Source organism: Streptomyces sp. ISL-66 (assembly GCF_018614135.1).
Classification (GTDB): domain Bacteria; phylum Actinomycetota; class Actinomycetes; order Streptomycetales; family Streptomycetaceae; genus Streptomyces.
In genome coordinates this window covers 1-43,109 of the sequence record NZ_JAGGOW010000008.1, presented here as the reverse complement: position 1 = coordinate 43,109, position 43,109 = coordinate 1, and the positions used below count along the sequence as shown (strand labels likewise).

The window sequence follows — 43,109 nt, the reverse complement described above, 5'->3', positions numbered from 1 at the left end:
GCGCCGGGCGAGGCCGCGTGCAGCAGCCGTCCGCCGGCGATGCCGGGGCCGAGCGGGGCGCCCGTACCCCGGATGTCGAAGAAGTCCCCGTTCGCGGCGGCCACCACGCGGCGCCCGGCCCCGGCGCCGTGCCGGGCGGCGGAGTCGGCGACCGTGGCGACGCCGGAGCCGCCGGAGCTCAGGTACTCGGCCCGCACGCCGGAGCGGGTGAGTTCGACGTCGAGTTCGTCGATCCGGAGCCACCGGTCGGTTTCCAGCCGGTCGTACGACTCCAGCCGGATCCCGGGGGCGATGTGCCGGGAGGTGCGGGCGGTCTCGACCCCCGCCCCTTCGCCGTCGGCCGCGGCCCGGGCCTCCGGGGCGGCGAGGACCACCGTCAGCAGGACGGACAGGACGGACAGGACGGAGAACGGGACCGGGAAGCGGAAGGGGCGCAGGGTCGGCACCCCGGCAGGATCGACCAGGTCATGGCATATGAGCACATGTACACAGCGCGCGACCGGAAACTATCAGCCATTCGCGCGCGGTCTGGCATATCTTCTACCCCGTCCGCACGTCAGCGGGCCCTTTTCATGTTTCACGTTCCCGTGGGGGGTACGACTTCATGTCCTTCAACGCGCCCGGCTCGCCGCCGGCCGGTCCACCGGCACCGGCGGCCGAACCCGTGGCCGGACCTCTGGCCGGATCGGTGGCCGCACCCGTGCTCCCCGGCCCCCAGCCGCTGCCGGGCTTCGCCCCGCAGCCCCAAGCCTTCCTGCGCTCGCCGCGGGGCGTGGCCACGGCGACGACCGTGCTGCTCGCCCTCTGTGCCGTGGCCGCCCTGTCCCTGGCGGGGACCGGCCTGTACGCCGGCGCGGTCCTGCGGGACGGGTCGTATCCGGATGCCGGTTCCGAGGAGAGTTTCACCCTGCCGGACATGCTGATGGCGCTGGCCGCCATCCTCCCGGTCCCGCTCCTGATCGCCACGGCGGCCCTTTTCATCATCTGGTTCCACCGCGTCCACCGGAACGCCGCGATCTTCAATCCGGGGGCCATCACCGAGTCCGGCGGCTGGGCCGTCGGCAGCTGGTTCATCCCCCTCGGCAACCTCGTCCTCCCGTACCGGACGGCGAAGGAGATCTGGGCCGCGAGCCTCCAGCTCGGACCCGACGGGGCCTACCGGCCCGTCTCGACCGCGCCGGTCACGTCGTGGTGGCTGCTGTGGGTTTCGTCGCTCATCGCCGAGCGCGTCTTCAGCATCGTGTACGAACGCGCCGACAGCCCGGCGGAACTCTCCTCCGCGGCCGACGCCGCCTCCGTACAGGGCCTGCTGTCGCTCGCGGCCGCCGTCCTCGCGATCCGCTTCGTACGCAAGCTGACGGCGCTGCAGACGGTCAAGGCCGCCCAGGGCCCGTACGCGGCCGTGTAGTCGGCGGTGGCCGAGCTGCCGACCGCGCCACGGGCTCCTCGGCCGAGTGGCGCGGCCCGGTAGTGGGCGCTAAGCGCCGGCGGCGGACGCGTCGGGAGCCTCGGTCCCGGGAGCCTCGGCCGTGGGACCCCGGTCGCCCGGGGCGGCGCGGCCCGGGACGGTGAACTCGCACCACACGCACTTCCCGCCGCCCCTCGGCTCCACGCCCCAGGCGTCCGCGAGCCGGTCCACCAGCATCAGCCCCCGCCCGGACACCGCCCAGTCGCCCGCCTCGCGCTGCCGCGGCAAGGCGCTGCTGGTGTCCTCCACCTCGATCCGGATCCGGCCCTCCGCGGTCAGCCGCATGCTGATGTGCCCGACGCCGTCCGTGTGGACCAGGGCGTTGGTCATCAGCTCGTCCGCCGCCAGCTCGATCTCGTCGGCCTGGTCGAACGCGCCCCAGGCCGCTGCCGCCGCCCGGATCAGGTGGCGCGCCATCGACGGGGCGTCCGCGTCGCCGGGGGTCAGGCTGTGGCTCAGGGGGCCGCCGCCGCGCGGGGCGGGCGTGCCGCGGCGGCGCAGCAGGAGCAGGGCCATGTCGTCCCCGCTGCCCGAGTCCCCGACCAGGTCGCACAGGACGTCGGCGAGCTCCTCCACGTCCACCGGGCCGCCGCGGACCGCCTCCATGAACTCCCGCATGCCGGTCTCGGAGTCGCCGTCGGGCCGTTCGGTCAGGCCGTCCGTGCAGAGCAGCAGGGTGTCGCCGGGGTGCAGCTCCAGGCTGGTGACGGGGTACCCGGAGCCACTGGGGTGGCCGCCCTCCGGCGGCTCGCCCGCCGGCAGGCCCAACGGCAGCCCGCCCGCCACCTGGATCCGGTGGCAGCTGCCGTCTCCGCGCCGCACCACCGGGTCGAGGTGTCCGGCGCGGACCAGCCGGGCCATTCCGGTGCCGAGGTCGATCTCGGCGTAGGTGCAGGTGGCGAACCGGTCCGTCTGCAGTTCCCGGAGGAAGGCGGAGGCCCGCGCCATGGCCGTGCCGGGGGTGTGCCCCTCGGAGATGTACGCGCGCAGGGCGATCCTCAGCTGTCCCATGACGGCGGCCGCGTCCGTGTCGTGTCCCTCCACGTCGCCGATCATCACCCCGACGCGGCCTCCGTCGAGCGGGATCACGTCGTACCAGTCGCCGCCGATGTCCCGGCCCATCCGGGCGGCCCGGTACCGCACGGCGATCCGCGCCCCGGCCACCTCGGGGATCCGGCGCGGCAGCATGGCCTTCTGGAGGCCCTCCGCGAGGTCGTGCTCCTGCTCGAAGAGCATGGCCCGCTGGAGGCTCTGTGCGATGCCGCTGCCGAGGGCCATCAGCACGTTCCGCTCCTCGGCGGTGAACTCGCCCTCCCACGTGTAGAGCAGCCCGAGCGCGCCGATGGGCCGGCCCTGGGCGATCAGCGGCAGGTAGACCCCGCTGCGGACGGCCAGGGGCTCGATGTAGGGCCACAGCCTCGGGAAGCGCTGCTGGAACTCCTCGCGGGAATTGATGTAGACCGGCCGCAGGTTGCGTACGGCCTCGCTCATCGGCAGTGGGGCCTCGATCCGCGTGTACTCGATCTCCGGCACGTACGAGCCGAGCTGTCCCTCGGCGACCAGGTGGATCCGGCCGCCGTCGACCACACCGAGCATGATGCTGACCGCGCCGAGATGGCCGAGGGCCTCGGGGTCCTTGAGCACGTCGGTGACGTCGTTGACGGTGCGGGCGTGGGCGAGGATCGCCGTGGTCCGCTCGACGACCCCGGTCAGCCGGCGCCTGCCCTCGTCCCGCTCCCCGCCGGCCCCGGGCTCGTCCGGGTCGTGGGCGGCGTCGCGGATGATGCCGATGATCCGGTACGGGCGCCCGTGCGCGTCCCGCAGGATGTGACCCTGGACATGGGTCCAGCCCGGGGAGCCGTCGCGGCCGCGGCTGCGGACGTACGCCCCGTAGTGGCCGCGGCCGGCCTTGAGCGCCTGTGCGACCCGCGCGTCGAGCCGGGCCTCCTCGCCGGGCGCGAGGCGGGTCCGCAGCCCGGCGGAGGTGCCGGTGAACTCCTCGGGGCGCAGGTCGACGACCTCGAGAGCGGTGGCGTCCAGAAACATCTGCCCGCTGTCGAGGTCCCAGTCGAAGGTGCCCATGCGGTTGAGCGCGAGGCTCGTGTCCGGCCCGGCGGGCCACTCGACTTGGGGGGTCACTCCCCTCTCGGCCACGCCTTCAGGGTCTCACTCTTCGGCCGTGTCCGCTGAGGGTCCCCGCGGCGCGACAGACCTCCCCGAGGGCCGGTGGCCCTCGGGGAGGTCTTCGTGCCGGGAGGAATCCGTTCGGTCACTGACCGCCGTTCCCGGCGTCGGTACCGGCGTCACCACCCTCTCCCGGCTGGGCCGGGGTCAGCAGCGGCGGCGGAGGCGGCAGGGTCCGCGTCAAGGTCACGGTCGGCCTCGGCACCGGCGGGGGCGGGGGAGGCGGAGGCGGCGGGGGCGGAGGCGGCGGAGGCGGCGGGGGCGGAGGCGGCGGGGGCGGAGGCGGAGGCGGCAGGGTCCGCGTCAAGGTCACGGTCGGCTCGGGCTCCGGCGCCACCGAGGAGGTCGAGGGCGGCGCCGGAGGGCTCGGTTCCGCCGAGCTGCGGCGCGCCGGGGGCGAGGAGGAGGCGGGCTCGGACACCGACGGGGACACGGACGGTGACTCCGAGGGGGACGGGGAGACCGACCTCAACACGGACCTCGACGGGGACTCGGACGGCGAGACCGACGGGGAAACGGACGGTGACTCGGAAGGCGACTTCGACGGGGACTTCGACGGTGACTTCGAAGGGGACTCCGAAGGCGACTTGGAAGGAGACTCGCTGGGCGACTTCGAAGGGGATTCCGAAGGGGACTTCGACGGGGACGTCGAGGGCGACTTGGACCCGGAATCCGACGGCGACGCCGACGGTGAGTGCGTGCTCGGCGGCGGCGTGGTGAACGGCGGGGTGGTGAACGGCGGCGTGGTGAACCGCGGGGTCGGGATCACCGGCGGCGGGATCGGCCTGTCGTGCTTGCCGTGGTGGTCGCCCCGGTCGCGCTCGTACCAGCGGTGGTTGCCGTAGTCGTAGATCACGAAGTTGTTCACGATGGTCACGGACGGCGCGATGACCACGACCCGCGCGGGCTGGTACGAGGTCCAGGGCTGTCCGAACCGCTTCGGGTTGGCCTTCAGCGCCACCGGCGAGCCCAGCGGGTTCCCGCAGGCGCACCGCACCCGCGGCACTCCGCGGTCGTCCACGAGCACGGCCGTTCCGGCCTGGAGGACGGCCTGGTAGCTGGTGGGCCCGCCGTCACGGTAGCCGTGGTTGGTGACCCGGCTGTCCATCCGCAGCTGCACCGGTGTGAGGGAGCGCAGGTACCCCGGCACGGCCGTCGGCTGTACGTCGAGCGTCGAGGCGAACGCGGCGTTCCTGGAGGAGTCCGCCGACAGCGACCGGATCAGCTTCTCGACATCGCAGCTGGCGACGTTCTTCGTGCCCCCGTACAACGCGGGCGAGGATCCGCTGACGCTGCGGGTCGGCGTGTTCCCCGTGGTCGAGGCGGGCTTCGACGGCGCCTGGCTCTGCGGCGGCCGGCTCTCGGGCGGTGGGGTCTCCGGAGGCGGACTCTCGGGCGGCGGCGTCGCCTGCTTGGCGGCCGTGGACGGGGTGAAGGGGTCCGGCCCCGATGCCGCGGCGGGCTGCAGGAAGACTTCCCCGGCCGCCGAGGTGCTGGTGCCGCCTCCGCCCGGCCTGGTCAGTACGACCGCCAGGGCCACGGCGGCGGCGAGGGCGACGATCGTCGTGGCGAGCCGGGGCACCGACCGCCACCACGGCTTCGACGGCGGCTCCGGGGGCACGCCCCCGGGCCCCCCGGGAGGGGCGGGCGGTGGGGGTGGCGGAGGGCCTTCCCGTCCGCCGGACAGCGGCCCGGAAGGCGGTCCCGTGGGGCGCTCGGACGACGGCGGCTTCGGCGGCGGCTGTGAGGGCCTTGACGGCCACGGCGGCTGCTGGCCGGAGGGTTGTGTGGTCACGGGCTCTTCTTCCCAGGCGGAGGGGTTCCGGTCCCCTATGGACGTTCCGCACCACATCCGGATATATCCGGATCTGATGCACTCCTGGCGACCATTGTGTGCGCCGTCCGGGTGGTGGCCGCAAGCGGAGCGTGCCTACGGTTGCTGGGTGAGCCCTACATCGACACCGACCGTACGAGCCTGGCGCGACGCACTCGTGGTGGTCATCGCGGGCTTCGCGGTGATGGCCGTCGTGGCCGCCGCGGGTCTCGTCCTGGCCGGCGCCGGCGATCTGCCGGACGGCGCGTTCCCGCACGTGGTCGCCGCCGTCGTCCTGATGGCCGCCGGCGGCTCGGTAGAGGTGACGGGCGGGGCCGGTTTCCTCGCGGGGGCCGACGCGAGCCTGTCCGTGCTCCCCTTGTCCGTCAGCCTGGCCGGCGCGCTGACCGCCGGCTGGCTCTTCCTGCGGCCCCTGCACAACCGGGCGGTGGCCGGAGCACGCGAACTCCTCGCCCGCGCGGCCCCCTTGGTGCTCCTGTGGCTGCTCGCGCTGACCGGCACCGCCTTCCTCGCCCGGCACAGTTTCGCGATCTCCACCGGGGACAACCCCTTCGGCGAGATCAGCGAAATCCTCGACTCCGCCCCGACGGTGGGCTTCGAGGCGGCGATCCCGGCCACCCTCGGCTTCGGACTCCTGTGGATCCTGGGCCTGTTGCTGATCGCCCTGCTGGTCTCGCGCCGCGCGCCGCTCCCGGCCGGCCTCGTCCGCTTTCACACGGCGGTGCGCCCGGCGGCCTTCGCCGTGGTCGCGCTGCTCCTCGCCTACGTGGTCCTCGGCGTCGGTGTCGGCGTGGTGGTGGCCGCGACCCAGGGCCATGCCGCCCGGACCCTGGCGGTGATCCTGCTGGGCCTGCCGAACCTGGCCTGGCCGGCCCTGACCCTCGGCCTGGGCGGAGCCTGGGAGGGCAAGGCCGACGGGCCCTTCGGGCTGCCGATGCCGCAGGTGCTGGACCAGGTGCTGCGGGCGACCGGGTCCGGCTCCGACTCCGGGTCCGACCTGTCGTCGGTCGACGTGGCCTCGCTCGCGGAGCGCGACGCCCGCGCGTGGTGGCTGGTGCCGATCGCCCTCCTCCTGCTGCTCGGCGCGGGTGCGCTGGCCGCCGCCCGCTCGCCGGCGCACGTCCGCCCGTGGCAGCACGCCCTCCACCTGGCAGTGGCGCTGGCACTGGCCACCATCGTGGTCTGCCTGCTGGCCCGGATCCAGGCCCAGTTCGGCCTGTCCCTGCTGGGCATCGGGGACGTCGGGGGCGGTCTCGGCGGCGAGGTGGAACTGCGCCCGGTCCTGTGGCGCACGGTCGGCCTCGCCTTCGTCGCGGGCGGGGTGGCGGGCTTCCTCGGCGCCCTGCTCCCCCACCGCCGCCGCTGACCTGGCGTTGACCGGGAATCGAATCGACCGGGGTTCGACCTGGCATTGACCGGGCGGCCGACCAGCCGGCCGCGGCGCTGTGGAGACCGACGCCGGAGTGTCGACCTCGGGTCGATCGTCGGGTCGTTCTCGGGGCGTTCTCGGGGCGTTCTCGGGGCGATCTGCGGGCCGATCTCGGCCGGAACCGTGCCGAGTCGGTCGGCCCGCCGAAACCGCGATTGCGCCGTACGGGTGAACGGGCCGAAATCGATTCATTGGCGAATCGTTTCTGCATGTCACGCTCGCCTCCGTGAACATGAACAAAGGCCTGTTCCGGCCGCTCCACGCCGCTGGCCTGCTCGCCGTTTCCGCGCTCGCGCTGACCCTGTCCACCGCGCTCCCCACCCAGGCGACCGGCCCCGGTGCCCGGCACCTCTCCGGGGACACCGGCCACAAGGGCGCGGGTGCGGAAGCCGTCTCCGTCAGCCGGGTGTTCTGCCCGCGCGACACCGACGTGCGGTCCGGCGGGTACTCCACCACCCACTGGGACCGCGCCCCCGGCGGGGCACTCCGGTACACCGTCCTGGCCAGCCACCCGCTGGTCGGCCCGGACGGCCGCGAGGGCTGGTACGCCTCCGCCTCGCACGCCGAGATCACGGCCCACGTCCTGTGCGCACCCTCCCCGGACATCGCGTAGGACTTGTCCGGACGATCATGTGGCTACTCCGCGTCGCGGGGTGATGTGGCGGTCGATGACCCACAGGAGTTCACCCCGCCCTCGGCTTGGTCGATGTCCAGGCCGCGTTCTTCCGCGAGCTCACGGCGGAGGGCTTCGCGAAGGTCTTCGCCGTCCTCGACGTTTCCGGTGCTGAGGACCGCGACGCCGGGCCGGGGCGGGTACACCGCAGGGGGTAGGCCGGCTACCCCCGTGGTGTGGCCCGGAGATCAGCCCGGGGTGGGTCGAGAAGCCTCCACCGCCCGGGCTACGTTTTCCGCCGTCCCGTGCGACGTGGACCAGACGACGGAGGAACGATGAAGCTCACGACGAAGGCCGCCCTGACCCTTGCCGCGGTCCCGGCCGCGCTGCTGCTGCTCGCGGGGCCGGCCTCCGCCGGCTCCGGTTTCGATGTCACCGGCACCGGCGGTGACATCGGCGGCGCCTGGGCGCACGGATACTACGGAAAGGCGGCCGACGGCCGGGTCCACCTGAGCGGCGAGCTCAAGGACACGGCGGGCGACGGCAAGGGCGCGGCGCTCAAGATCCACGCGGTGTACTCGGACGGCGGCACCCGCGACGCACAGGTCTGGAACACCCGCGGCAACCAGACGGTCGTGGGCATCGGCGAGTACACCTTCGCGGGGAACGTGCGTCGTATCGAGCTCACGGAATGCTTGCTGTACCGCGGAAGCGACGGCAACGTTTACGTGGGCACCTGCGCCGCGGGCGCGGAAGTCCTGTACTTCTGACGCTCGCTCCATCGAGACCACCCGGGCTGCGCAGGCGTGATGACGGCATCCGCGGAAGGATCGCACTCATGAGAGTCGTGGTGCTGTCCGATACGCATGCGCCCCGGCGCTGGAAGTCCTGCCCGCCACAGGTTGCCGAGCACCTGCGCGAGGCGGAGGTGATCCTGCACGCGGGCGACGTCTGCACCGCGGACGTCCTCGACGAACTGGCCCAGTACGCGCCCGTCCATGTCGTCATGGGCAACAACGACGGGCCTGACGTCGCTGTCTGGGGCGCGCCGCAGACCTTGCAGCTGACCCTGAACGGCCTGAGCCTCGGCATGATCCACGACAGCGGCCAGAAGACCGGGCGGACCGGCCGGATGCGCAACCGGTTCCCCGAGGCCGATCTCGTCGTCTTCGGGCACTCGCACATCCCGATGGACGAGACCGGTGACGGCGTACGGATCTTCAATCCCGGCTCGCCCACCGACCGGCGCCGTCAGCCGCACGGCACCCTCGGCGTCCTGGACATCGAGGACGGAGAGCTGATCGGCGCCAGGATCGTGAACGTGACGTAGTCGGCCGGAAGCAGCCCGGAGGAGGTCGCTCCGTGGCCTTCCACATCGAGCCCTCTCTGCGATGGCCGGACCTGGATGCTCCGTCCCGGCCGGCTGCCGGGACGGAGCGAGGGGCGAAGCGGGTCGGGATCAGCGGGTGCTTGCGCGTCGGCGCCGATGGAGCACGGCGGCTCCGCCCGCGAGGGCGAGTGCCGTGCCGGAACCGCCGGCGAGGAGCAGGGTGGAGGACGGGGCGTCGTCCTCCGTGCGCTGGAGGCTGTAGCCGCTGGAGTAGCCCTTGGCGTCGTACTCCGAGCCGGGCAGCTTGTCGGCGTAGCGGGCCTTGACCAGTTTCTGGTAGTCGCTGAGCGACACTGACGCCTCGCCGCCCAGTCCTTGCCGGGCCTGGTCGTTGAGTGGTTCGACGGTGGTCAGCTTGAGTTGGTACCAGCCGCGGATCTGCGGCTCGGTGAAGACCAGCGTGCCGAGGGTGGCCTTGCCGGCGTATGTGGCGTCGCTGTCGCCGTCGCGTACGGCTGCCAGGTGCCAGCCGCCGCCCTGGGTGGGGGCGAGCATGACGGTGGCGTCGCGACCGTTGACGGTGGTGCTCAGCGAGGAGACCAGCTGGGTCAGCTTGATCGCCTCGGTGGGCAGTGGCCGGGCGGTGCCCGCGACGAACCCCGGGGTGATCTCGTTCAGCGCCACCGGGTCTTTGATCGTGAAGACCGGAAGGCCCTCGCAGGGCTCGGCCGTCTCGGGGATCGTCTGCACCGGCCCGCCGGCGCCGCCGGTGGGCACCGCGGTGCGCAGGAAGCGGCAGACGGCGTTGCGGACGCCGGTGGACTTCACCGCGTCGAGGGCGGCCTGGTAGTCGGGGATGTCGGCCGGGAGGGGGTCCTTGGCCGGGGCCGCGTGCGTCGGACCGATGACGGACAGCAGTGCGGACGCGCTGACTGCGATGACGAGGGACAGACGGGAGGAGCGGGAGGCCGCCCGCTTGCCGGACGTTTTGGTGCCGCTGGTGTCGACCATGTCGCCTGCCTTAGCGGGAGATACCGATGCGGGAGTGGGTCCACTTGGACGAGCTGTTGCTCACGTAGTCGTTGTAGTTCCACCACGTGTACGTGGTGGTGTCCGGCCACGGGTCGGCCACAGCGATCGTGTTGTTCGAGGTGTCGAAGCCGTAGACCACGTTCATGTGACCGCCACCGGAGGTCCACCCGATGCGGGCACCGATCGGCCGGGCCGCCTTGACGTCGGTGTACACCTGGTTGAACGTGGCCGCGCTGCTCAAGCCGGAGCCGGTGTGGGCCATGCCGAGGCTGCTCCAGCCCCTGGCCATGTCGTCGAGCGTGGCGGGCTGGTTGTTGCAGCCGTAGGAGGGCTGGGCCCGGTTGCAGAAGTCCGTCTGTGTGGAGCCGAAGCCCTGGAACTTGGCGATGGTCAGCCCGGAGGCGGCCCAGCACCACTGGGTCTTCTCCTGCTTCAGCATGGTGATGGTGTCCTGGCCCGCTTCCGCGTGAGCTGTGCCTCCCGCGGCCGCGAGCGATCCCGAGGCGGCCAGCGCGATGGCCAACGCCGTGGTTCCGTTCCTGAACCTGCCCATATTCCTGCCTTCCCCTGAGGGGTACAACGAGCGGGGCAATCTGGCACGCATATGACAGCGCATCATGTCCCGGTCACATAGGGCGTTGCAGGAAATTCACCCGTATTGATCATTTGCCAGGTGATCATGTGATTCGAGTACTCACAGGTCAGGTCAGGTCGGGTCAGAACACCGGCATCGCCCACCCCGGCGGTGTCGGCGGCGGGCCGTCGGAGGCCTCGTCCGGCCCCGCCGGCACCGTACGCCCGGGCAGCCCTCCCACCGCTTCCCGGCCCGCCCGCCGCAGCGCCCCCGTGAACGCCAGGCAGCTTTCCCAGCGGTCCTCGGGAGACTTGGCGAGGGCCCGCGCCAGCACCTCGTCCACCTCCGTCGGCAGATCCGGCCGCAGCGAGGTCACCGGTGGCGGCCGGTCGTACTGGTGGGCCCACAGCAGCGCCATGTCCTCGTCGCGCTGGAACGGCGGAACGCCCGTCAGCGTCTCGTAGACCACGCACGCCAGGCCGTAGACGTCGCAGCGCCCGTCGACCGGCTTTCCGGCGATCTGTTCCGGCGCCACGTAGTCCAGGGTCCCCACGAACTGTCCGACGCTCGTGAAGCCCGTCAACGACAGTGATTTCTTCGTCAGCCCGAAGTCGGTGAGGTACACGTGCTCCGGATGGTCGACGTCCGTGCCCTGCGCGACCAGGATGTTGCCGGGTTTCACGTCGCGGTGGACCAGGTCGTGGTCGTGCGCCGCGTCCAGCGCCGAGGCGACCTGCCCGGCGATCCGCGCCGCCGTCTCCACGGACATCGGACCGGTCCGGTCCATCACGGCCCGCAGGTCCTCGCCGGCCACGTACCGCATGGCGATGTACAGCAGCCCGTCCGTCTCCCCCGCCTCGAAGACGGGCACGATGTGCGGGTGGTCGATGGCCGCCGCGACCTTCGACTCGTGCGCGAACCGCTGCCGGAAGGTGTCGTTGCGCGCCAGCGTGGGCGCGAGGAGCTTCAGTGCGACCGTCCGGTCGAGCCGTACGTCGTGCGCCCGGTAGACGACGGCCATCCCGCCCCGCCCTATCTCGTCCTCCACGACGTAGCCGGCGATCCGCCGTCCCCGCAGGTCGGAGGCGCGGCCTCGGACCGGTTCCGCGCCCGGGGCGGAGCCCATCACCCCACCTCCGGCCCGGGCAGTTCGACGATCTTCGTGGGGTCGTGCCGTACGTCTCGTACGTCGGCCCCTCCTTCGGTGTCCGGTTCCTCGGGCGCCGTCTGCCGCACGGGCGGGGCACCCGGTCCCGCGACGACGGCGTAGGTCATGAGGCGGCTCCCGTCCCCGTACATCCAGCGTCCCGAGGGCGCGTCGTAGAGCCACACGGACCCCCCCTCGATGACGACGCCGGCACGCAGCCCCCGTACGGCACGCCGGAAGGACTCGGCATCGGTGCGCCCGCGTGCGAGGTCCGCCGCCGCCTTCCGGTAGCGTTCCAGGTCGTCGGCGCACCGGTCGAGCAGCGGCTGCGGGTTCTCGCTGCGCGACACCGGTCGGCCGCCGGTCGGCGGGGGCTGCGGAACGGGGACCAGCATCCGTCCGTCCACCCAGGCGGACCAGCCGTTCGCGCACAGGACCTCCCCCCACTCGCCGCGCCGGGACACCAGCTGCACGGGCAGGAACTCGTCGAGCGGCACCGTGGGGCGGGACAGGTCGGGGGTCTCCCACGCGGCAAGCCCCTCCTGCGGGACGATGTGGGTGGGTCGGAAGTCCGCGGCTTCGCCGGGGCTGGTCATGGCGGCTACTTCCGCATGATGGCCGGCTCGTGGCGGCGGAGCACCCGGATCACCAGCACGCCGAACAGCACGCACAGGGCGACCAGCATGCCCATCTCCACGAGCCACAGACCGGGATCGTGATCGAACAGCGGGTCCTGGGTGATCTTGCCGGGCACGATGGCGCCCAGGTCGATGGTGTTCGACATCGCCCCCATGGCCCACCGCGCCGGGACGAACCAGGCCAGCTGCTCGAACACGGGAACTCCGGTGAGTTTCAGCAGGGAGCCGCAGAAGACGACCTGGACGATGGTGAGCAGGACCAGCAGCGGCATCGTGACCTCCTCCTTGCTCACCAGGGCGGAGATCAGCAGTCCGAGCAGCATGGCGGTGACGGACAGCAGGGCGACGGCGAGAGTGAGCTCGATCAACGGTGGCAGGAAGACGCCCTTGCCTCCCGGGGCGTTGGTCTTGACGCCGGCGAGGCCGACGAGGGTGAGGACCACGGCCTGGGCGAGGGTGACCGTGCCGAGGACCACCACCTTGGACATCAGGTAGGCGGATCTGGACAGGCCGACGGCGCGTTCTCGCTGGTAGATGACGCGCTCCTTGACGAGTTCGCGCACCGCGTTGGCGGCCCCGGTGAGGACTCCGCCCACGCACAGGATGAACAGGGCGTTCAGGGCCGTCTCCGGCGAGAGGACGCTGCCGGCCAGCGCGCGGGCCATGGCGCCCATGACGAACGGCAGCGCGACCATGATGATCAGGAACGTGCGGTCGGCGCAGAGCACGGCGGCGTACCGGCGGATCAGGGTGGAGAGCTGGGAGCCCCAGCTCTGGGCCTTGGGCGGCGGCCTCGGCACGACACCGGCGGCACGCTCGGCCTCCCCCGCGACCGGGAGCCGGCCGGCGGCGACGTCGACGTAGTGGCGTTGCCGCGGTGAGGCCCGGTGTTCCCCGGCCCAGTCGCGGTGGCGCTCGTTCTCGAAGGCTTCGAAGGCCTCGGGCCACTGGTCGTAGCCGAAGAATCCGAGTGCCTCGTCGGGAGGGCCGTAGTACGCGACGCGCCCGCCGGGCGCCAGGACCAGCAGGCGGTCGCAGACGCTGAGGTTGAGCACGCTGTGGGTGACGACGATGACCGTGCGGCCGTCGTCGGCGAGGCCCCTCAGCATGTGCATCACGGAGCGGTCCATGCCCGGGTCGAGCCCGGAGGTGGGCTCGTCCAGGAAGAGCAGGGAGGGCTTGGTCAGGAGTTCCAGAGCGACGGAGACCCGTTTGCGCTGGCCGCCGGAAAGGCTGTGGATGGGCTGGTTGGCGCGCTCCCGCAGGCCGAGTTCGCCGATCACCTCGTCGACCCGGGCCTGGCGTTCGGCCTTGGCGGTGTCCTGCGGGAACCGCAGTTCGGCGGCGTAGACGAGGGCGCGGCGGACGGTCAGCTGCGCGTGCAGGATGTCGTCCTGCGGGACGAGGCCGATGCGGCTGCGCAGTTCGGCGTAGTCGCGGTAGAGGTCGCGGCCGTCGTAGAGGACGGTGCCCTGGTCGGCGGGGCGCAGGCCGGTCAGCGCGCCGAGCAGGGTGGACTTGCCGGCACCGCTGGGACCGACGACGGCGAGCAGGCATTTGGCGCCGACGGGGAAGGAGACCTGCTCGAGGAGGGTCTTGCGGCCGTGGTCGACGGCGACGGTGAGGCCCTGGACGTCCAGGGAGATCTCGCCGGTGTCGACGTACTCCTGGAGCTGGTCGCCGACGAGGCAGAAGGCGGAGTGGCCGATGCCGACGACGTCGGCCTCGCCGATGCCCGCGGGGCGGACGAGGCGGGCGCCGTTGAGGTAGGTGCCGTTGTGGCTGCCGAGGTCGGCGATCTGGTAGGTGCCGTCGGCGAGGGCGCGCAGTTCGGCGTGGTGGCGGGAGACGACGAGGTCGTCGATGACGAGGTCGTTGTCCGCGGCGCGGCCGATCCGGACGGCGGTCCTGTCGGTGAGCGGGCGGATCGAGGCGGCCCTGCGGAAGGTGCCGGTCATCGCCGGGGGGGAGACGGGCGGGGGGCGGTCCCCGGCGGGCTCGACGAGGCGTACGCGCGGGCCGTCGTAGGCGCTGCCCAAGCGGAGCTCGCTGCCGACCCCGACGGCCCATTCTCGGACGCGGTGGCCGTCGGCCCAGGTGCCGTTCGTACTGCCCTCGTCCTCGAGCGTCCAATGGTCGCCGTCGGGCCGCAGGACGGCGTGGTGCCAGGAGACGCGGGCGTCGTCGAGGCAGATCTCGCAAAGCGGGTCGCGGCCGAGGTGGTACGTCCGGCGGGGGCTCAACGCGGTGGAGCCCCTGTCGGTTTCCAATACGAGCTCGGGCGCGGTCGCCGCACCGTGGCGCTGGACCATGAACAGATTTTCCCACGTTCCGGGCGGCCCGGCACAACCGCAGGTCAGGGCGGCACTATGGGTAATGACAACGGTCCCCGTTGCAGCCTTTGCCCATCCTCCTGAGGTGCGCTTCACTTCAGGTGCCGCATCCGGCAGCAGCACCGGACGATTGACGGGGGATGCCATGAGCGCGCACGACCACGCGCCGCACGACCACGACGGGCCGGCCCGCGCCGCGCACGCCGAAGGGCACGCCGACGGCCACGGGCACGGGCACGGGCCGGGCGGTCACAGCCACGGTGTCGCCGCCGACGCCGACCGCCGCTGGCTCGGCATCTCCCTCGGGCTGATCGTCGGCTTCATGGCCGTCGAGGTGGTCATCGGCATCGTGGCCCAGTCCCTGGCCCTGATCTCCGACGCCGCGCACATGCTGACGGACGCCGTCTCGATCGTCCTCGCGCTGGTCGCGATGCGGCTGGCCGCCCGCCCGGCGCGCGGTGGCTTCACGTACGGCCTCAAACGCGCGGAGATACTCTCCGCCCAGGCCAACGGGCTCACCCTGCTCCTGCTGGCGCTCTGGCTGGCGTACGAGGCGGTGCGCCGGCTCGTGGATCCGCCCGCCGTGCAGGGCGGGCTGGTGCTGGTGACGGCGCTCGCGGGCATCGTGGTCAACATCGCGGCGGCCTGGTGCATCTCCAAGGCGAACCGCACCTCACTGGCCGTCGAGGGCGCCTACCAGCACATCCTCAACGACCTGTTCGCCTTCATCGGCACCGCCGTCGCCGGCCTGATCGTGCTCACCACCGGATTCCGGCAGGCCGACTCGATCGCCTCGCTCGTCGTGGTCGTCCTGATGGTCAAGGCGGGCTACGGGCTGGTCCGCGAGTCCGGCAGGATCTTCCTGGAGGCCGCTCCGGCCCACGTGGACCCGGACGCGGTCGGCGACCGGCTCGTCGGGCAGCCGCCCGTCACCGAGGTCCACGACCTGCACATCTGGACCATCACCTCCGGGCAGGCCGCACTGTCCGCGCACGTCCTGGTGGCGCCGGAAGGCGACTGCCACGCCGTGCGCCGGGACCTGGAAGCCCTGCTGTCCAAGGAGTACGGGATCACCCACACCACCCTCCAGGTGGACCACGCCCAGGACTCCCTCCTGACGGTCGGCCGCGGCCCGGGCGTGGATCCGGCCGACCCGCACTGCGCGGACTCCCACGGCCCGGTCCACCGCCACGGCCCGCACGCGCACTGACACGTCGGGCGCACGGGAGCGCCGGACGCCCCGCTCCCCTCCCGCACGTTCCGCACGCCCGCACATGCCTCACATCCCGGGCACCGCGGTGAGCGGTGACCGCGCGGGGCAGACATCACCCCATGACCGCGAAACGAAGCGCCGGACTGCTCCTCTTCCGGGAGAGCGCGGCGGCAGGCACCGAAGTACTGCTCGGCCACATGGGCGGCCCGTTCTGGGAGCGGCGCGACGGGGGCGCCTGGTCGATCCCGAAGGGCGAGTACGGGCCGGAGGAGGACCCGCGCGACGCGGCCCGCCGGGAGTTCGAGGAGGAGATCGGGCTGCCGCCGCCAAAGGGCCCGTACCTGCCGCTGGGCGAGGTGCGGATGACCGGCGGGAAGGTCGTGACCATCTGGGCGGTCCGCGGCGACCTGGATCCGGCGCTGGCGGTGCCGGGGACCTTCAGCATGGAGTGGCCGCCGAAATCGGGCCGGACGGCGGACTTCCCCGAGCTGGACCGGGTGGAGTGGTTCGCTCCCCCGGCGGCCCGGGACAAGCTGGTGGTGTCTCAGATTCGTTTCCTGGAAAGGCTGTTGGAACTCCTGGAGAACGAGGGTTGACCTTTCTTTTACTTGCCAACAAACCACACCTGCATGGACATTGCACGTATGACGAACGTCGTGCTGGTGGGAACCCTGGATACCAAGGGTGTGGAGTACGGCTGGTTGCGCGAGAGGCTGCTGCGTGCCGGCGTCGAAGTGGTCATGGTCGATACAGGAATCATGGACGAGCCCCGCGTGCCCGCCGATGTACCGTGCGAAGCGGTGGCGCGCGCGGCGGGAACGGAACTCTCAGAGCTGCGCACGGCCGCCGACCGGGGCGCGGCCGTCACCACGATGGCCCGGGTCGCGGAGGCGACCCTCTTACGGCTGCACGCCGAAGGCCGGCTGCACGGAGTCCTCGCGATCGGCGGCAGCGGCGGGACCTCCATCGCCACCCGGGCGATGCGCGCGCTGCCCCTGGGCGTTCCGAAGGTGATGGTCTCCTCGATGGCGTCCGGGGACGTGGCCCCGTACGTCGGATCCGCGGACATCACGATGATGTACAGCGTCGTGGACATCGCGGGGATCAACAGCATCTCCGCGCCGGTCCTGACCAATGCCGTCGAGGCCGTCGCCGGGATGGCCAAGGGCTTCGAGCGCGCCTCCAGGGAGCTGCGGCGGCCGGCCCGGCTGGGCGAGGGCAGCCGTCCGCTGGTCGCGGCGAGCATGGCGGGGGTGACCACGACCGGCGTGGACGCCGCCCGCGAGCGGCTGACCGAGCTCGGCTACGAGGTACTGGTCTTCCACGTCAGCGGCTCCGGCGGCCGCACCCTGGAGACCCTGGCCGGCCAGGGGATCTTCGCCGGCGTCCTCGACCTCACGCTCAGCGAGCTCGCCGACGACCTGTGCGGCGGCATCCTCACCGCCGGACCCGACCGGCTCCGCGCGGCCGGACGGGCCGGGATCCCGCAGGTGGTGAGCCTGGGGGCGCTGGACATGGTCAAGTTCGGCCCGATGGAGAGCCTGCCGGAACGGGTCCGCTACCACCGCCGGGTCCGCGTCCACAACCCCTCGATCACGGTGATCCGCACGACCGAGGCCGAGTGCGCGGAACTCGGCCGCCGGGTCGCCGCCAAACTCCGCGCGGCCACCGGCCCCACGGAGGTCTGCGTCCCACTTCGCGGACTGTCCACGCTCGGCGCCCCCGGCGGCCCCTACCATGACCCCGAAGCCGACGGGGCACTGTTCTCGGCGCTGCGCGACGGGCTTCGGGGCAGCGCCGCCCGGCTCTACGACTACGACACCCACATCAACGACCCGGCCTTCGGACGGGCGGCCGCCGACCGGCTGCACGCCATGATCGGCGCCCGGGCCGCAGCTGCCTGACGCCCCCGCTCCGCCCGCCCTCGCCGAGAGCACCGCACGGCAGGGAACCAGCCGTGGCCGGAACGTGTCCCAGGGGATGGCCGGTCGCCTGGGACGACCGGCCCCGAGACGCGGTCACGGCAGGGCACGGCAGGACAGGGGGAAGCAGAAGGCATGAACGGCATGTGGACGGTTCCCGGTTACTCGCAGATCCGCGAGCTCGGCTCGGGCGGCAGCGGCCGCGTGGTGCTCGCCGTCCACGACGGCACCGGCACCGCGGTCGCGGTGAAGTACCTCAACGACAGGATGCTCGAAAACCCCGCCTTCGTCCGGGAATTCCGGGCGGAGGCCCAACTGCTCGGCGCGCTCGGCTCGCCGTACGTGGTCGGGCTGTACGAGTACGTGGAGGCGCCCGGCGGCGCCGCCATCGTGATGGAACTCGTCGACGGCATCCCGCTGAACGCCCTGCTCAAGCAGTGCGGGCGGACCGGCCCCGAGGCGGCGCTGGTGCTGCTGAAGGGCTCCCTGCTCGGGCTGGCCGACGCGCACCGGGCCGGTGTGGTCCACCGGGACTACAAGCCGGCGAACGTCCTGGTCGCGGCCGACGGCACCTCCAAGCTCGTCGACTTCGGCATCGCCACCCCCATGGGCACGACTCCGGGCGCGGCGGGAACCCCGGCGTACATGGCCCCGGAGCAGTGGCAGGGCCGCCCGGCCTCCCCCGCCGCCGACGTGTACGCGGCGACGGCGACCTTCTTCGAGTGCCTGACCGGCCGCAAGCCCTACGACGGGCAGAGCTTCGCGGAGCTCGCGGTCCAGCACGTCGAGGCGCCGGTGCCCGAGACCGAGGCACCGGAGCCGGTGCGCCCGCTGATCCGGCGCGGACTGGCGAAGGCCCCGGAGCAGCGGCCCGAGGACGCCGAGGCGTTCGTCGCGGAGCTGGAGGCGGTGGCACAGGCGGCGTACGGACCCCAGTGGGAGGAGCGCGGCCAGCGCAAGCTGGCCGCACTGGCGGCCCTGCTGCCGCTGCTGTTCCCCTCGGCGGGCGCCCCGGCGCACGGCACCACGGCGCTGGCCACGACCACCCTGCCGCCCAGGCCGCCGGCCGGCTGGACCCCGGGCCGGCGCGGCCTGGTCGCGGCCGGGGCGACGCTGGTGCTGGGCGTGGTGGCCGTGTTCGGCTACCAGGCGGTCGGCGCGGAGCCGGGCGGGGCGAGGGCGCTGAACGCCTTCGCGACGTCCAGCGCGTCGGCGGCGGGCCCGGGCTCCCCGACGCCGATACCGAGCCCGTCGGCCTCCCCCTCGGCGACGCCCTCACCGTCGCCGTCGCCTTCGGCGTCGGCGTCGGCGTCCGCGAGCCCGACGCCGAGCCCGAGCTACACCACGACGCCCACGACGACCCCGACGGCGACCTGGACTCCGACCAAGTCCGCGACCCCCACGCCGACCCCGACCCCGAAGGTCAAGATCTCCGCGGTGAACGTCCGAAGCCTCCGGCCGACGGGCCCGGGTGCGGCCGAGGCCGCCTTCTCCGTCGACAGCGACGGCTCGGGCCCGTACACGCTGGTCGTCGAGTGGTTCACCGGTGACGTCAAGGGCGCACTGACCGTCCCCGACGGGCGCCCTCAGACGGTCGAGTTCGGGCCCGGGAGCCTGGGTACGACAACCGTCGCGCACACCTTCGCGCCCAGCGCCGGCTGCTACTGGAGCGTCCGCGCCACTACCAAGCCGGCCGCCGCCAATCAGAGTTCCGTCCAGAGCATCTACATCCGAGGATGCAAGCCGTCATGAGCGATCCCCGCGCCCCGCAGGGCGACGACGACTACAGCGCCACCGTCCTCGGCAGCCACTGGATCAGCGGGCCACCCCAGGGCCCGGCCGAGACCAGGCGGTTGGAGACGCCGGGCGAGGACGCGACCCGGCAGACGGCGGTACCGGGCGGCGACGAGACCCGGCGGTTGCCGGACGGGGCCCGGCCGGACCGCGTCGAGGGATCGGTGCTGCGGTTCGGTCCCGGAGTGACGGCCGCTCTCCCCCTGCCGTTCCCGCTGCACCCGCAAACGGCTCCGCCCGGCCGGAAGGGCGAATGGCGGCGGTACGCCCTGGCGACCGCGGTCCTGCTCGCGGTCCTGGCCTACCTGGGCTGGCAGCACTACGGCCCGGCCCTGGAGGTCCGGGACGTGGCGGTCACCACCGACGCCGGGGGTCCCGCGTGCGACGCGACTGCCGACGTGGTGGCCGTCGTACGGACCAACGGGCGCGCGGGGGTCCTCACCTACCGCTGGCTGCGCAGCGACGGCACGCGCTCCGAGCAGCTGATTGAGCGGGTGCCCAGCGGGCGGCGGGAGGCCAGGCTGCACCTGCTGTGGACCTTCCAGGGCGCGGGGACCTACCCGGCGAAGGCCGAGCTCCAGCTGGTGTCGCCGCAGCGGCGGACGGCCTCGGCGGAGTTCACGTACCGCTGCCGCCCCTAGCGGGCTCCGCCGTTCGGACTACGGTCCCGGCCCGCGCCCCGTCCTTCCGGCCGGGGCGGCCGGGGCCGTGCGGCCGAGGCGCGCACACACCCCGCGCTGGTTGACTCGAAGGTGTTGACGAGGACGCCGGGCGCTCAGGACGCCCCGCCCTCGAGGCACCCTTGCCGCCACGTTCCAGCCGGCGATACACCCCAAACGGAACGTGGCTGTCCCGCACGGATGCCAAGTCCGCGCGGGAGGCCCGCAGCCGCTTTGGGGAGTGGCTGCGGGCCGTCTCGCCCGCCCGTCCGTGGCGGGGCGGTTCAGGCCCCCCTTGCAGGCCCCCTTACAGGCCCCCTTTCAGGCCTCTCGTTCAGGCCCCTCCCGTTCGGGCCGCTCCCCTTCAGAAGCGTGCGTGCGCCGTGATGTCCGCCTCGAACTGCCCCGTCATCGCCGGGGTCACCGTCGGCCGGCACTGCGCGACCGCCGCCAGGTAGTCCTCCGTGCTCGCGCCCAGCTGGGCCGCCGCCGCGCCCCGCGCGCCCACCGCTTCCAGGTCCCGCTCGAAGGACACCTGCGCCGCGATCCGCGCCGCGTGCTCGATGTCGGCCGGGGTGAACAGCTCGCTCGCCTCCACCAGCGCCGCCACGTCCACGTCGCCCCGTCCCGCCGTGTAGCGCGACCAGATCGCGTGGCGGGCGCCCGCGTCCGGGGTGCCGATCGGGATCAGGTAGTCGAAGCGGCCGGGCCGCAGGAAGGCCGGATCGAGCGAGCGGATGGAGTTGGTGGCGCAGACCAGCAGCCGTTCGTCGCCCTCCCGGAAGCCGGGTATCAGCTTGAGCAGCTCGTTGGTCACTCCGTGGATCCCACCGGGCTGCGCGGGCTCGGTGCGCACGGGCGCGATCTCCTCGACCTCGTCGATGAAGACGAGGACCCGCTCCAGCTCGGCGATCCGGGCGAACGCGTCGCGCAGCGCGGCCGACAGGTTGCCCTCGTCGGCGAGGCGGGAGGGCAGCAGTTCCACGAAGGGCCAGCCGAGCCGGGAGGCGATGGCCCGCGCGAAGGTGGTCTTGCCGGTGCCGGGCGGTCCGAAGAGGGTGATGGCGCGCGGCGGGCGCACCCCGTGCGCGGCGGCCCGCTCCGGTTCGGCGAGCGGCAGCACCACGCGCCGCTCGATGAGGTCCTTCTCCTTCTCCATCCCGGCGACCTTGGCCCACAGGTCCTTGGGCAGGAAGCGGCCGCCGAGGTCGTCGAGGAGGCCGGCGGCCGGTCCGTGCAGGGGTTCGGTCTTCTCGAAGTAGGCGACGGCCGGCTGCCGGGTGTAGCCCGCGTTGAGCAGGCCCTCGCCGAGCAGGTCCTCCTCGGGCAGGACGTACGCGATGCGGCCGACGCGGGCGGCGATCAGCCGCCGCTCCAGCTCCACGAGCAGGGCGCTGGCGAGGCCCCGGCCGCGCCACCCCGCGGCGATGGCGATGCGCATGACCCAGGCGCGCTCGCCGGTGACGCAGGCGAGCGCGGCACCGATCGGAACGCCCTGGTGGACGGCGACCACGCAGGGCTGCCGGTCGGTGAGGGCGCTGATGCACTCGGCGAGTGAGAAGACGGACTCCTGGCCGAGTTCGGCCGTGGTGTCGATCAGATGGACAACGGCCGCGAGATCGCTCTCGCGGTAGTCGTGAATCAGCCAGTTCACCGGGTACCGCCCCTCGTTCGTGCTCCTGCGTGCCTGCGGACCGCCTCCTGCCTGCCTGCCGCACACCTTCTGCCGCGAGGCTAGGGGCGGCCCGCCCGGCGATCACGGTCCGTCCTGCACAACAACCGGTCCGGAAACCGTCCGTGTCGTCCATAGACTGGTGGTTTCCGCCCGAGCCGTGCACCGAGGACCCGATCGCCTTCATGACATCCCACATATCCACCGGCCCTGAGAGCGGCATGGCCTGCCGCACGACGGGCCCCCGGGCCACCGGCCGCGGCGGCCGGCCGCCGTATCTCGTGTGGCTCGTTCCGGTCCTCTGGACGCTGACGCTCGGCCGGTGGGGGCTCTCCCGGCAGGACAGCGTGTGGCGGGACGAGGCGGCGACCTGGCAGGTGGCCGGGCGCTCGCCGGGCGAGATCTGGCACCTGCTCGGCAATGTCGACGCCGTCCACGGCCTGTACTACCTGCTGATGCACGTCCTCTTCGAGGTCTTCGGAGCGAGCACGACCACGCTGCGCCTCCCGTCGGTGCTGGCGATGGCGGGCGCCGCCGCCTGCGTGGCGCTGATCGGGCGTCGGCTGGCGGGCTTCTGGGCCGGGCTCGGCGGCGCGATGGCCCTCGGGCTGCTGCCGGCCGTGCAGTTCCAGCTCCAGGAGGGCCGCGCGTACGCGCTGGTCGCGGGCGGAGCCGGGCTCTCGACGCTGCTCCTGGTCTCGCTGCTGGCCCCGCGCGCCCCCGCCGGCAGGCCCGCCGGGCCCGCACGGCGGGCCTGGCCGCGCTGGACGGCGTACGGGGCGGTCGTGCTGGTCTGCGCCCTGCTGAACTGGTTCTCGCTGCTGATCCTGCCCGCGCACGCGGTGACCCTGTGGTGGGCGCGGGCCGGGCGCCGCGATATCGGGCGCTGGCTGCTCGCCTCGGCGGCGGCCGTGACCGGGGCACTGCCGTTGATCGTCTTCAGCGGGACCCAGTCCGGTCAGGTGTCGTGGATACCGCCGCTGACCTGGCACATGCTGATCGGCCCGGCGGCCTTGGTGGCGATCGGCGCGTTCGGCGCCTGGGCGGACCGGTGGAACGGGCCGCGCCGGTGCCCGGGCCGTCCGCGCCCGGTCCGTCCGCGTCCGGCGCGCCTGACGGCAGCGGCCGTCGGGCTGCCGCTGCTGGCGGTGCCGTTCCTGGGCCTGACCGCCGCCTCGTTGATCCGGCCCGTGTTCCTGGACCGGTACGTGCTCTTCTCGATGCTGGGCCTGGCCCTCCTGATCGGCGCCGGACTGGGCGCGGCCGTACGGACCCTCGCGCCCCGGTCCGCGAAGGCTTCGGCCGTGCTCGTGCCGGCCGTGGTCGGGGTGTCGGTGCTGGCGATGCTGCCCGTGGAACTGGCCGACAGGTCCCCGGCCAGCCGGGTGGACGACGTACTGGCGGTGGCCGGCGAGGTGTCCCGGCTGAAGCGGGACGGCGACGCGGTGCTCTTCGTCCCGGCGGCCCGCCGGGACACCGCGCTGGTCTCGCCGGAGGCGTTCGCGGGGCTGGCGGACGTGGCCCTGGCGCGCGGGCCCGTGGAATCGGGGACCCTCAAGGGCGAGGAGTCCGGGCCGGCGGACATACGGGCCGCGCTGCGGGAGCGACAGCGGGTGCTCCTGGTGACGGACGCGGCCGGGACGGCGAAGCCCCGGGGCGCGCAGGCTGACCGGGCGAAGGCCGCCGTGCTCGCGGCGGACTTCGCCGTGGTGGAGGACCGGCAGATCCGGGGCCGCCGGGTGACGGTGTACGAACGGCGCTGAAGGGCTGCCGCACCGGCGGACTCGTGGGGATCGGCGGAGATCGGCGGCGGTCGGAGGTGGTCGGCGGGGGCTCCGGCTCCCGTGATTCACAGCCGATTCCCAGGAAGCCGGGGCTCCGGTCACAGGTTCGCCCGCGAGGCTCTGTGCATGATCCAGCGCATCCCCTCCCGACCGGACCGCCGCCCGCGCGCCGCCGCCCGCGGCCGGCGTGCGTCGCGGATCCTCCTGGCCGTGGCCGCCATGGCGGCGCTGCTGAGTGTCGACGTCCCCGACGCGCGCGCCGAACCGCCGCTCGGTGTCACGACGACGGCCGCGGCCGACGCCACGGCCCACCGGGTCGGGGCGCTCTTCGCGGGCGGCCTGGACGGCGGGCACTTCTGCACCGCGTCCGTGGTGCGCAGCGAGGACCGCGATGTGATCGCCACGGCCGCGCACTGCCTGGGCGACCTGGAGGGCACCTACTTCGCTCCTGGTTTCCGGGACGGCGAGGCCCCGTACGGGCTGTGGAAGCTGACCGGCATGTACGTGGCCCCCGACTGGACGGACGGGGAGGACCCGGACGACGACATCGCCTTCGCGACGGTGGAGTCGGTGGACGGGCGGCGGATCGAGGACGTGGTCGGCGGCTTCCCGGTCGCGGCGGAGCAGCCGGCCGACGCCACGGTGGCCATCGTGGGCTACCCGAGCCGCGACGAGTCCCCGCTGTACTGCGCCAATGGCACGAGCCTGTTCTCCGAGACCCAGCGCCGCATCGAGTGCCCGGACCTCAGTGGCGGCACCAGCGGCAGCCCCTGGCTCGTCGACGGCGCCCTGGCGGGCGTGCTCGGCGGCTACGAGGGCGGCGGCACCGTCCCGGAGGTCTCGTACAGCGCGGTCATGGGTGACCAGGCGGTGGAGCTCTACCGCGAGGCGGCCGTCAACGGCTGACGGCCGGCGAGGCGGCCGTCAACGGCTGGGTTCCGGCGCGCCGGTCCCCCCGCACACCGGTCGCGGCGGGGGCCTCGAACCAGGTCGGCTCGTCCCGCAGGGCCCGGCGGATCCGGTCGACGGCGAAGCCCTCCAGCGGCTCGGGCAGTGCGTCCGGCGCGAACCAGGCCACCTCCAGCGACTCGCTGTCGTTGACCCGCGCCTCCCCGCCCGTGGCCCGGCAGCGGAAGGTGATGTCCTGGAACTGGCAGACGTCGCCGTTCGGATAGGTGACCGGCGGGAGCATCTGCACCAGTACCACCCGCTCGGGCACGCACCGGACGCCCGTCTCCTCGTACACCTCGCGCACCGCCGTCTCGGCCGGCTGCTCCCCCGGCTCGGCGATCCCGCCGACCACCGACCACCGCCCGGTGTCGGCGCGCCTGCCCAGCAGGACCCGCCCCCGATCGTCCACGACGATGGCGGTCACCCCGGGCAGCAGGAGCAACTGGTGTCCTGCCGTGGCCCGCAGGGTCCGGATGAAATCGGGAGTGGTCATCCCCCGACCCTACGAGGCCTTGGTGAACCGGCGGGCCAGCGACCAGCCGAGGCCCGCGGCGGCGACGGCCAGCAGGACGTACTCGACGACCGGGCCGAAGCGCGTGGCCGGGGTCTGACCGGAGCGCAGCGGGATCTCGGCGATCAGGGCGTCGGCGGTGAACATCTCCGTCTGCTGCACGATCGTGCCGTCGGGGCGGATGACGGCGCTGACGCCGCTGGTGACGGGCACCAGGACGGTGCGGCTGTGCTCCACCGCGCGGACCCGATCCATGGCGAGCTGCTGGTAGGTCATTTCAGTGCGGCCGAAGGTGGCGTTGTTGCTGGGCACCGCGATGACCTGGGCGCCGGCCTGGACGGTGGAACGGACGGCGTCGTCGAAGGCGGCCTCGTAGCAGGTGACCATGCCGACTCCGGTGCCCGCCATGGCGAAGACACCGGGCTCCTTGCCGGGACCGAAGTCCCGCCGGACCCGGTCGACGTCGGAGCTGAAGAGCCGGACGAAGGACCGCATCGGGATGCGCTCGCCGAAGGGCTGGATCTTGCGCTTGTCGTAGGTGTCGGTCGGGCCCTTGACCGGGTCCCACAGGATCATCGTGTTGCGCAGCGGGCCCGTCTCCGGGGCCAGTACGGAGCCGATCGCGACGGGCACGCCGATCGCCTTGACCGCCTTGTCGATCACGTCGTAGGCGTCCTGCTCGGCGTACGGGTCGATGTCGGAGGAGTTCTCCGGCCAGACGACGAAGTCCGGCTTCGGGACCCGGCCCGCCTTGACGTCCTGGGCGAGCTGGATCGTACGGTTGGCGTGGTTGTCCAGGACCTGGCGGCGCTGGGCGTTGAAGTCGAAGCCGGCGCGCGGGACGTTGCCCTGGATGACGGCGGCCACGACGGTGCCGTCCTCGGCCGCGTCGGAGACCAGCGGCCGGGCGGCGAGCGCCCCGGCGAGCGGGGCGGCCACGGCGGTGGCGGCGAGCAGTGCGGCGGTGGCCCGGCGGGTGCCGGCGCCGACGCGCACGGCCTCGTAGAGGCCGAATCCGCACAGGGCCACGGCGAAGGAGAGCAGCGGGGTGCCGCCGAGCGCCGCGAGCGGCAGGAAGACGCCGTCGGGCTGGCCGAAGGCGAGCTTGCCCCAGGAGAAGCCGCCGAAGGGGGCGCGGGCGCGCAGCGCCTCGCCGGCGATCCAGACGGCGGCGCCCCACAGGGGCCAGCCGGGCAGGCGGCTGACGAGGGCGATGCCGAGGGTGGTGAGGCCGATCAGGAGCGATTCGAGGGTGACGAGGGCCAGCCACGGGACCGGGCCGACACCCTCACCGGTCCAGACGAGGAGCGGCAGCAGGAAGCCGAGGCCGTGCAGGACGCCGAGGCCGAAACCGGCCCGTGCGCGGCGCCCGTACAGGCACCAGCCCAGCAGGGCGAGGGCCACGGGGGCCAGCCACCACAGGGGGCGGGACGGGAAGCTGAGGTAGAGGAGCACGCCGGAGGCGGCGGCGAGCGCGGGGCGCGTCAGTCGCTCGGCCCACCGCCGGGCGGGGGATCCCGCGGGGGAAGCGTCCCGCGCGGGCTCCGTCGCGGGTTCCGCTTCGGATGGGTCGGCGGGGTTCGGGGACTCGTTCCCCGCCGCGCGGGTCGCACTGCTGCTCATCTGGCGGAGTGTACGTCCCCCCGCCGTGCCGGTGGACGGCTCAGTGGGCGAGGGCACGCAGATGGGCGCGGATGACGAGCACCGCACTTTCGGCGTCGTCCACGGTGACGGTGAAGAGCTTGCCGTCGCCGAGCCTCAGTTGCAGGCCCTCGCCGCGTCGGACGATGACGGCGGTGCCCCTCTCCGGGCGCCAGCGGTAGCCCCAGCCTCCCCAGTGCTGAGGGGTGATCCGGGGGACGTACTCGGCGGACCGCACCTCGGCGAGCCGGATCGTCCGGCGCGGCAGGCCGACGTGTCCGCAGCGCACCTCCACCGCCTCGGAGTCGATGGTGACGGAGACGTGCACGAAGGCGACGGTGCCGAACAGCATCAGCAGGCCCGCGGCGAGGCAGCCGATCACTGCCATGAGCAGCGCGACGATGCCGGCGTCCCAGGCGTAGTCCACGGCGAGTTCGATGCCGAGCGCCAGGCAGGCCGCACCGGCTCCGGCGAGGAGCCACTGGGCGCGGTTGGAGGCCCGGCCCGTCCAGAGCGGGCCCGGGGGGTGAACCGTCATGTCTAGCAGCGTACCCACGTTCCGCATGTACGCCACTGACCTGCCGAGCCGGTGCTTGCCTACGTGCCGTGCCCTTGGGGCGTCAAGTCACGACTTTCCGGGGCGTGACCTGGCTCTGTTTTCGGGACGTAATGAATTCAGCGACGCACAGCCAAGCCGTTCGTCGCCCTCCTGTTTGACTTGAAACGAAAGGGAACCGAAATGGCCCCATGCTTCAGTCTCGAAACCTGCCCACCTTCTTCCTGCGCCACCAGAACGCAGAAGGAGAACTGAACGAATTCGATAGGAACTTTGGTCAGGATTTCATGTTCGAAATCGTCGAGGACTCGATAGGCGAGCGACGAGCGGTGCGATTCAAGGCGGTGAACGATGGCTTCGGGGGCAGCGCCAGCAAGATGTTTCTGCGACACAAGAACTATCGGATTCTGCTGGAGGATGAGGAGCGGACGTCGAATCCAGAGCTGTTCCGGAAAGACTCAACGTTCTTCCCGCATCTCGGACTGGCCTCGCCGAACGGCGCCTCTCCCCTTGAGGGTCTCTCGTTCGAGGCGACCAACGTCGAGCGTCACTTCATCCGTCACTTCGACTTCCACCTGTTCATCGGCGTGAAAGTTCCGGGTGACATTCATTTCGAAGGTGACGCGACCTGGGTCAAGACCGCCCCCTTCTAGGTCGTTCGCCGACGCCTAAGAGGGGAGGAGGCCGACGAGCGCGTCGCGCACGGCCGGGCGGCGGGTCGTCATGAAGCGGTGCAGGGTCCGGGAGCCGAAGGCCACCCGCTGGGCGCTGCGGCGGCGCTCGGCGTCGTACGCGCGGAGCGCGGCGGGCAGGCCGCCGGGGCCGTGCGCGGCGACGGCCCGGGTCAGGGCCTCCGCGTCGAGGAGCGCGGTGCAGGCGCCCTGGCCGAGATTCGGGGTCATGGCGTGCGCCGCGTCGCCGACCAGTGCGACGACGGGCCCGCGCCCCGCCGGGCGGGTGAAGGTGGGCAGCGCCGGGTGGAGGTGGCGCATCCGATAGCGGATCCAGGTCTGCGGGTCGGTGTCGGCGAGTACGCGCGGGATCGGGTCGTGCCAGTCGGCGAAGGCCGCCCGCAGCTCCTGCGCGGTGGTGGCCCCGGGGACCGTGGCGTACCAGTTGGTGCGGCCCGGCTCGACCGGGGTCATCCCGAAGAAGCGGCCTCGGCCCCAGGTCTCGCCGTAGACGCCGGTCTCGAACCCGGCGATGCCGATCCAGGCCACGTCGCCGAGCTCGCGCGGGGCGCTGCCGGCGGCGAAGTGGGCTGTGCGGACGGCGCTGTTGATGCCGTCGGCGCCGACGAGGAGTCCGGTGGCGGCCTGCATGGCCGAAGCCTCGTAGGCCCGCCCGTACACGATATCCGTGCCGCCGAGCCGCGCCAGCTCGGCCAGTAGCGCGTCGATCAAATGGGGCCGGGAGATGAGGAGTTCGGGGCGGCCCGCCTTGCGCTCGATCCGTTCCAGCGGAAGCGCGGCCAGGACCCGGCCGTCAGGGCGCCGGATCCGTGCGTCGCGGTACGGGACCGCGCGCGCCCGCAGCGCCTCGCCGAGGCCGAGCCGGTCGAGGGCCGCCTGGGCGGTGGGGTGGATGCCGAAGGCGGTTCCGTAGCGCTCCGGCTCGGCCCTGCGCTCCAGGACGGTCACCGTCCATCCGGCGCGGCGCAGGCCGATGGCGGTGGCGAGGCCGCCGACCCCGGCGCCGACGACGAGCGCCATTGTCGCGTCCGGCCCGCTACCGGCTCCCGCACCCGCACCCGCTCCCGCACCCGCACCCGCACCCGTCTCAGCGCTCGCACCCATCGCGCACTTCCCCGCTCGAACGAACCGACCACCACATCTGTGGTGCTACATCTGTGGTACCACGGCTGTGGCTATGCTGACAACCGTGAACCAGGACCGGAGGGACCGGCTGCGCGACGCGGCCATCGCGGTGCTCGCGGACGCGGGGGGCCGCGGCCTGACGCACCGGGCCGTCGACGCGGCGGCCGCCGTGCCGCTCGGCACGGCCAAGAACTACTTCCCGACCCGCGACGCCCTGCTGCGAGCGGTCGCCGAGCGCTGCCTGGAGCAGTACCGGGCGCTCGCCGCGCTGCTCGCCGGTTCGGGCCCCGGCCCGGCCGACCGGGCCGGGCTGGCCGCCCTGCTCGCCGGTCTGCTGCGCGACGTGGCCGGACCCGGGCGGCCGCGCATGGTGGCGTACCTGGAGCTCCAGGCCGAGGCGACCCGGCGGCCCTGGCTGGCGGCGCTCCTGGATCCGATCGCGGCATCCGACGTCGCCGCGTACGGGCACCTGCTGCGCACGGCCCGGCTGCCGTACGGGCCTGCGCACGCCCGCGCCCTCACCCTCACCCTCCACGGCGCCGTCCCACACCTCCTGACAGGCGCCCCGGAAACACTGGCCGCGGCCGGGCTGGACGATCTGGACGCGTTCGCCCGCGCCGCGCTGGCCTCCGTCTGCCCCGAAGTCTCCGAACCTCCGGAGGAGGACGCATGACCGACCGACTCGACCGCGCCGTGGGCGCCGTACTCGGCTCGGCGGCCGGCGACGCGCTCGGCGCGTCCTACGAGTTCGGCCCCGCCGGACAGTTGACGGCGCGCGGCGCGGAGATGCTCGGGGGCGGCGGCTGGGAGCCCGGCGAGGCCACCGACGACACGCAGATGGCCGTGCTGGTCGGCGAATCCCTGCTGGAGCGCGGCGGACTCGAACTCCCCGACGTCTTCGACCGGTTCCGGCGCTGGGCCGCCGGAGAGCCCAAGGACATCGGACTCCAGACGGAGGACGTGCTGACGAGCGGCGAGTCCTGGGACCTGGCCGCCGCCCTGCACTTCCAGGTCAACGCACGGGCCGCGGGCAACGGTTCCTTGATGCGGGCCTCGACCGCCGCGGTGTACTTCGCGCCGTCGGGGCGGGCCGCGACCATGGACGCCGCCCGCCGGATCGCGGCGCTCACCCACGGCGACCGGGCCGCCTGGGAAGGCACCGCCGTGTTGCACGAGCTGGTGCGCGTGGCCCTGGCCGGAGCCGATCCGCTGGCCGCGCTCCCCGAGACGCTGGAGTCCGTGCACCCGGACCACCGCGAGCGGTACGCCCGCGTCCTCGACCCCGGCTGGCACCCGGACCTGGCCACCGAGTTCAACGGGGCGGTCTGGCCCTGCCTGGGCTCGGCGGTATGGGCGCTGCGCACCACGACCGGCTTCGCGCAGGCCGTACGGGCCGCGGTCGACCTCGGCGGCGACACCGACACGGTGGCCGCGGTCACCGGCACCCTGGCCGGAGCCCGCTACGGCCAGGCGGCGATCCCGGACACCTGGACGGCCCCGCTACACGTCCCGCTCCCGGGCTTCGGGGACCGGGCCCTGGACGCGGACGCCCTACGGGACCTGGCCCGGCGCCTCGCGACCGCCGGCCCCGAAGGCTGAGGGGCCCGGAACCGGGAGCGTCCCGTCCCCGCCGTCGGGGTCACCCCCGGACGGCAGCGCTCCTACCGGCCAGCAGGCGGCCTTCGGCGTACCCGAGCGCGGCTCCGGGAAGCCCGCCCGGGCGGCCGCTGAGCAGGACGGTCAGACTGCCGGTGCTCGGCAGGCCGGGCTCCGGCCGGGCGCCGATCCGGCGCAGGGCCTGTACCGCGACGGCCTCGGCTGAGCCGTGGAAGACGAACGGCGCGCCACCGGTGCGTTCGGCGAGGGCGGCCCGGATGGGGGCTTCGACCAGTTCGTAGTGCGTGCAGCCGAGGACCACGTCGGTGACGTCGGCCGGGGTCAGCGCGGCGGCCGCGGCGATGGCCCGTACGACGGCGGCATCGTCGGCGGCCTCGACGGCGTCGGCCAGACCGGGGCACGGCACCTCGGTGACGCGCGCCCCGTCGGCGAAGTCCCGGATGAGTCCGCGCTGATAGGGACTGCCCGTGGTGGCGGGGGTGGCCCAGATCGCCACCCGCCCCCCGGCGACCGCCGCGGGCTTGATCGCCGGCACGGTCCCGATGACCGGGATCAGCGGTTCCAGCTCGGCGCGCAGCGCGGGCAGGGCGTGTACGGAGGCGGTGTTGCAGGCGACGATCAGCGCGTCCGGGCGGTGCTCGGCGGCGGCGCGTGCGACGTCGAGCGCCCGCCCGGTGAGGTCTTGCGGGGTCCGTGGACCCCAGGGCATCCCGTCGGGGTCGCACGACAGCACCAGCTCGGCGTCCGGCCGCAGCCGCCGCACCGCGGCGGCCGCCGCGAGGAGGCCGATACCGGAGTCCATGAGGGCGATCTTCACTTGGTCACCCTAATCGATGCCCGCCCCCGGCCCCGGACACGGCAGGCCCTGCCCGGGCTCGGGCTGGGCTCGGGCTGGGGCCGTCGGATCGGGGTCGGGGTCGGGACCTGGCTCGGGCTCGGGCTCCGGCTCCGGCTCCGGCTTCGGCTCGGGCCCCGGCTCGGGCTTGGGCTCCGGCTCGGGCCCCCGCTCGGGCCCCGGCTCGGGCCCCGGCTCGGGCTCCGGGGCCCCGGCTCGGGCTCCGGCCCCGGCTCGGGCTCCGGCCCCGGCTCGGGGTCGGGACCTGGCTCGGGCCCCGGCTCAGGCTCGGGCCCCGACTCAGGCTCGGGCCCCGGCTCGGGGTCGGGCCCCGGACGCGGACCTGGACGCAGTCCCGGCCCCGGGCGCAGTCCCGGCCCCGGGCGCGGGCGCGACCCCGCCACGGACGCAGCCCCGGCCCCGGACCCGGCCCCCGTCACCGCGGGGCCTCCCCCGGGAAACCGTCAAGGCCGCGACACCGGGACCGGTGTCCCGCCCCGCCGCAGCCCGCCCGGCGCGGCACACTGCCAGGATGGGTCCCCTCCTCATCGCCGCTTGCGTCTCGCTCGCCGTCTGGCTCTGGCTCACCCTCGGGCAGGGCATGTTCTGGCGGACGGACACCCGCCTGCCTCCCCGGCACGCGCCCGCCCACTGGCCGTCCGTCGCGATCATCGTCCCCGCCCGGGACGAGGCCGCGGTCCTCCCGAAGAGCCTGCCCTCGCTGCTCGCGCAGGACTATCCCGGCGAAGCCGAGGTCGTCCTGATCGACGACGGGAGTACGGACGGCACCGCCGCCCTCGCCCGCCGGCTCGCCGACGCGCAGCCCGGACTCCCCCTCACCGTCGTCTCCCCCGGCGATCCCGATCCGGGCTGGACCGGCAAGCTCTGGGCCCTGCGCCACGGCATCGCCCACGTCCTCACGCCACCGGGCAGCACCACCGAGGGCGTCCGGGACGGCCGGACCGCCCCCGCCTACCTCCTCCTCACCGACGCCGACATCGCCCACGAGCCCGACAGCCTGCGCGAGCTGGTCGCCGCGGCGACGGCGGCCGACCTCGACCTCGTCTCCCAGATGGCCCGGTTGCGCACCGTCAGCGCGTGGGAGCGGCTGATCGTGCCGGCCTTCGTGTACTTCTTCGCCCAGCTCTACCCCTTCCGCTGGATCAACCACCCCGCCGCCCGCACCGCGGCAGCCGCCGGCGGCTGCGTCCTGCTGCGCACCGGGGCGGCCGTACGGGCCGGGGTGCCCGACTCGATCCGACAGGCCGTCATCGACGACGTCTCGCTCGCCCGCGCCGTCCAGCGCACCGGCGGGCGGATCTGGCTCGGCCTCGCGGAGCGGGTCGACAGCGTGCGCCCGTACGACTCGCTCGGCGACCTGTGGCGGATGGTCTCGCGCAGCGCGTACGCCCAACTCCGCCACCAGCCGGCGCTGCTGGCCGGGACGGTGGCCGGGCTGGCCCTCGTCTACCTCGTGCCGCCGGTCGCCCTCCTCGGCGGCCTGGCCACCGGCCGGCCCGCCGTCGCCTGGGCGGGCGGGCTGGCGTGGCTGCTGATGGCCGGCACCTACGCGCCGATGTTGCGCTACTACCGCCAGCCGCTCGCGCTCGCTCCGCTTCTTCCGTTCACCGCGCTGCTCTACCTCCTGATGACCGTCGACTCGGCCGTGCAGCACTACCGCGGACGCGGCGCGTCATGGAAGGGCCGTACCTATGCCCGCCCCAGTGACGCCTGAAACCGGTCTTCCCCACCCGAAACCATGGCATCCGAGCCACCACGTCGTGACGCTCCGTCAGCACGAAGCCGGTAAGGTCCCGGTCCACCGCCAACAGACCGGCGCCCGCACACCGGTGCACCACCCAACCGGCGAGTACGAGTAGGAGCAAGACGGGGCGGATGTGGCGAATCGTGCACGTGATCGGGAAGTGAAAGCTGCGGCCCTGACCTGGGAATATGCAGGTCAGGGCGGTGTTCGGAGGCCCTCGCTATGGACCCGGTGAAGTCGTGGGCTTAACTTAGGTCCATGACCTCCCCCCGCTCCACTTATGGCGGCGGTTACTACTCCGCGCCCTCCTTCCCGGACACCCCTATCTACGACTCCCTCGTCGCCGAACGCGGCACCCCCCAGATCGCTCCGATCCGTGTTCCGGCCGCCTACGACTCCCCGAGTTCCGGCTACTCGAGCGGTGGGTACCTCCCGGCCCTCGCGTCCTCGCTGCCCGCACTGCCGGCCGCGCTGCCGCCCGCCATGTCGCAGCAGCACCAGCACGTCCCGTCGTACGGGTACCAGTACCAACAGCAGGCCGCCCCGCAGCAGCCGGCGTACCAGCAGATGCAGCAGCCGATGCCGCTCCAGCAGGCGCCCGCCCCGTACATCCCGCAGCAGCAGTTCGCGGCCCGCGGCGGATACGTGCCGCAGCCCCAGCCGCAGCAGCCCCGACCCGTCGCCACGGGCACCGGCTACGACGCCATGCGTCCGGCGGCGCCGCGGCCGATGCAGGGGCAGCCCGCTCCCGTCCAGGCCGCCACGTACGAGGATCCGTACGGGCGTCCGTACCAGCAGCAGGGCCGGGGCTACTAGCCCGGCCCGTTCCGTCGAGGTCGTCGCGGAGGTCCCGGGGGCGGCTGGCAGGATGCCCCCATGTCGAAATTGCACGTCCAAGCGCTCCACGTCCATCCCGTCAAATCGGTAGCGGGGACAGCTCCCGACGAGGTGGCCGTGGAGCCTTGGGGTCTGGCCGCCGACCGCCGCTGGGCGGTGGTGGACAGCGAGGGCACGGTCATCACCCAACGCCGGCAACCGAGGCTGGCCTTGGCGAGCGCCCGTCCGCTGGGGGGCGGCGGGGTCGCACTGTCGGCGCCGGGCATGGCGGACCTGACGGTGGACGTACCGCAGCCGGGTCCGCTGGAGCCGGTGGAGCTGTTCGGGCAGAAGATCGAGACCGTCGTCGCGGCGCGTGCCGCGGCCGACTGGTTCAGCGCGTACCTCGGAGTTCCGGCGCGCATGGTGCACATGGACGACCCGGCCGTGCGCCGGCAGATCGATCCCGACTACGCGCTGCCCGGCGAGACCGTGAGCCTCGCCGACGGCTATCCGCTGCTGATCGCCACCCTCGCGTCGCTCGACGCGCTCAACTCGCTGATCGCCCAGGGGGACCACCCGGGCGAGGGCCCCCTCCCGATGAACCGGTTCCGCCCCAACGTCGTGGTGTCGGGGGCCGAGGCATGGGCCGAGGACGGCTGGCGGCGCATCGCGATCGGCGAAGCCGAGTTCCGCGGGGCGCGCGAATGCGGACGCTGCGTCGTGACGACCACCGACCAGGCCACGGCCGAGCGGGGCAAGGAGCCGCTGATGACCCTGGGCAAGCACCGGCGGACCGGGAAGTCGCTGGTCTTCGGGCGGCAGCTGGTACCGGTGCGGCTGGGAACGATCCGCGTCGGCGACGAGGTCCGCGTCCTGGAGTGAGGGCGGGCCCGCGCCATCGGCGGAGGGACGGAACGGACGGCGGAACGACACGTTCGGGGGGCTCTGCCGCATCCATGGAACCAACCGGCCCGACCTGCCCGTTGGATCATTCGAGACGTGCGAGGAAGGCGCGAGGCGGGCACGAAGGGAGGGTGCCAGGCTCGGCTTCGCCCATGACCCGCACCAGACGTGCACCGGCCATCCACCGGGCGTGCACCGGATCGGGTGACACAGGTCTCCCCGGTCCCGAAATGCGCGTCACCGGGGCATGCGGGAGGCTGGTGCGGCAGGCAGACGGAGACTGGCACAAGTTGGGGGAGCCGGACCGTGCGGACAGTTTTGGGTGTGTGGCGCTGGCGGCGCAATCCGCTGCGCCGGCGGACGGACCTCTTCGAGGCATGGGTGGCGTTCGCCGCGCTGGTGTGCGTCCTGGTGGTGGCTCCGGCCATCGGCTGCGCCGCCGGCCTGCGGGTGGACGGCACGCTCCAGCGGGCCGCGCGCGAACAGCGGCAGGAGCGGTACCTCGTACCGGCGGTGGTGGTCCGGCCGACGCCGGATCCCGTCGTGGGCGCGGACGCCGATCCGGCGGCGCAGCGGCAGACCCCGCAGCGTTCGAAAATCGTCGCGTCGTGGACCGCGCCGGACGGCAGCAGCCACCAGGGCACGGTGCCCGCCGCGGAGGAACCGCCGCGCCCCGGCGACCGGTTCCGCATATGGACGGACACGCACGGACGACTGGTCGGGCAGCCCCTCGACCCGTCCGCCGCGAGCGTCCACGCGGGGTTGGCGGGCCTGGCGGCCGCCTTCGGCATCGCCGCGCTGGGGGAGACGGTCCGCCGCCTGGTCGTACGAAGGCTCATGCATCGGCGGTACATGCGGCTGGACCGCGCATGGGCCGCGGCGGGGCCCGACTGGGGTCGCGCGGGGGCGGGCAGCTGACCTGGCAACTCACCGGCCCCGCGCGCGCTACGGTGGAGCGGCCGCAGCCGTCGCTGCGGCCACGGCGGTCCCTTCGCCGGCGCGGGCACACGGCAAGCCGGCGCGCGGGCACGGGGGATCGACGACGTGATCACACGCGCACGTGAACACGCGAACACGAGGGTGGGGGCACGACAGCACCATGGCTCAGGGCACGGTCCAGGTGACGCACGGCAGTACTTCGCGGTGGCGGCGCCGCTCCGGTGAATACGCGACGCTGACCGCCGCGCTGGCCGTGGCGGGCGACGGAGACGTCCTGTCCATCGCTCCCGGCACCTACCGGGAGAACCTGGTGCTCCACCACGCCGTGACCCTGCGCGGGCCGGAGGGCGCCCTGGGTTCGGTGCGGATCGCTCCGCTCGACGGGGTCGCGCTCACCATCCGCGCCTCGGCCGTCGTCCAGGACCTGTACCTGGAGGGCCAGGACCGGGCGGCGCCCGCGCTGCTCGTCGAGGACGGCTCCCCCGAGCTCACCGACCTCCGCGTCAGCACCCGGTCGGCGGCCGGCATCGAGGTCCGCGGCGCCGGTGCGCGTCCGCTGGTCCGCCGGTGCACGGTGGAGAATCCGGCCGGGGTCGGGATCGCCGTACTGGACGGCGGCGGCGGGGTGTTCGAGGAGTGCGAGGTCGTGGCCGCCGGACAGGCCGGGGTCTCGGTGCGCGGAGGCGGCCGTCCCCGGCTGGAGCGGTGCCGGATCCACCACGCCACGGGCGCGGGCATCGGGGTGACCGGCGAGGGCTCGGGCCTGGAGGCCCTGGGCTGCGAGGTGTACGAGATCAAGGGTGCCGGGGTGCAGATCGCGGCGCGCGCCACCGCGGTGCTCACCGACTGCGCGGTCCACCGCACTTCGGCCGACGGGGTCACCCTCGACACGGACGCCGTGCTCACCCTCGCCGGCTGCGACATCCACGACATCCCGGAGAACGCGGTGGACCTGCGCTCCCGGTCGGTGCTGACGCTCAGCCGCACGACCGTGCGCCGCTTCGGGCGCAACGGTCTGTCGGTGTGGGATCCGGGCACCCGGGTCGTCGCCGACGCCTGCGAGATCTACGACAGCACGGGCGACTATCCCGCCGTCTGGATCAGTGACGGCGCCAGCGCCTCCCTGGACTCCTGCCGGGTGCACGACGTGCCGGACGCGCTGTTCGTGCTGGACCGGGGTTCGCGCGTGGACGTCGTGGACAGCGATCTCTCCCAGGTCCGCAACACCGCGGTCTCGGTGAGCGACGGGGCGACGGCCCAGCTGGACGACTGCCGGATCCGCGAAGCGGCGACCGGCGCCTGGTTCCGCGACCACGGCAGCGGCGGCACGCTCGCCAACTGCTCGATCGACTCCGTCCAGACCGGCGTGATCGTGACCAAGGGCGCCGATCCCGTGCTGGAGCGGTGCACGGTCACTTCTCCCGCGGAGGCCGGGTTCTACGTGTCGGCCGCGGGCCGCGGCACCTTCACGGCGTGCCGGGTCACGGGCAGCGCCGGCTTCGGTTTCCACGTCCTCGACGGCTGCCGCACCACGCTGAACCGCTGCCACACCGAGCGCAGCGCGCGCGGGGGTTACGAGTTCGCGGAAGACGGCCCGGTCGCCGAGGACTGCACGAGCGACGAGTCGGGGCCGCGGCTCGCCGCCCACTCGGCCTCGGGCGCGGTGGCGGCCGGGGAGCGCGCGGGGATCCGTACGGTCGCGGCCCGGCAGAGTCCCGTGGCGGCGCGGTCGGCGGCCGGTCCGGTACCGGCTCAGCGGCCGGGGGACGAGGCGGACCCGGCCGTCGACGGGTCGGCGGCGGGGCGCGACTCGGGCGCGGTGCTCGGCCAACTCGACGCACTGGTGGGGCTGGACAGCGTCAAGCGCGAGGTCCGCGCGCTCACCGACATGATCGAGGTGGGCCGGCGGCGGCAGCAGGCGGGCCTGAAGGCGGCCTCGGTCCGCCGCCACCTGGTCTTCACCGGCTCCCCCGGTACGGGAAAGACCACCGTGGCCCGGCTCTACGGGGAGATCCTGGCCTCCCTCGGGGTGCTCGAGCGCGGGCACCTGGTGGAGGTGTCCCGGGTGGACCTGGTCGGCGAGCACATCGGTTCCACGGCGATCCGCACCCAGGAGGCCTTCGAGCGGGCGCGGGGCGGGGTGCTGTTCATCGACGAGGCGTACGCGCTGGCGCCCGAGGACTCGGGCCGCGACTTCGGGCGCGAGGCGATCGACACGCTGGTGAAGCTGATGGAGGACCACCGGGACGCGGTGGTGGTGATCGTCGCCGGGTACACGGCGGAGATGGACCGCTTCCTGACCGTCAACCCGGGAGTGGCCTCGCGCTTCTCCCGGACCATCACCTTCGGGGACTACGGGCCCGAGGAGCTGTTGCGGATCGTGGAACAGCAGACGGAGGAGCACGAGTACCGCCTCGGCGAGAAGACCGCCGATGCGCTGCTGACGTACTTCACCGACCTTCCGAAGGGGGCGGCCTTCGGCAACGGCCGCACCGCCCGCCAGACCTTCGAGTCGATGGTCGAGCGGCACGCGGGGCGGGTGGCGCAGCTGCCGGAGCCGAGTACGGACGATCTCACCCTGCTGTTTCCGGAGGACCTGCCGGACCTGCCGGACCTGCCGGCGGCCGCCGTGGTGCCGGTGGCTCCGACGCCGGTGACCTGACCGGGCGTTGCCGGCCGCGGGCTCCCGACCACCGGGGCCGGCGGCCAGCCGCCGGGAGTCGGCGATCGGCCGCCGGGAGTCGGCGGCTGGCCGGGGCCGGGCCGGCCGCCCGCCGTCACAGGTCGCGGCGCATGCACACCCGGGGCCAGCGGTCGAGGCCGTGTACGGCTTCCCGGTCGCGGATGTCGCGCAGCCCGGGCCCGAGGCAGCCCTCCTCCAGGGTCCGGAAGCCGCAACGGGCGTAGTACGGGGCGTTCCACGGGACGTCGGTGAAGGTGGTGAGGGTCAGTGCGGGGGCGCCCTCCGCCCCGGCCCGCTCTGCCAGGTGCTCCAGCAGGGACCGCCCGACGCGGCGGCGCGCGCTGTCCGGGTGCACCGACACCTGCTCGACGTGGAGGTTTCCGTCGACCCGGTCGGCGATGAGGTATCCGACGGGGCTTCCCGTCCCGTCGGCCGCGACCCAGGCCAGTCCGGCCCGCCGGTAGCCGAGGAGTTCCTCCAGCGGGAGCGGTTCGTCGTCGGCGATCTCCGGCATGCCGATGGCCCGGAAGCACTCCCCGGCGGCCCTCTCGATGTCCTGGAGGAGGGGCAGTTCGTCGATGCGCGCTGCTCTGATAAGCATGCACCGCATTGTCCCGGCCGGGGAGGGGTCCGCGAAACGGGTTCGCCACCGCGCGGCGGACATCTGACGGTCCGCCAGCTAGGGTGGCAGCCCGTCCGGCAGCCCGTCCGGCAGCCCGTCCATGCCGCACGCCGCGGCCGGATGCCGCCGACCTTCGACCGAACCCAGGGAGTACCGACATGGCTCGCCGACTCCGCCCCGTGGGGCTGGACTTCACCGAGAACGCCCCGATACGCCTGGTCTTCAGCGCGAGGGCCACGGCCTCCCCCGAGGCCGTGTACCGGGCGCTGGCCGAGGAGGTCGAGGACTGGCCGCGGTGGTTCAGGGCCGTCACCCTGGCCCGGCCCGCGCACGGCGGCGCCGGGCGCGAGATCAAGCTGGTGGGCGGGGTCCGCTTCCAGGAGACGATCATGGCGGCGGATCCGGAGCAGCGCTACGCGTACCGGGTCGACGAGACCAACGCCCCCGGCGTCCGGGCCCTGCTGGAGGAATGGCGGCTCACCCCCTCCGGCTCCGGCACCCACGTCCGGTGGACCTTCGCGGCGGACGGCCCGGCCCCTGTCCGGTTCGCCCTCGCCGCCGCCCGCCCGGGCCTGGGCTACTCCTTCCGCTCCGCGGTCCGCGAGTTGGACCGGCGGCTGGTGGCCCGGCGGCTGGTGGCCCGGCGCGGAGCGGATCAGTAGGAACCGTCCGGCCCGGCGGCCGCAGCGAACGGTCAGGCGACGGGCTCGCGCCACTCCCCGGTCGCCAGGAGGTTCTCGAGCGTCTTCGTGTACGGGGCGATGTCGAGGCCCTGGGCCGCGAGCCACTCGTCGGAGTAGTACTTGTCCAGGTAGCGGTCGCCGGAGTCGCAGAGCAGGGTGACGACGCTGCCCGTGCGGCCCTCCGCCACCATCTCCGAGATGATCTTCAGCGCGCTCCAGACGCCCGTACCGGTGGAACCGCCCGCCTTGCGGCCGATCGCCGCCTCCAGCGCGCGGCACGCGGCGACGCTCGCCGCGTCCGGGACCCTCATCATCCGGTCGATGGCGCCGGGCACGAAGCTCGGCTCCATGCGGGGCCGGCCGATGCCCTCGATGCGCGATCCGCAGTCGCTGGTCGCGTGCGGGTCGTTGCTCGTCCAGCCGTCGAAGAAGCAGGAGTTCTCCGGGTCCGGGACGCAGATGCGGGTGTCGTGCTGCATGTAGTGCACGTAGCGCGCGATGGTCGCGGAGGTGCCGCCGGTACCCGCCGTGGCCACGACCCATGCGGGCTCGGGGTAACGCTCCAGGCGCAGCTGCTGGTAAATCGATTCTGCGATGTTGTTGTTGCCACGCCAGTCGGTCGCGCGCTCCGCGTACGTGAACTGGTCCATGTAGTGCCCGCCGGTCCGCGCCGCGAGCTCGGCCGACTCCTCGTACATCTTCATCGAGTCGTCGACGAAGTGGCATTCGCCGCCGTGGAACTCGATGAGCCGGCACTTCTCGGGGCTCGTCGTACGCGGCATGACCGCGATGAACGGGACGCCGATCAGCTTGGCGAAGTACGCCTCCGAGACGGCGGTGGATCCGGACGAGGCCTCGATGACGGGGCGGCCGGGCCGGATCCAGCCGTTGCAGAGGGCGTAGAGGAACAGGGAACGGGCGAGGCGGTGCTTGAGGGAGCCCGTGGGGTGGGTGGACTCGTCCTTGAGGTACAGGTCGATGCCCCAGGCCTCGGGAAGCGGGAAGCGCAGCAGGTGGGTGTCGGCGGAGCGGTTGGCATCGGCCTGGACCTTGCGGACGGCTTCCTTCAGCCAGGCCCGGTAGTCCGCGTCGCTGCGATCGACGTCGATGGTCGTGGCAGTCCTACCGGTGCTGCTCATGCGCCGTGCTCCTTCGTACTTCCCGAGGTCCCGCGTTTTCCGCGGGTGCGCGTCTCTTCGCTCCGCATTCGCAATGTACCCTCCTCACCTGCACAAACGGTCACTTTGGGTATCCATATGGATCCCTTTCGATCGCGTTCGGTTGCACACCGGCCCACAGTGGGTGACCCTGGGGAGGCGTCACCGAGGGTGCAGCACCCGTAACACTGATATCGGGGAGTCGCAGCCGTGATCAGACATTCCCGCAGGCACTGCGTCGTCGAACTGCAGGCCCTGCCCTTGCGGATCGGACAGATCCGCCGCATCGTTTCAGCGCAACTGCGCCACTGGCAGCTCGATCCGCTCATAGACCGGGCCGCGCTCGGCGTGACCGAACTGCTCAGCAACGTCCACCGCCACGCGCAGCCGGACAAGACCTGCACGGTCGAGATCGAGCTCCGCCTCGGCCGGCTGACCGTGTCCGTCTACGACAGCGATCCGCGCCTCCCGGTCCTCCGGGCGTCCGCGGGGGCGGTGGGGGTCGCGGTCGCCGCGGAGGCCGCAGCTGCCACCGAAGCCGCCGGAACCGACCGGCCCGACCCGGCCGACGCGCTGGAGACCTCCGGGCGCGGCCTCGCGCTCGTGGAGGCCCTCAGCGAGGCGTGGGGGGCACGGCACCGGCCCGACGGTCCGGGCAAGGTCGTGTGGTTCTCCCTGCGCGCCGCACCGGGCCCGGCCGCCCCGCACCATCCGGTGCTCCTGGGCAAGACCAAGCCGGTACGGAGCCCTGCACAGGCCCCGCTCACCGCCGTTCCCGCCGAACCCGTCTCCGCCGGCCGGCCGGTGGCGGCCTCGGTCGGTGCCCGGCCCGGGTAGGGCTCCGGCCGCCGGGTCCCCCGGGAGGGGCGCGTCAGGCCGTCAGGCCGCCGCCCCCAGGGCCCCGAGGGGGTCGTCCAGTACCGGCTGCCACGCCAGCTCGGCGGCTCCGACCAGGCTGTTGTGGTCGAGCGTGCAGGGCAGGATCGGCACGCCTCCGCTGCGCCCCCACAGGCTGCGGTCCGCGACCACCGCGCGCAGCCGCTCGGGGTCGGCGTGGAGCAGCTCCCGGTGGAGGCCGCCGAGGATGATCCGGTCCGGGTTCAGGATGTTCACCAGGCCCGCGAGGCCGAGGCCGAGCCTGTCGATGAGCTCTTCCGTGGCCGCTCGCACGCCTGGATCGGCGTACTCCTCGCGCAGCAGGTCCCGGGCCTGTTGGAGCAGCGACACCTCCGGTCCGGGCGTGCGCCCGGCGGTGGTGAGGAAGGCCAAGGGGTCCGCCTCGACGTCGAGGCAGCCGCGGCTTCCGCAGTAGCAGGCGCGCCCCTCCGGATTCACGGTGAGGTGGCCGACTTCCAGGGCCAGGCCCGAACTCCCGCTGTGCAGGCGGCCGTCCAGGACGAGCGCCCCGCCGACCCCGCGGTGTCCGGTGGCCACGCACAGCAGGTGCTGGGCGCCGCGGCCGGCGCCGTGCCGGTGCTCGGCGAGTGCGGCGAGGTTGACGTCGTTGCCGGTCAGCGCAGGGCCGTCGATGCCGGCGGCCTTCACGCACGCGGCGAAGACGTCCCGTACGGGAGAGCCGGCCGGCCAGGCCAGGTGCAGCGGGTTCAGCGCCGTGCCCTCCGGCTCCGCGACCGCCGAGGGCACCGCCAGGCCCGCGCCGATGCAGCGCCGGCCGGTCTGCGCGAGCAGCGCGGCGCCGGCTTCGACGACCGCGCCGAGCACCTGCGCCGGGTCGGCGGAGACGGGGACCCTTCCGGGGGCGGTGGCCACGATCCGGCCGCCGAGGCCGACCAGGGCGGCGCGGAACCCGTCCGAGTGCACCTGCGCGGCCAGCGCCACCGGCCCGTTCTCGTCCACGGAGAGCCGGTGCGAGGGACGGCCCTGCGCGCCGCCGGCCCCGCCGGGGCGGGAGTCGACGCGGATCAGGCCGAGCGCCTCCAGCTCGGCGGCGACGGCCCCGGCGGTGGCGCGGGTGACCCCGAGC

The 43,109-nt window shown here is 73.4% G+C and carries 39 protein-coding genes and 1 pseudogene; 22 read left to right on the top strand and 18 right to left on the bottom strand.

Features of this window, described 5'->3' with window-relative positions; genetic code table 11:
• Positions 1-446: pseudogene (locus J7E97_RS02065) on the bottom strand (multidrug transporter); the annotation flags it as partial.
• Positions 447-604: 158 nt separating this feature from the next.
• On the opposite strand from J7E97_RS02065, the gene J7E97_RS02060 reads away from it, so the two are divergent.
• A complete protein-coding gene (locus J7E97_RS02060) occupies positions 605-1,408 on the top strand; it encodes a DUF4328 domain-containing protein (protein WP_215021546.1) in 804 nt (267 codons plus the stop codon).
• A 69-nt stretch (positions 1,409-1,477) separates the two neighbouring features.
• Here the strand turns inward: J7E97_RS02060 and J7E97_RS02055 are convergent, their stop codons facing one another.
• Together J7E97_RS02055 and J7E97_RS36935 are read right to left on the bottom strand one after the other, a co-directional pair.
• Complete coding sequence (locus J7E97_RS02055; RefSeq protein WP_308346226.1) at positions 1,478-3,622, bottom strand: SpoIIE family protein phosphatase; 2,145 nt, start codon at positions 3,620-3,622, stop codon at positions 1,478-1,480.
• A gap of 115 nt (positions 3,623-3,737) precedes the next feature.
• The gene (locus J7E97_RS36935) at positions 3,738-5,273 is read right to left on the bottom strand and encodes a DUF6777 domain-containing protein (RefSeq protein ID WP_215021551.1); all 1,536 of its coding nucleotides are present in this window, start codon (positions 5,271-5,273) and stop codon (positions 3,738-3,740) included.
• Between the two features lie 322 nt (positions 5,274-5,595).
• Between J7E97_RS36935 and J7E97_RS02045 the strand changes: the two genes are divergently transcribed.
• Positions 5,596-6,852: a streptophobe family protein gene (locus tag J7E97_RS02045; RefSeq protein WP_308346224.1), complete on the top strand. Its 1,257-nt coding sequence runs from the start codon at positions 5,596-5,598 to the stop codon at positions 6,850-6,852.
• A 289-nt stretch (positions 6,853-7,141) separates the two neighbouring features.
• Positions 7,142-7,528 carry a hypothetical protein gene (locus J7E97_RS02040; protein ID WP_215021545.1) on the top strand — a complete coding sequence of 129 codons (387 nt, stop codon included), beginning with the start codon at positions 7,142-7,144 and terminating at the stop codon, positions 7,526-7,528.
• 23 nt (positions 7,529-7,551) lie between these two features.
• On the opposite strand, the gene J7E97_RS02035 is transcribed toward J7E97_RS02040, so the two are convergent.
• Positions 7,552-7,734 carry an NUDIX domain-containing protein gene (locus J7E97_RS02035; RefSeq protein WP_215021544.1) on the bottom strand — a complete coding sequence of 61 codons (183 nt, stop codon included), beginning with the start codon at positions 7,732-7,734 and terminating at the stop codon, positions 7,552-7,554.
• A gap of 129 nt (positions 7,735-7,863) precedes the next feature.
• Here J7E97_RS02035 and J7E97_RS02030 point away from each other — a divergent pair, with 129 nt between their 5' ends.
• Together J7E97_RS02030 and J7E97_RS02025 are read left to right on the top strand one after the other, a co-directional pair.
• Positions 7,864-8,298, top strand: a complete 435-nt coding sequence (locus J7E97_RS02030; RefSeq protein WP_215021543.1) for a hypothetical protein — start codon at positions 7,864-7,866, stop codon at positions 8,296-8,298.
• A 68-nt stretch (positions 8,299-8,366) separates the two neighbouring features.
• On the top strand, positions 8,367-8,858 hold the full coding sequence (locus J7E97_RS02025; RefSeq protein ID WP_215021542.1) for a metallophosphoesterase: 492 nt from the start codon (positions 8,367-8,369) through the stop codon (positions 8,856-8,858).
• A 129-nt stretch (positions 8,859-8,987) separates the two neighbouring features.
• Here J7E97_RS02025 and J7E97_RS02020 read toward each other — a convergent pair whose 3' ends face one another.
• The 5 genes from J7E97_RS02020 to J7E97_RS02000 form a co-directional block, all read right to left on the bottom strand.
• Positions 8,988-9,869 carry a hypothetical protein gene (locus tag J7E97_RS02020; RefSeq protein ID WP_215021541.1) on the bottom strand — a complete coding sequence of 294 codons (882 nt, stop codon included), beginning with the start codon at positions 9,867-9,869 and terminating at the stop codon, positions 8,988-8,990.
• A 10-nt stretch (positions 9,870-9,879) separates the two neighbouring features.
• Complete coding sequence (locus tag J7E97_RS02015) at positions 9,880-10,443, bottom strand: papain-like cysteine protease family protein (protein ID WP_251053624.1); 564 nt, start codon at positions 10,441-10,443, stop codon at positions 9,880-9,882.
• A gap of 163 nt (positions 10,444-10,606) precedes the next feature.
• Complete coding sequence (locus tag J7E97_RS02010) at positions 10,607-11,590, bottom strand: serine/threonine-protein kinase (RefSeq protein WP_215021539.1); 984 nt, start codon at positions 11,588-11,590, stop codon at positions 10,607-10,609.
• On the bottom strand, positions 11,590-12,207 hold the full coding sequence (locus tag J7E97_RS02005) for a hypothetical protein (protein ID WP_215021538.1): 618 nt from the start codon (positions 12,205-12,207) through the stop codon (positions 11,590-11,592). Before J7E97_RS02005 ends, J7E97_RS02010 begins: the two co-directional genes overlap by 1 nt.
• A 5-nt stretch (positions 12,208-12,212) precedes the next feature.
• Positions 12,213-14,561 (bottom strand): FHA domain-containing protein, encoded by a 2,349-nt coding sequence (locus J7E97_RS02000; protein WP_215021537.1) that lies wholly within the window; start codon positions 14,559-14,561, stop codon positions 12,213-12,215.
• Between the two features lie 166 nt (positions 14,562-14,727).
• On the opposite strand from J7E97_RS02000, the gene J7E97_RS01995 reads away from it, so the two are divergent.
• The 5 genes from J7E97_RS01995 (at position 14,728) to J7E97_RS01975 (ending at position 20,152) form a co-directional block, all read left to right on the top strand.
• On the top strand, positions 14,728-15,792 hold the full coding sequence (locus tag J7E97_RS01995) for a cation diffusion facilitator family transporter (protein ID WP_215021536.1): 1,065 nt from the start codon (positions 14,728-14,730) through the stop codon (positions 15,790-15,792).
• A gap of 122 nt (positions 15,793-15,914) precedes the next feature.
• Positions 15,915-16,391, top strand: a complete 477-nt coding sequence (locus J7E97_RS01990) for an NUDIX domain-containing protein (RefSeq protein ID WP_215021535.1) — start codon at positions 15,915-15,917, stop codon at positions 16,389-16,391.
• Positions 16,392-16,439: 48 nt separating this feature from the next.
• On the top strand, positions 16,440-17,699 hold the full coding sequence (locus tag J7E97_RS01985; protein ID WP_215021534.1) for a Tm-1-like ATP-binding domain-containing protein: 1,260 nt from the start codon (positions 16,440-16,442) through the stop codon (positions 17,697-17,699).
• A gap of 153 nt (positions 17,700-17,852) precedes the next feature.
• Complete coding sequence (locus tag J7E97_RS01980; RefSeq protein ID WP_215021533.1) at positions 17,853-19,469, top strand: serine/threonine-protein kinase; 1,617 nt, start codon at positions 17,853-17,855, stop codon at positions 19,467-19,469.
• On the top strand, positions 19,466-20,152 hold the full coding sequence (locus J7E97_RS01975) for a hypothetical protein (protein ID WP_251053622.1): 687 nt from the start codon (positions 19,466-19,468) through the stop codon (positions 20,150-20,152). The genes J7E97_RS01980 and J7E97_RS01975 overlap by 4 nt, the downstream gene beginning before the upstream one ends.
• A 382-nt stretch (positions 20,153-20,534) precedes the next feature.
• Here J7E97_RS01975 and J7E97_RS01970 read toward each other — a convergent pair whose 3' ends face one another.
• A complete protein-coding gene (locus J7E97_RS01970; RefSeq protein ID WP_215021531.1) occupies positions 20,535-21,824 on the bottom strand; it encodes an ATP-binding protein in 1,290 nt (429 codons plus the stop codon).
• Between the two features lie 239 nt (positions 21,825-22,063).
• Between J7E97_RS01970 and J7E97_RS01965 the strand changes: the two genes are divergently transcribed.
• Both J7E97_RS01965 and J7E97_RS01960 read left to right on the top strand, forming a co-directional pair.
• On the top strand, positions 22,064-23,605 hold the full coding sequence (locus J7E97_RS01965; RefSeq protein WP_215021547.1) for a hypothetical protein: 1,542 nt from the start codon (positions 22,064-22,066) through the stop codon (positions 23,603-23,605).
• 147 nt (positions 23,606-23,752) lie between these two features.
• Positions 23,753-24,532, top strand: coding sequence for a serine protease (locus J7E97_RS01960; RefSeq protein WP_215021530.1), 780 nt, complete (start codon positions 23,753-23,755; stop codon positions 24,530-24,532).
• On the opposite strand, the gene J7E97_RS01955 is transcribed toward J7E97_RS01960, so the two are convergent.
• From J7E97_RS01955 to J7E97_RS01945, 3 genes are read right to left on the bottom strand one after another with little or no spacing between them, the layout of a single operon-like run.
• Positions 24,522-25,070, bottom strand: coding sequence for an NUDIX domain-containing protein (locus J7E97_RS01955; protein WP_215021529.1), 549 nt, complete (start codon positions 25,068-25,070; stop codon positions 24,522-24,524). The genes J7E97_RS01960 and J7E97_RS01955 overlap by 11 nt on opposite strands.
• 9 nt (positions 25,071-25,079) lie before the next feature.
• Positions 25,080-26,711: an apolipoprotein N-acyltransferase gene (lnt, locus tag J7E97_RS01950; protein WP_215021528.1), complete on the bottom strand. Its 1,632-nt coding sequence runs from the start codon at positions 26,709-26,711 to the stop codon at positions 25,080-25,082.
• Between the two features lie 40 nt (positions 26,712-26,751).
• Entirely contained in the window at positions 26,752-27,267 is a 516-nt protein-coding gene (locus tag J7E97_RS01945; protein ID WP_251053620.1) for a hypothetical protein, read from the bottom strand.
• A 209-nt stretch (positions 27,268-27,476) separates the two neighbouring features.
• Between J7E97_RS01945 and J7E97_RS01940 the strand changes: the two genes are divergently transcribed.
• Positions 27,477-27,938: an AbfB domain-containing protein gene (locus tag J7E97_RS01940; protein ID WP_215021526.1), complete on the top strand. Its 462-nt coding sequence runs from the start codon at positions 27,477-27,479 to the stop codon at positions 27,936-27,938.
• Between the two features lie 15 nt (positions 27,939-27,953).
• Here J7E97_RS01940 and J7E97_RS01935 read toward each other — a convergent pair whose 3' ends face one another.
• Entirely contained in the window at positions 27,954-28,997 is a 1,044-nt protein-coding gene (locus J7E97_RS01935; RefSeq protein ID WP_215021525.1) for an NAD(P)/FAD-dependent oxidoreductase, read from the bottom strand.
• Positions 28,998-29,166: 169 nt separating this feature from the next.
• Between J7E97_RS01935 and J7E97_RS01930 the strand changes: the two genes are divergently transcribed.
• Positions 29,167-29,775 (top strand): TetR/AcrR family transcriptional regulator, encoded by a 609-nt coding sequence (locus tag J7E97_RS01930; RefSeq protein ID WP_215021524.1) that lies wholly within the window; start codon positions 29,167-29,169, stop codon positions 29,773-29,775.
• On the top strand, positions 29,772-30,701 hold the full coding sequence (locus J7E97_RS01925; RefSeq protein WP_215021523.1) for an ADP-ribosylglycohydrolase family protein: 930 nt from the start codon (positions 29,772-29,774) through the stop codon (positions 30,699-30,701). Before J7E97_RS01930 ends, J7E97_RS01925 begins: the two co-directional genes overlap by 4 nt.
• 40 nt (positions 30,702-30,741) lie before the next feature.
• Here the strand turns inward: J7E97_RS01925 and J7E97_RS01920 are convergent, their stop codons facing one another.
• Positions 30,742-31,536 carry a glutamate racemase gene (locus J7E97_RS01920; RefSeq protein WP_215021522.1) on the bottom strand — a complete coding sequence of 265 codons (795 nt, stop codon included), beginning with the start codon at positions 31,534-31,536 and terminating at the stop codon, positions 30,742-30,744.
• A 550-nt stretch (positions 31,537-32,086) separates the two neighbouring features.
• Here J7E97_RS01920 and J7E97_RS01915 point away from each other — a divergent pair.
• From J7E97_RS01915 to J7E97_RS01895, 5 genes are all read left to right on the top strand, one after another.
• Positions 32,087-33,289: a glycosyltransferase gene (locus J7E97_RS01915; protein ID WP_215021521.1), complete on the top strand. Its 1,203-nt coding sequence runs from the start codon at positions 32,087-32,089 to the stop codon at positions 33,287-33,289.
• 288 nt (positions 33,290-33,577) lie between these two features.
• The gene (locus tag J7E97_RS01910; RefSeq protein WP_215021520.1) at positions 33,578-34,135 is read left to right on the top strand and encodes a DUF6643 family protein; all 558 of its coding nucleotides are present in this window, start codon (positions 33,578-33,580) and stop codon (positions 34,133-34,135) included.
• A 60-nt stretch (positions 34,136-34,195) separates the two neighbouring features.
• Positions 34,196-35,020: an MOSC domain-containing protein gene (locus J7E97_RS01905; protein WP_215021519.1), complete on the top strand. Its 825-nt coding sequence runs from the start codon at positions 34,196-34,198 to the stop codon at positions 35,018-35,020.
• 327 nt (positions 35,021-35,347) lie between these two features.
• The gene (locus tag J7E97_RS01900; protein ID WP_215021518.1) at positions 35,348-35,959 is read left to right on the top strand and encodes a hypothetical protein; all 612 of its coding nucleotides are present in this window, start codon (positions 35,348-35,350) and stop codon (positions 35,957-35,959) included.
• A 181-nt stretch (positions 35,960-36,140) separates the two neighbouring features.
• Positions 36,141-38,642, top strand: a complete 2,502-nt coding sequence (locus J7E97_RS01895) for a right-handed parallel beta-helix repeat-containing protein (protein WP_215021517.1) — start codon at positions 36,141-36,143, stop codon at positions 38,640-38,642.
• A gap of 115 nt (positions 38,643-38,757) precedes the next feature.
• On the opposite strand, the gene J7E97_RS01890 is transcribed toward J7E97_RS01895, so the two are convergent.
• Positions 38,758-39,264, bottom strand: coding sequence for a GNAT family N-acetyltransferase (locus J7E97_RS01890; RefSeq protein ID WP_215021516.1), 507 nt, complete (start codon positions 39,262-39,264; stop codon positions 38,758-38,760).
• Positions 39,265-39,443: 179 nt separating this feature from the next.
• Here J7E97_RS01890 and J7E97_RS01885 point away from each other — a divergent pair, with 179 nt between their 5' ends.
• Positions 39,444-39,947, top strand: a complete 504-nt coding sequence (locus tag J7E97_RS01885) for an SRPBCC family protein (RefSeq protein ID WP_215021515.1) — start codon at positions 39,444-39,446, stop codon at positions 39,945-39,947.
• Positions 39,948-39,979: 32 nt separating this feature from the next.
• Here the strand turns inward: J7E97_RS01885 and J7E97_RS01880 are convergent, their stop codons facing one another.
• Positions 39,980-41,107 (bottom strand): PLP-dependent cysteine synthase family protein, encoded by a 1,128-nt coding sequence (locus tag J7E97_RS01880; RefSeq protein ID WP_215021514.1) that lies wholly within the window; start codon positions 41,105-41,107, stop codon positions 39,980-39,982.
• Between the two features lie 228 nt (positions 41,108-41,335).
• On the opposite strand from J7E97_RS01880, the gene J7E97_RS01875 reads away from it, so the two are divergent.
• Positions 41,336-41,962, top strand: a complete 627-nt coding sequence (locus J7E97_RS01875) for an ATP-binding protein (protein WP_215021513.1) — start codon at positions 41,336-41,338, stop codon at positions 41,960-41,962.
• A 42-nt stretch (positions 41,963-42,004) separates the two neighbouring features.
• Here J7E97_RS01875 and J7E97_RS01870 read toward each other — a convergent pair.
• Positions 42,005-43,109: ROK family protein (locus J7E97_RS01870; RefSeq protein WP_215021512.1), on the bottom strand; the 1,105-nt coding region annotated here is incomplete at its 5' end.

Bases quoted from the DNA above. Each gene is read 5' to 3' on its own strand.
- J7E97_RS02030 (WP_215021543.1), top strand. From the start codon at position 7,864: ATGAAGCTCACGACGAAGGCCGCCCTGACCCTTGCCGCGGTCCCGGCC.
- J7E97_RS01915 (WP_215021521.1), top strand. From the start codon at position 32,087: ATGGGTCCCCTCCTCATCGCCGCTTGCGTCTCGCTCGCCGTCTGGCTC.
- J7E97_RS01905 (WP_215021519.1), top strand. From the start codon at position 34,196: ATGTCGAAATTGCACGTCCAAGCGCTCCACGTCCATCCCGTCAAATCG.
- J7E97_RS02025 (WP_215021542.1), top strand. From the start codon at position 8,367: ATGAGAGTCGTGGTGCTGTCCGATACGCATGCGCCCCGGCGCTGGAAG.
- J7E97_RS01940 (WP_215021526.1), top strand. From the start codon at position 27,477: ATGCTTCAGTCTCGAAACCTGCCCACCTTCTTCCTGCGCCACCAGAAC.
- J7E97_RS01890 (WP_215021516.1), bottom strand. From the start codon at position 39,264: ATGCTTATCAGAGCAGCGCGCATCGACGAACTGCCCCTCCTCCAGGAC.
- J7E97_RS01980 (WP_215021533.1), top strand. From the start codon at position 17,853: ATGAACGGCATGTGGACGGTTCCCGGTTACTCGCAGATCCGCGAGCTC.
- J7E97_RS01895 (WP_215021517.1), top strand. From the start codon at position 36,141: ATGGCTCAGGGCACGGTCCAGGTGACGCACGGCAGTACTTCGCGGTGG.
- J7E97_RS02010 (WP_215021539.1), bottom strand. From the start codon at position 11,590: ATGGGCTCCGCCCCGGGCGCGGAACCGGTCCGAGGCCGCGCCTCCGAC.
- J7E97_RS01945 (WP_251053620.1), bottom strand. From the start codon at position 27,267: ATGACGGTTCACCCCCCGGGCCCGCTCTGGACGGGCCGGGCCTCCAAC.
- J7E97_RS02020 (WP_215021541.1), bottom strand. From the start codon at position 9,869: ATGGTCGACACCAGCGGCACCAAAACGTCCGGCAAGCGGGCGGCCTCC.
- J7E97_RS01885 (WP_215021515.1), top strand. From the start codon at position 39,444: ATGGCTCGCCGACTCCGCCCCGTGGGGCTGGACTTCACCGAGAACGCC.
- J7E97_RS01955 (WP_215021529.1), bottom strand. From the start codon at position 25,070: ATGACCACTCCCGATTTCATCCGGACCCTGCGGGCCACGGCAGGACAC.
- J7E97_RS02060 (WP_215021546.1), top strand. From the start codon at position 605: ATGTCCTTCAACGCGCCCGGCTCGCCGCCGGCCGGTCCACCGGCACCG.
- J7E97_RS01880 (WP_215021514.1), bottom strand. From the start codon at position 41,107: ATGAGCAGCACCGGTAGGACTGCCACGACCATCGACGTCGATCGCAGC.
- J7E97_RS02005 (WP_215021538.1), bottom strand. From the start codon at position 12,207: ATGACCAGCCCCGGCGAAGCCGCGGACTTCCGACCCACCCACATCGTC.
- J7E97_RS01910 (WP_215021520.1), top strand. From the start codon at position 33,578: ATGACCTCCCCCCGCTCCACTTATGGCGGCGGTTACTACTCCGCGCCC.
- J7E97_RS01965 (WP_215021547.1), top strand. From the start codon at position 22,064: ATGGCCTGCCGCACGACGGGCCCCCGGGCCACCGGCCGCGGCGGCCGG.
- lnt (WP_215021528.1), bottom strand. From the start codon at position 26,711: ATGAGCAGCAGTGCGACCCGCGCGGCGGGGAACGAGTCCCCGAACCCC.
- J7E97_RS02000 (WP_215021537.1), bottom strand. From the start codon at position 14,561: ATGGTCCAGCGCCACGGTGCGGCGACCGCGCCCGAGCTCGTATTGGAA.
- J7E97_RS01985 (WP_215021534.1), top strand. From the start codon at position 16,440: ATGACGAACGTCGTGCTGGTGGGAACCCTGGATACCAAGGGTGTGGAG.
- J7E97_RS02015 (WP_251053624.1), bottom strand. From the start codon at position 10,443: ATGGGCAGGTTCAGGAACGGAACCACGGCGTTGGCCATCGCGCTGGCC.
- J7E97_RS01990 (WP_215021535.1), top strand. From the start codon at position 15,915: ATGACCGCGAAACGAAGCGCCGGACTGCTCCTCTTCCGGGAGAGCGCG.
- J7E97_RS01975 (WP_251053622.1), top strand. From the start codon at position 19,466: ATGAGCGATCCCCGCGCCCCGCAGGGCGACGACGACTACAGCGCCACC.
- J7E97_RS01995 (WP_215021536.1), top strand. From the start codon at position 14,728: ATGAGCGCGCACGACCACGCGCCGCACGACCACGACGGGCCGGCCCGC.
- J7E97_RS01935 (WP_215021525.1), bottom strand. From the start codon at position 28,997: ATGGCGCTCGTCGTCGGCGCCGGGGTCGGCGGCCTCGCCACCGCCATC.
- J7E97_RS01925 (WP_215021523.1), top strand. From the start codon at position 29,772: ATGACCGACCGACTCGACCGCGCCGTGGGCGCCGTACTCGGCTCGGCG.
- J7E97_RS01960 (WP_215021530.1), top strand. From the start codon at position 23,753: ATGATCCAGCGCATCCCCTCCCGACCGGACCGCCGCCCGCGCGCCGCC.